Source organism: Curtobacterium pusillum (assembly GCF_007673235.1).
GTDB classification, from domain to species: domain Bacteria; phylum Actinomycetota; class Actinomycetes; order Actinomycetales; family Microbacteriaceae; genus Curtobacterium; species Curtobacterium pusillum_C.
Genome location: NZ_VDZH01000002.1, coordinates 603,828 through 661,498, shown reverse-complemented (window position 1 = coordinate 661,498; position 57,671 = coordinate 603,828). Strand labels below are relative to the sequence as shown.

Genomic DNA, 57,671 nt, shown 5'->3' with positions numbered 1-57,671 from the left:
CAAGAGGGCCGCGGCATCGGCCTCATCAACAAGCTGAAGGCCTACCGCCTGCAGGAAGACGGCCTCGACACCCTCGACGCGAACCTCGCGCTCGGCCTCCCCGCCGACTCACGCGCGTACGGCGGCGCGGCCGGCATCCTCGCCGACCTCGGCATCACGAGCGTCCGGCTGCTCTCGAACAACCCGGAGAAGCGCCGTCAGCTCGAGGAGCACGGCATCACGGTCGAGAGCCTCGTGCCGCTCGTCGTCGGCGTCTCCGCGCAGAACGCCGGGTACCTCGACACGAAGCGCGACCGGATGGGCCACCAGCTCCCCGCCCACCTGGGCTGATTCGCAGGTGCACGACATCTGTCGTAGGATGGGGGCTTCCGTCACAAGCGGTCCACCACCACAGCCGAACGCACCCGATCGGTGTCCGCGCCACCCCGCGCGAACCGACCGGTGTCCGCCGTCCGGCTGACCGCTGCGCTCCCCTCGAGCGCTCCCCCACGGAGTCCCCTCACCCCATGTCCGCCGCACCGGCACCCGCAGCCCCGAAGACCGCCGGCAATCCGCGCTCCCGCGTCGTGATCGCCAGCCTCGTCGGCACCTCCATCGAGTTCTACGACTTCTACGTCTACGCGACGGCCGCGGTCCTCGTCTTCCCGACGCTGTTCTTCCCGAACGAGGACCCGACGGCGTCGCAGCTGTCCTCGTTCGTGACCTTCGCCCTCGCGTTCTTCGCGCGTCCGGTCGGATCGGTCCTCTTCGGCCACTTCGGTGACCGTGTCGGCCGCAAGGCGACCCTCGTCGCGTCGCTGCTCGTGATGGGCACCGCCACGTTCCTGATCGGCTGCCTGCCGACGTTCGACTCGATCGGGATCTGGGCCCCCGTGCTGCTCGCCGTGATGCGCTTCGCACAGGGCGTCGGCCTCGGTGGCGAGTGGTCCGGCGCCGCCCTCCTCGCGACGGAGAACGCGCCGAAGGGCAAGCGCGGCGTCTTCGGTTCGATGCCGCAGCTCGGCGCCCCGATCGGCTTCCTGCTCGCCAACGGCCTGTTCATCGCGATCAACGCGGCGATGCCGGCCGGCGCCGACGGCACCCCGAACCCCGACTTCCAGGCCTGGGGCTGGCGTCTGCCGTTCCTGCTCTCGGCGGTCCTCGTGTTCGTCGGCCTGTACGTGCGGTTCAAGCTCGTCGAGTCCCCGGTGTTCCGAGGTGTCCAGGAGTCCGGCACGGTCGCGAAGATCCCGCTCGCCCGGGTGTTCCGCACGTCGTGGAAGCCCCTCATCGTCGGCACCTTCGGCATGGTCGCCACGTACGTGCTCTTCTACTTCATGACGACGTTCACGCTGTCGTACGGCACGACGGGCGCCGAGGCGGGGCCGCTCGTCCCGAAGATCGGTCTCGGCTACACCCGCGGCGAGTTCCTGACGCTCCTCATGATCGGCGTCGTGTTCTTCGGCATCTTCACCCCGGTCGCCGGCATGCTCGCCGACAAGTTCGGGCGTCGTCGCACCCTCATCCCGACGACCGTCGGCATCGCGCTGTTCGGTCTGACGTTCCAGTTCTGGTTCGCGGCGTCGACCGGTCCGATCACGGTCGTCACCTTCCTCATCGTCGGCCTGTCGCTGATGGGCCTGACGTTCGGCCCGATGGGTGCCCTGCTGCCGGAGCTGTTCCCCACGAACGTCCGGTACACGGGTTCGGCGATCGCGTACAACGTCGCCTCGATCCTCGGTGCCTCGCTCGCCCCGACGATCGCGCTGGCGCTGTGGAAGCCGGACGGGAACATCTTCCTGGTCGGTCTGTACCTGACGATCGCGGCCGTGGTCACCCTCGTCGCGCTCCTGTTCGTCCGCGAGACGAAGAGCGCCGGCCTCGACGAGGCGGACCGGTCCGGCACGACGGACGCGGCCCCTGCCGAGGCGCGCGCCTGACGCGACCCCTGTTCGGACTGGAGGCGCGGTGCCAGCTGGCACCGCGCCTCCAGTCCGTCTGTGGGCACGTTCCGTTCCGACCTGCCGAGCCGCAACGACGACGTCGATGTCGTACGACGTCGGACTTGTCGCTCCGAGTCCACACGTCAACCCAGGTTGACATCTGTCGGTGCGTCAATGTAGGTTGACAGGCATGGACCGACCGACCATCACGAGCCTCGCCGCGGGGGCAGCCGGGGACGACCCGTTCTCCGCCCTGGCCAGCGTGCGCGAGCTCCGCCGTGAACTCGACCGGACCGAGGAACTCGCCGCCCGCCGCGCCCGGAACGCCGGCGCCTCGTGGCAGGAGATCGCGACGCTGCTCGGCGTCAGTCGACAGGCAGTGCACAAGAAGTACGGCAGAAACTAGGAACACGATGAGCTCCCCCTTCGCGCGACCCAAGAAGACCGACGGCCCCCGCGCCAGCTTCGGCCGGCTGCTGGGCTACCTGTTCGAGAACAAGCCGGCGATGGTCGTGATCATCGTGCTGAGCATCCTCGGCGCCGGCGCGTCCCTCGCCCAGCCGCTGCTCGTGAACCAGGTGGTCACCGCGGTGCAGCACGGCAACACCCTGAGCATGCTCGTGTGGGCCCTCGTCGCCCTGGTGCTCGTGTCCGGCGTCCTGAACGGCGTCCAGCACTTCCTGCTCCAGCGCGCGGGTGAGGGCGTGGTCCTCTCCACCCGCCGGAAGCTCATCGCCCGCATCCTCAACCTGCCGATCTCGGAGTTCGACACGCGGCGCACCGGTGACCTCGTGTCCCGGGTCGGCAGCGACACCACGCTGCTCCGCGCCGTGCTCACGCAGGGGCTCATCGAGTCGATCGGCGGCGCGCTGACCTTCATCGGCGCGGTCATCGCGATGGCGATCATCGACCCGCTGCTGCTCGGCATCACGGTCGTCATCGTGCTCGTCGCCATCGTCGTCGTCGGTGGCCTGAGCCGCCGTATCCGCATCGCGTCGAAGAAGGCGCAGGAGAAGGTCGGCGACCTCACCGCCGCCGTCGAGCGCGGCATCGGCGCCGTCCGCACCATCCGCGCAGCGGGGGCGACCGAGCGCGAGGTGCAGGAGGTCGACGGTCACGCGACCGAGGCCTACAAGCGGGGCCTCGACATCGCGCGGATGTCGGCGTTCGTCGTCCCGGTCGCGAGCATCGTCATGCAGGTGGCGTTCATCGCCGTGCTCGGCGTCGGTGGCGCGCAGGTCGCCGCGGGCACGATCACGATCGCCACGCTCATCACGTTCATCCTGCTGCTGTTCATGATGATCATGCCGCTCGGGCAGGCCATGGGCGCGGTCGTCGCCGTCGCGCAGGCACTCGGTGCCCTCGGACGCATCGAGGAGATCCTGCACCTGCCGACCGAGGCCCAGGACGACGGCGCGGTGCGCGTCGCCGCCGCGGTCGAGACCGACGACGCCATCACCTTCGAGCACGTGTCGTTCCGGTACGGCGCTCCCGCCGACGGGCCTGGAGGCGCGGATCGCCTCCCCGAGACCGCCGACGACGAGCAGGCGGTGCTGCACGACGTCTCCTTCCGGGTGCCGCGCGGCTCGCGGGTCGCCCTGGTGGGGCCCTCCGGTGCGGGCAAGTCGACGACGCTGGCACTCATCGAGCGGTTCTACGACCCGACGGACGGGGTGATCCGGCTCGGCGGCGTCGACGTCCGCGGGCTGGACCGTGCCGAGCTGCGGGCCCAGATCGGCTACGTGGAGCAGGACGCCCCGGTACTTGCCGGCACCATCCGGGCGAACCTGCTGCTCGGGTCACCGAACGCGACCGAGGACGACTGCGTCCGCGTGCTCGAGGCGGTCAACCTCGGCGAGGTCCTGCACCGCGACCCGCGCGGCCTCGACGCCCAGGTGGGCGAGGACGGCGTCATGCTCTCGGGTGGTGAGCGCCAGCGCCTCGCGATCGCCCGCGCGCTGCTCGCCGCTCCCCCGATCCTGCTGCTCGACGAGTCCACCTCGTCGCTCGACGGGGTGAACGAGCAGAAGATGCGGCTCGCGATCGACGCCGTGGCCGAGGACCGGACGCTCCTCGTCATCGCGCACCGGCTCTCCACCGTGGTCGACTCGGACTTGATCGTCGTGCTCGAGCACGGTCGGGTCGTCGGGGTCGGCACGCACTCGGAGCTCGTCGAGTCCACCCCGCTGTACCGCGACCTGGCGAAGCACCAGCTGCTGGTCTGACGCCGCGCCGGCTCGGTCTGACGCCGGGCCGACTCCGGCTGCCGCTCAGGCGGCGAACGGGTCCGGGGTCAGGACGTAGACGCTCTCGAGGTACTCCTCGATCCCCTCGTGGGACCCCTCGCGGCCGAGGCCGGAGGACTTCACGCCACCGAACGGGAACGCGGCGTTCGACACGACACCGGTGTTCAGCCCGAGCATCCCCGTCTCCAGGCGCTCTGCCAGCCGTTGCCCGCGGGCGAAGTCCGACGTGTACGCGTACGCGATCAGCCCGAACTCGGTGTCGTTCGCGAGCCGGATGCCCTCTTCCTCGGTGGCGAACCGCGTGATCGACACCACGGGCCCGAAGATCTCCGTGGTGAGGATGTCCGACCCGGGCTGCACGTCGTCGAGGACCGTGGGCGCGTAGTACGTCCCCGGGCGGTCGACGCGCTGCCCGCCGGTGACGAGCCGGGCTCCGCGCGAGACGGCGTCGTCGACGAGTCGGGCGGCCTTGTCCACGGCCCGGTCGTCGATGAGCGGCCCCATCGTGGTGCCCTCCTCGCTCCCCCGGCCGATCCGGAACTCGTCGACCTTCGCGGTGAGGGCCGCGGTGAAGGCGTCGGCGATGCCCTCCTGCACGAAGAAGCGGTTCGCGGCGGTGCAGGCCTCGCCGACGTTGCGGAACTTCGCGAGCATCGCGGCCGTGACGGCGGTGTCGAGGTCGGCGTCGTCGAACACCAGCAGGGGCGCGTTGCCGCCGAGCTCCATGCTCGTCTTCAGGACGTTGTCGGCGGCCTGCTTCAGGAGCGCCGAGCCGACGGGCGTCGATCCCGTGAAGGTCAGCTTCCGGAGCCGGCGGTCGGCGATGATCGGCTCGGACAGCCCCTTCGCGTCGAGGGACGGCACCACGTTGAGGACGCCGTCCGGCAACCCGGCACGACGGAACAGCTCGACGAGGAACAGCGTCGTGAGCGGCGTGAGCTCGGCCGGCTTCACGACCACGGTGCACCCGGCTGCGAGCGCCGGGCCGATCTTCCGGGTCGCCATCGCGAGCGGGAAGTTCCACGGGGTGATCGCGTACACCGGGCCGACCGGTCGCTTCAGCACGATCGCACGGCCGGTGCCCTCCGGGTTGGTGCGGTAGTCGCCACCGATGCGGACGGCCTCCTCGGAGAACCAGCGGAGGAACTCGCCGCCGTAGGTGACCTCGCCACGGGCCTCGGCGAGGGGCTTCCCCATCTCGAGCGTCATGAGCGCTGCCAGGTCCTCGGCGTGCTCCCGCACCAGGTCGAACGCCGCCCGGAGCAGGTCGGACCGCTGCCGCGGTGGCGTGGCGGCCCAGGATTCCTGCGCGGCGACGGCGGCGTCGAGCGCGGCGATGCCGTCCTCGGGGGTGGCGTCCGCGACCTCCGCGAGCACCTCGCCCGTCGAGGGGTCGCGGACGGGGAAGGTCGCACCGCCGGAGGCCGAGCGCCACCGTCCACCGATGAACAGGCCGGTCGGGACTCCCTCGACCGAGACGTTGTCGTCGGCGACCGTCGTGGTCACCGCGGTGGTGGGGGTCGTGGTGTCCGTCATAGTACTGCTCCTCCGGGGTTCGCCAACCCCTCGTCCATGTCGCTGTGGTCGACGTGCCCGCCGGCCGTGCGGATCTCGTCGAGCGCCCGGCCACTCCGGTCCGCGTCCACACCGGCGACCAGGTCGTCGAACACGGCGACGTCGTACCCGGCCGCCAGCGCGTCGAGGGCGGTCGCGCGGACGCAGTGGTCGGTGGCGAGGCCGATGACGTCGACCGTCGTCACGTGGTGCTCGGCGAGCACTTCGGGCAGCAGGACGCCGCTCTCGGTCCGGGCCTGGAACGCCGAGTAGTCCGGGGTCCCCTGTCCCTTGAACACGTCGACGTCGACGTACTCGGTGTCGAGCTCGGAGTGGTACTCGGCCCCTGGTGTTCCCGCGACGCAGTGCACGGGCCACGTGGTCACGAAGTCCGGGCCCTCCGGACCGGCGAAGTGGCCGCCGTTGTCGTCGTCGCCGTGGTGCCAGTCGCGGGACCCCACGACGAGGTCGTACTCGTCCTCGGCGTGCCGGTGGAGGAACGCCGAGATGCGGGCGGCGAGCTCCGCACCGCCGGCGACCGCGAGCGCGCCGTCCTCGGTGAAGTCGTTCTGGACGTCGACGATGAGCAGTGCCCTGGCCATGGGGCCATCCAACACCCGCCGGCTCAGGAACCGGTGAGCCTGCTCCCGCACGAGTAGGTGGCAGCCGTGACCGCGTCGAGTGCCGGGAGCGCCGCGGCACGGGAGGACCCGATGGCGTAGAACGCGAAGGTCAGACGGGTGCCGTCGGCGGCGTCGATGTACCCACCGAGCGTGTTCGCGCTGTCGATCCAGCCGGTCTTGGCGTGCACCTTGCCGCGGGCGACGGCGTTCGCGCCGGTGAACCGGCTGGCGAGCGTGCCGGACTGTCCGGACACCGGCAGGGCGTTCGCGAGCGTGCCCAGGCCCTTCGCGCCGGCCTGCACCTGCACCATGAGGTGGGCGACGAAGTTCGGCGAGACGGCGTTCGCCGCGCTCTCGCCCGAACCGTCCTTGATGACGATGCCGGACGGGTCGACGCCGTACGACTGCAGCGCTGTCTGGTACACGGACGTCAGCGACGCCGCGGACCCGTTCGAGCCGGACTCCTTCGACGACACCCGCGCGAGCATCTCGGCGAGCGTGTTGTCCGAGTTCGGGATCATCTGCCCGATGAGCGTCGACACGGGCTGCGACGACACGGTGGCGATCGTGTCGGAGCTCGTCGTCGCCCGCTTGACGATCTGGGCGTTGGCGGCTCCGGCGACCCCGGCGTTCGCGAGGGCCGTGCGGAACAGGTCTCCGGCCCGGCCGACCGGGTCGGTCGAGCGCGGCGAGGTCGCCGCACCGGGGTTCGCGCGGTCGCCGTCGACCATGAGCGCCGTCACGTTCGGCTGGTACCCGATGGTCCGCTCGCTGACGGGCCACGTCGGGTCCCAGGCGTCGGCGTCGTTCCAGTACGTGTCGTCCGTGACGATGGTGGTCACCGGGGCACCGCCGAGCTTCGCCTTCACCTGCTGGGCGAGTTGGCCGAGCGTCGGGGCGCCCGGGTAGACGGTCGCCCCACCGGCCGAAAGGGTCGCGTCGCCGTGGCCGACGAGCGCGATCGCTCCGCCGGCCTCCTTCGTCACGGTCGTCGGGATCCGGTGGTCGCCGCCGAGCACGGCGAGCGCGGTCGCCGTCGTCAGGGTCTTCATCACGCTGCCGGTCTGCGCGGCCTTGTCCCCGTTGCGCGAGAACAGGACCTCGCCGGTCTTCGCGTTCATCACGTACCCCTCGAACGCACCGAGCCCACCGGCCGATGCCGCGCTCGAGATCGTGCACGTCCGGAGGGCGGACGGGCCGGCGGCGTTCTCCGGCACCGCGCGTCCGGCGGGCGTCGGGGTGCTCGACGGCGTCGGCGTCGTCGTCGCGGACGGGGTGGCTGTGGCCGAGGAGTCCGCCACCGCACGCTCGGACGCCCGGGGCGTCGGCATCGTCGCGGCGGCCACGGCGACCGCTCCCCCGGAACCGAGCACGAGGACGGCTGCCAGGCCGCCGGCGATCCACGGGACCGGGCGGCGGGCGGCGGAGGCGCGGACGGCGGCGACCGCGTCGCGGAGGCGATCCGGGACGGAGCGCGGTGAGGGCTGCTGGTCGGACATCGCGAACGATCCTACGGAACTGCGGGAGGAGCCTCCAGGCCTGATCCGAAGTCAGTCGCCGTCGACGGCGTACCGGACCCCGACCTGCCGGCGCGCCTCGTCCATGAGCGCCATGATCGCGATGGTCTCCTCGGGGTCCATCGGACCACCCTCGTGGATGCCGGAGGTGACCATGGTCTCGAACGCGCGGACCTCGTGCGCGTAGCCGGTGAGCTCCTCGCGACCGTCGAACTCCTCGACGACCACGCCGTCGCGGTCACGGAGCCGCCAGGTCGTGGGGGTGAACCACGTGGAGTCGAGGTCGATCCGACCGTCCTCGCCGATCACCGACGCGCTGTTCGGACTGCGGAGGTCGAGCCCGAAGTGCAGCATCGACTGCGTACCGCCCTCGTGCGTGAGCACCAGACCCATCTGTGTGTCGACGCCCTGCTCGCTCAGCGTGCCCGCAGCGGCGATGCCGGTCGGGACACCGAGCACGTCCACCGCGAACGAGATCGGGTAGATGCCGAGGTCGAGCATCGCGCCGCCACCGAGGGCGGGGTCGTTCAGCCGGTGCGCGGGGTCGCTCGGCAGCGCCTGGTGGTGCGTCGCCTCGACCAGCCGGACACGACCGATGCGTCCTTCGCTGACGAGCTCGCGGATCATCGACATCTGCGGGAGGAAGCGCGTCCACATCGCCTCCATCACGGCGACGTCCGCACGGCGGGCGGCGTCGACGACGCGCCGGGCCTCGTCCGCCGTGATGGTGAACGCCTTCTCGACGAGGACGTGCTTGCCGGCCTTGATCGCGAGCAGGGCGTCCTCGGCGTGCCGGGAGTGCGGGGTCGCGACGTACACGGCGTCGACCCCGTCGTCGGCGACGAGGTCCTCGTAGGAACCGTGCGCGCGCGGGATGCCGAACTCCGAGGCGAACGACTCGGCACCCGCCTGCGTCCGGCTGCCGACCGCGACGAACTCGATGCCCGCGGCGGTGCAGTCGCCCACGAAGGAGCGTGCGATGCCGCCCGTGCCGATGACTCCCCAGCGAACCGTCATGCGTCCTGTCTACCAGCGCGGTCCCACACCACGCCGCTGTCCGCCTGCAGCACTTTGGTATGGACTCCACGGGTGACTGCCAGCTAGCGTGCTGCCACGCCCCTCGAACGGGGGCGTCCCCTCCCCGAGAAGGTCTTCATGCGCCGATCCGTCCTGTCCGTCGTCGCCACCAGCGCGGCGATCGTCCTCACCTCCACCCTCGTCGGCGTCACGCCGGCGAACGCGCACGGATGGGGGTCGCCAGGACACTCGCCCGGCCACTCGACCGACGCCGGTCTGACACCACGGACGCACTTCACGATGGCCGCCGACGCGTCCTCCGGAGCAACCCAGGGCGGCGAGGGCATCCCGAACATCGACTCCGTCAAGAAGACCATCGCCACGTACTACGGCGACCCCGGCACTGGCCTCGCGAACCGCACCGACTCCCCGTACATCCGCGAGATGCGGTCCATCGTCGCGCAGCAGAGCGCCGGACTGCAGCGCATCCACGACGCCGCCGTGCGCCACGGCGAGAAGCCGGCGATCGTGCTCGACGCCGACGACACCACCCTGTGGACGTACGACATGGAGGTCGCGGACATGCACTTCGTGTTCGACCCCGCACGGCAGGACGAATGGGTGCAGGACGAGCGCTTCGCCGCCACCCCGTCGATGGTCGGGTTCGTCAACCGCGCCTCGGCCATGGGCTTCACCGTCTTCGGGCTGACCGGGCGGAACGACGACCAGAAGGCCGCCACCGTCCAGAACCTGTCCAAGGTCGGGTACACCGCCTTCACGCAGGACCGCTTCTTCACGAAGTGGACCGGCAAGGGCACCTCGCAGCAGCCCTCGTACATCACCTGCGCGGCCGCGAGCTGCACCACCGTCGAGTACAAGGCCCTCACACGCAAGCACATCGAGCAGGACCTCGGCTACGACATCGCCCTCAACATCGGCGACCAGTGGAGCGACCTGCAGGGCGGGTACGCCGACCGCTCGGTGAAGCTGCCGAACCCCACGTACTACCTGCCCTCCGCGAACCTGCCCGGCGTGTCCGAGCCACGGCTGGCGCCCCGCACGCAGTTCACCATGGCGGCGGACGGGTCCTCGGGTGCGACGCAGAGCGGTGAGGGCATCCCGAACATCGACTCCGTCAAGAAGACGATCGCCACGTACTACGGCGACCCCGGTACGGGCCTCGCGAACCGCACCGACTCGCCCTACATCCGTGAGATGCGCACCATCGTCGCCCGCCAGGCCCCCGTCGTCGCCGCCCAGTGCGCCGTCGGCCGGAAGCTGCACCGGAACCCCGCGATCGTGCTCGACGCCGACGACACCACCCTGTGGACGTACGACATGGAGGTCGCGGACATGCACTTCGTCTTCGACCCCGCCCGCCAGGACGAATGGGTGCAGGACGAACGCTTCCCCGCCACTCCGTCGATGACGTCGCTCGTGTCGATCGCCCAGCGCTCGGGCTGCACGATCATCGGACTCACCGGCCGGAACGACGACCAGAAGACGGCGACGATCGAGAACCTGCAGAAGGTCGGCTACGCGCAGTTCGCCGCCACCCAGCGCGATGTGCAGACCTACTACACGAAGTGGACCGGCGTCGGTGCCTCGCAGCAGCCGTCGTACATCAGCTGCGCCACGGCGAAGTGCACGACGGTCGAGTACAAGTCGCAGACGCGGGCGCACATCGAGTCCCGCGCGGGCGGACGGTTCGACGTCGTCGCCAACTTCGGGGACCAGTACAGCGACCTGCTCGGCGGGTCGGCGGACCGCAGTGTGAAGCTGCCGAACCCGACGTACTACCTGCCCTGAGCGGCGGCCCCGCGGGTACGCCCGCGGGGCGCGCCCGGGTACGGGAAAAGCCCCGGTCAGTTCCCTGCGAAAGGGAGTCTGACCGGGGCTTTTCGTGGAGCCGCCTGTCGGAATCGAACCGACGACCTATTCATTACGAGTGAATCGCTCTGCCGACTGAGCTAAGGCGGCGGACGCTCCGTTGCCGGAGCGGCACGGGTCACAACTATACAGGTTCAGACGAGCGAACGCGAAACCAGCGCGTCGAGGTCGGCGAACGACCGCTCGAGCTCGTCCACGAGGTGCGTGTCGGAACCGGCGTCGGACCACTCCCACCACGCGTGCCGCAACGCGGCGAGGGCGACGAGCGATGCCAGGCGCGCCCGGCGACGCAGCGCGACGGGCTCCGTGGTGGCACCGGCACCCTCGAGCCGTGCGACCACGGCACGCTCGATCTCGGCCTGGAACTCCTTCATCGACTCCATGCGGCGGCTGAACAGCTCGGGCGCGGCGCGGAGCACCTGCTGCCGTTCCTCGATGAGGCCCCGCTCCTCGATGAGCTCACGGGTCGAGTGCACGAGCAGCGCCCCGAGGTCCGCCAGCAGGTCACCCTTCGGCCCGCCGGCGACGAACTCCGCGAGCACGGTGTCGTCCGGCAGCGTCGGGTCGTCGCCCAGGAGCGCGCCCTCCTTGTTCGGGAAGTAGTTGAAGAACGTCCGCGGCGACACGTCGGCACGGCGGGAGATCTCGTCGACCGTCACCGCCGCGAGGCCGTCCTCGATCGCGATGCGGAGCGCGGCCTGCTGGATCGCGAGTCGGGTGGCGCGGCGTTTCCGCTCGCGCAGGCCGGGTTCTGCGTCGGACATGCGGTGATTGTCCCACGCGCGGCCGTGGGTCGGGGCGGGCTGCGTCACGGGGCGAGACCGGCCTGGAGGCACGGTGCGGGTCCGCCTCGCGTCTCCCGTTCGCGGGATGGTCGCGCCAGTGGGCGGAGGGTGCGAGGTTCCGCGCAGTGTGCGAGGCGTTCTGGCTCGCACACTCGCCCGGACCTCGCACACTGCGGAGTACACGCTGCGAGCTGCGAGCTGCGGTCAGCGGCTCGCGCGGGAGATGGTCACGAGGAGCGCCTCGAGCGCGAGGAGCGCCGCGACGTTCGCCGCGATGCGCTGGCGCGCGAGCGCGATGGCGTCGAGGACCTCGAGCGCAGCGGCCGGCGGCACCGACGGCAGCGCGCGGTCGAGGTGCTCGCGCATCGCGAGGTTCACCGGCTCGGCAGGTGCACCGAGTCCGAGCAGCAGCAGGTCGCGGTACAGCGAGGAGACGTCCACCAGGATGCGGTCCAGACCGTCCCGGAGGCTCCGGGTCGCCCGGCGCTTCTGGTCCTCCTCGAGCCCACGCAGTTGCGACCGGAGGGCCGGCGGGATCGTACCGCCCGGCTCGATGCCGAGGGAGCGGAGGGCGGCGTCGCGTTCCTCGGAGTCGCGCTGCTGCGTGATCGCCTTCGCGTCCTCGTCGGCGACGGCGAGCAGGTCGGCGGCGGCCATCACGGCATCGCCGACCGTCCGGACGCCGAGCACCGTCGTGAGGGTCCGTCGGCGGCGGGCGCGTGCGTCCTCACTCGTGGCGAGGCGCTGCGCCATCCCGATGTGGCTCTGGGCCTGGCGCGCGGCGTCCATCGCGAGGGCGCGGTCGACACCGGTGCGCGCGACGAGGAGGTCGGCGACCGACTCGATGCCCGGGACGCGGAGGCGCACCGAGCGGACCCGCGAACGGATCGTCGGCAGGAGGTCGGCCTCGCTCGGGGCGCACAGGATCCACACCGTGCGCTCGGGTGGCTCCTCGAGCGCCTTGAGCAGCAGGTTCGAGGTGCGTTCCGTCATGCGGTCCGCGTCCTCGATGATGACCACTCGGTACCGGCCGACGGACGGCGAGTAGTGCGAGGACGTGACGAGCTGCCGGATCTCGTCGATGGTGATGATGACGCGCTGTGTGGTGAGCACCGAGACGTCGGGGTGCGTCTTCGCGGTGATCTGCTGCAGGGTGCGGTCGTCGTCGGGACCGTTGCCGACGAGCGCCGCGGCGAAGGCCGAGGCGACGTTCGACCGTCCGGACCCGGGCGGGCCGGTGATCAACCACGAGTGGGTCATGCCGCCGGTGCCGTCGGGCGACTCCGCCGCGTTGCGCAGCGAGGCGACCGCCTCTTCCTGGCCGGTCAGGCCGTCCCACACGCTCACGGGGCCATCCTGCCAGTCGCCACCGTCATCCCTCGACGATCCCCACCAGCGGGGCGACCGCCGCGCGGATCGTGCGCTGGACCTCTGCTGCGGGCGCTGCCGCGTCGACGACGAGGAAGCGTTCGGGCTCCACCGCCGCCATGTCGAGGAACGCCCGACGGACCGTCTCGTGGAACGCCTCGGCCTCCGACTCGAGCCGGTCGAAGGTGTCCCCGCGCGCCGCGGCGACCCGGGCGCGACCGACGGTCACGTCCAGGTCGAGCAGGATGGTGAGGTCCGGGGTGAGTCCGTCCGACGCCCAGTCCGACACCGAGCGGATGTGCTCGGCGCCGAGGCCACGGGCGACGCCCTGGTACGCCACGGAGGAGTCGATGTACCGGTCCTGCAGGACGACGTCCCCGCGTGCGATCGCCGGGCGCACGAGCGTCTCGACGTGGTGCGCGCGGTCGGCGGCGTAGAGCAGGGCTTCGGCTCGGGGTGCGACGTGGCCGCGTTCGTGCAGCACGATCTCGCGGATGCGCACCCCGAGGTCCGTGCCGCCGGGTTCGCGCGTCCGGACCACGGTGCTGCCGTGCCCCTCGAGCCACGCCGTCAGGAGTTCCGCCTGCGTGGTCTTCCCCGCACCGTCGCCACCCTCGAGCGTGATGAACCGGCCGGTCACTTCTTCTTGGCCGCCGGCTTCCGAGCCGGGGCCTTCTTCTTCACCGGACCCTTGGCACGCTTGTCCGCGATGAGCTGCACGGCACGGGCGTGGTCGACTGCTTCGACGTCCTCGCCGCGCGGGATCGTCGCGTTCGTCTCGCCGTCGGTGACGTAGGGGCCGAACCGGCCGTCCTTCATCTTGATCGGCTTGCCGGACACCGGATCGGCGTCGAACTCCTTGAGCGCGGCGCTCGCGGCACGGCGGCCGCCGTACTTCGGCTGCGCGAAGAGCTCGAGGGCGCCGGGCAGGTCGACGTCGAAGATCGCGTCCTCGCTCGGCAGGGTCCGGGTGTCGGTGCCCTTCTTGAGGTAGGGACCGTAGCGCCCGTTCTGCGCCGTGATGTCGTCGCCGGACTCGGGGTCCTTGCCGACCGTGCGGGGCAGGTCGAGCAGCTTGAGTGCCGTCTCGAGGTCGACCGTCTGCGGGTCCATCGACTTGAAGAGCGACGCGGTGCGCTCCTTCGGCGCGGCGGCCTTCTTCGTGGTCTTCTTCGCCGGAGCCTTCTTGGCGGCCGTCTTCGTGCCGGCGGTCTTCGCCGTGGTCGTCTCGGCCTCGGCCGCTGCGGGGGCTGCGGCGACCTCGATCACCTCACCCGTGGTCGGGTCCACGGCGGGCTCCGGTTCCGGGGTGCGCTCGGTGACGTACGGACCGAACCGGCCGTCCTTCGCGAGGACCTCCTTGCCGGACTCCGGGTTGATGCCGACGACACGGTCGCCGAGCACCGGCGCGTCCACGAGTTCGCGCGCCTTCTCCGCGGTGAGCTCGTCGGGTGCGAGGTCCTCCGGCACGTTGATGCGACGGGGCTTCTCGGGGTCGTCGCTCGGGACCTCGATGTACGGGCCGTACCGACCGATGCGGAGCGTCAGCCCCGGGGCGAGCTCGACGGAGTTGATCTCCCGCGCGTCGATCTCACCGAGGTTGTCGATGACCGTGCGGAGACCCCGCTGGTCGCCGCCCCCGAAGTAGAACTCCTTGAGCCAGTCCACCCGGTCGGCGTCGCCGTTCGCGATCTTGTCGAGGTCGGCTTCCATGTCGGCCGTGAACTGGTACTGCACGAGGTCACCGAAGTAGTCCTCGAGCAGCCGGACCACGCTGAACGCGATCCAGTTCGGCACGAGCTGGGTGCCGCGCAGCGAGACGTAGCCGCGGTCGATGATCGTCGGGCTGATCGTGGGGAACGTGGACGGACGCCCGATGTCGAGGTCCTCCAGCGTCTTGATCAGGCTCGCCTCGGTGTAGCGCGGCGGCGGCGTGGTGTCGTGCCCCTTGGCGACGACGTCGTCGACACCGAGGTGCTCGCCCTCCTTGACGTCCGGCAGCGCGACGTCGTTGCCCGAGCGGTCCGAGGACTCGTGGCGGTCCTCGTCCTTGCCCTCTTCGTAGGCGTTGAGGAACCCGCGGAACGTGATCACGGTGCCCGAGGCGGTGAACTCGGCGTCGGTGCCCTTCGCGGTCGACGCGATGCCCTCGACCGACTCGTCCGACGTGATGCCGAGCACGATCGACGCCGTCGATCCCTTGGCGTCGGCCATCTGGGAGGCGATCGTGCGCTTCCAGATGAGGTCGTAGAGCCGCCACTCGACACCGGTGAGGGTGCCCTCGAGCTGCGACGGGGTCCGGAAGGTGTCGCCCGCGGGACGGATCGCCTCGTGCGCTTCCTGGGCGTTCTTGCTCTTGCTCGCGTAGACGCGCGGCTTGTCCGGCACGGTCGCGGCGCCGTAGAGGTCGGCGGCCTGCTTCCGGGCGGCGTCGAGCGCCTGCTTCGAGAGGTTGACCGAGTCGGTACGGATGTAGGTGATGTACCCGTTCTCGTACAGCGTCTGCGCGGCACGGGCCGTCTGCCGCGGTGAGAGGCGGAGCTTGCGGGCGGCCTCCTGCTGCATGGTCGACGTCGTGAACGGCGCGGCCGGGCGCCGGGTGTACGGCTTCGACTCGACACTGCGGACGGTGGCGTCGCCGGCGCGCTCGAGCACCGTGGTCAACGCGGCAGCGGCGGCCTCGTCGAGCCGGACGGCGTCGCCCTTCATCGCACCGCGGTCGTCGAAGTCACGACCGGAGGCGACACGCGTGCCCTGCACGCGGGCGAGCCGGGCGGTGAAGGCGGCGTCGCCCTCCTTCTCGAACCGGGCGCTGAGGTCCCAGTAGTTGGCGGACACGAACGCCAGGCGCTCGCGCTCCCGCTCGACCACGAGGCGGGTCGCGGCGGACTGCACCCGGCCGGCGGAGAGGCCCGGGCCGATCTTGCGCCAGAGCACCGGGGAGACCTCGTACCCGTAGAGACGGTCGAGGATGCGGCGGGTCTCCTGCGCGTCGACGAGGGCGGTGTCGAGCTCGCGGGTGGCTTCCTGCGCGCGCTGGATCGCCTCCTTCGTGATCTCGTGGAAGACCATGCGCTTGACGGGCACCTTCGGCTTGAGGACCTGGAGCAGGTGCCACGCGATGGCCTCGCCCTCGCGGTCCTCATCAGTCGCGAGGTAGAGCTCGTCGGCGTCCTTCAGTGCCCGCTTGAGCTCGGCGACCGTCTTCTTCTTGGCGTCGGACACGACGTAGTAGGGCTCGAAGCCGTTGTCGACGTCCACCGAGAACTTGCCGAGGGAGCCCTTCTTGAGCTCGGCGGGCAGGTTCTTGGGCTCGACGAGGTCCCGGATGTGTCCGACGGACGCCTGGACCTCGTATCCGTCACCGAGGTATTGCGCGATCGTCTTGGCCTTCGCGGGGCTCTCGACGATGACGAGCTTCTTCGTGCCTGGCACGTGTCTCCTTGATCGATGGTGCGCGTCGGCCCTGGACGACGAGCGCGTCCGGGTCGACCGGGGCACCGGTGACCGGGGGCCGACAGCCACACCATACACATAGTGTTCTGGCTGGTCGTCCGCCGGACCGGCGACCGCGACTGCGCCGACGGCGAACGGTCCGCGGCGGATCGCGACCCCTACCCGTGCCGTGGCCGCCGCGGTCCGGCAGGTGTCGACGACGGCACCGTGCGCCGTCACGACGCGAGCGGCGACGGCGCAGGGCTCGCCCGGCACGAGGCCCACGACCGCGGCGGCCGCGGCGAGGGCGGCCGCGTCGGCCGCCGTCTGTGCGCGGACCGTCGCGACCCGGAGTCCGGCTGCGGCGAGCGCCGCTGAGGCGGTGAGGAACGCCACCGCGACGAGCGCCGTCACCAGGACGGTCGCCGACCCCCGATCGGCAGGGCCTGCCGCCGTCACCGTCCACCGTCCGCTGCACAGCCCTCGGCCCGGAGCGACACCCCGGCGAACGGCCCGACCCCGCCGCGGGCCGCCGCGACGCAGACGACGTCCCCGGTTCGTCGGACGGTCACCGCGGCTCCGGGTGCGATCCGGTCGAGGGCGTCGCGGCCGGCGGCCTCGTCGCCTCGCCCGACGGCCCGGGCAGCGGTCGCCGCGGCGAGCTGCAACCGGCCGAGTCCGTCGACGACGAGCACGGCGGCGGCGAGCGAGGTCAGCACGAGGGCGACGACGGGGAGCACGACCGCGAACTCGACGCTCACGGATCCGCGCTCCCCGACCGACGGCGCGTCCGTGCGGCGGTCAGAGGGACAGGGCACCGCGGACGAGTTCCGTCAGGATGCCCTGGACCTCGCCGGAGCGCATCACGGCGACGAGGACACCGGCGAAGGCGACCGCGGCGAGGATGACGACGGCGTACTCCGCCGTGGCCGACCCGCGGTCGTCCTGCAGCCGGTGCCGCAGCCGCGGGCCCAGCCCCGGTCGGTGGGTGGTGGATGTGTCGGTCATGTGTTCCGTCCTTCCTGGTGCAAGGGGTCCAGCTTCGTGTCGGGCGGGTCCCCGTCGTGGCCGGCGGACCGGATCTGTGGACGGTCACCCGGTGCCGACGACGGTGGAGGAGAGGACCCCGACGACGACCGGCACGACCCCGACGAGCACGAACGCCGGCAGCACGCAAACGCCGAGCGGCAGGACGAGTCGGACCGCCAGGTGCTCGGCCGCTTCGAGCCCTGCGGCTGCCGCGTCGTCACGGACGTCCTCGGCGGCGGCACGGAGCAGGGCCGCCGCGGGGACGCCGGCACGCTGGGCCAGCCCGAGGACCTCGCGGAGACGCTCCTCTTCTGCTCGTCGTGACTCCGGTGGGACGGTCGGGGACGACGAGCCGAACGCCGAGTGGACGGCCCGTCCGCCGGCAGCCCACGACCCGCCGCCGGACACCGCGACCGCCCAGGCGTCGAGCAGGATGCCGGGGACGTGTCCGTCCGGGGTCGCCCGCCGGACGAGCCGCGCCGTCCAGGTCCGTGCGAGCAGCACGAGTCCTGCGGCGACCACGCAACAGGTCCAGCCGATCGGTGTGCCGACGAGGACCTGCACCGCTCCGGCACCCCACGTCGACCCGAGTGCCAGTCCGAACACGGGCAGTGCCAGCACGACCCGGGCACTCGCCCGTGGTCCGGCGAGCGCGACGCGGACGGCGCGGTCCGACCCGGCCGAGCGGCGCAGCGCACGGGCGAGTGCCCGGAGCGTGGTGGCCACCGGCGCGCCTGTGTGCTCGGCGACGCGCAGCACCGTCCGGACGTCGTCCCAGGCGGGCGCACCGCTCCGCGGGAGGCCGCCGACGAGTTCCCAGGCCCTCGGCGGAGGCACGCCCGCCGCGACGAGGGTCGCGACGCGGTCCAACGTTCGGGCGTCGTCCGCGGCGTCGCGCGGCGGTGGACCCGGACGCCCGGTCACCGCAGCCGGTCCACCGGACGCACGTCGAGCCTCCCGTCCGCACCGACGCGGAGCGAGCCGACGGCACCGAGCCGGCGGCCCCCGCCCCGACGCTCGACGTGCAGCACCAGGTCGAACGCGCTCACCGCCTGTCGCGCGAGCGCCTCGGGTCCGAGCCCGGCGAGGGCGCCGAGCGCCTCCAGCCGGGCGACGACGTCGCCGAGTCCGTTCGCGTGCACGGTGCCCGCGCCGCCGTCGTGCCCGGTGTTGAGCGCTGACAGGAGTTCCCGGACCTCGGCACCACGGCACTCCCCCACCACGATCCGGTCCGGACGCATGCGCAGGGCCTCCCGCACGAGACGGTCGAGGCCGAGCGCGCCGGCGCCCTCGGCGTTGGCCTGCCGTGCCTCGAGCCGGACGACGTGCGGGTGCTCGATGCGGAGTTCGGCGACGTCCTCGACCGTCACGATGCGCTCGTCGTGCGGCACGGCACCGAGCATCGCCGCGAGCATCGTGGTCTTGCCGCTGCCGGTCGCTCCCGTGACGAGCACGTTGCGGCGCCGCTCGACGGCGCGTTCGACGACCGACCGCGGGACGCGCGCGAAGGTGCCGGAGCGTTCGAGGGACGACAGGGTGGGCGGCGCCGGGCGGGGCAGCCGGATGGACACGGCGGTGCCGCCGACCGACACCGGTGCGAGCACGACGTGGACGCGGATGCCGTCACCGTGGCGGACGTCGACGCACGGAGTGGTCTCGTCGACGTGCCGACCACCGCGTGCGACGAGCTCCGTCGCGAGCTCCCGGACGCGGGATTCGGGGAGCTCGGGTCCAGCCCGCTCGAGACCGCTCCCCCGGTCCACCCACGTGCCCGTCCCGCCGACCACGAGCACGTCGGTGACGGCCGCGTCGCCGACCAGTGCGGCGAGTTCCTCGAAGTCGGCGGCGGACACGTCGCGGCGTCGCGCCGGCGACGCGGTGCCGGGCAGGAACGGAGTGTGGGCCCGGTGTCGGTGCATGGGAGGAGACAGTAGGGACCGCCGCCGCAACGCGCCGGATGCGACCGCGAGCGGTGGAGAAGGTCCGCGAGCGCACAGCAGCGGACCGTTTTGTACCCCGAAGCACAAACCCGTACCCCGCTCGGTGTCTGACCGTCCACGTGCGCCGAAGCGGGGAACGACGGGGGTCGGCACAGTTGGCGAACGCAACAAAGCGGGACCGCGACACCGGACAGATGCATGCAAGAGCATGGACAGGTCTGTCCACCGTTCGGCGTACCCGTGCGGATCGAGGCCGGATGATGCGGTGCAGAACGACCGGCGACACGACGACCGGGTCCGGAAAACAGAAGAGGCGGCACCGGTTGGGGGGAACAGGTGCCGCCTTGACATCGGTGGATTGGGGGGAATCCGAACCGTTGCCGCCGGAAACGAGTCCAGCGGGATCTACTGTACCCCACGATCACCCCTGCTCGGCAACCCCCGACACGACTTCCGGGCGTGCCGCTCGTCTCCGAAGCGGGCGACACGCGACCGCACCGGCCCCGACCCGAGGGGTATTCTCCGACTGCACCCCTGCCGCAACGACGCGAAAGGACATCGATGTCCGCTCCGACCCAGACCGACCCCCGCCACGACGGAGGCAGCGAGGACCCCGCGACCTTCCCGCCGTCGCCCGAGTTCGTGGCCGACGCGGTGGCCGGCGAGGACCTCCACGAGGCGGCGGCGTCCGACCGGGAGGTGTTCTGGGCCGAGCAGTCCCGCACCCTGCTCGACTGGCGCACGCCGTTCACGCAGACCCTCGACTGGTCCGACGCCCCGTTCGCGAAGTGGTTCGCGGACGGCACGCTCAACGTCGCGGAGAACTGCCTCGACCGCCACGTCCGGGCCGGCAACGGCGACCGGGTCGCGATCCACTTCGAAGGCGCGCCCGGCGACACCCGCCGGATCACCTACGCCGAGCTCACCGCCGAGGTCCAGCGCGCCGCGAACATGCTCACCGACCTCGGCGTCGGGCACGGCGACCGGGTCGTCGTCTACCTGCCGCTCATCCCCGAGGCCGTCGTGACGATGCTCGCCGTCGCCCGGATCGGCGCCGTGCACTCCGTCGTGTTCGGCGGGTTCAGCGCCGAGAGCCTCCGCGCCCGCATCGAGGACGCCGGCGCGAAGCTCGTGGTCACGGCCGACGGCGGCTGGCGCCGAGGCGCGGTTTCGGCACTCAAGCCCGCGGTCGACGAGGCGCTCGAGGGCGGTGGAACCGAGAGCGTCGAGCACGTGCTCGTCGTCAAACGCGGCGGCAACGAGATCGCGTGGAACGACCGCGACCTCTGGTGGCACGACGAACTGGCGAAGGCGGACGCCACCCACGAGGCGCAGGCGTTCCCGGCCGAGAACCCCCTCTTCATCCTGTACACCTCGGGCACGACGGGAAAGCCGAAGGGCATCGTGCACACCTCCGGCGGGTACCTGACGCAGGCGGCGTACACGCACAAGAACGTGTTCGACATGCACCCGGAGAAGGACGTCTACTGGTGCACCGCCGACATCGGCTGGATCACCGGGCACTCGTACGTCGTTTACGGCCCCCTGGCCAACGGCGTGACGCAGGTGCTCTACGAAGGCACACCCGACGAGCCGAAGCCCGGTCGCTGGTGGGACATCGTCGACTCCTACGGCGTCACCGTCCTGTACACCGCGCCGACGGCGGTCCGCGCAGCGATGAAGGCCGGCCGCGAGATCCCGGAGGCCCGCAGCCTCGAGACCCTCCGTCTGCTCGGCAGCGTCGGCGAGCCGATCAACCCCGAGGCCTGGAACTGGTACCGCCAGGTCATCGGCCACGACCGCACGCCCATCGTCGACACGTGGTGGCAGACCGAGACGGGCGCGATCATGATCTCCGCGCTGCCCGGCGTCACGAAGCTCAAGCCGGGCGCAGCCCAGACGCCGCTGCCCGGCATCGTCGCCGAGATCGTCGACGACGACGGCAACCGCGCCGATCCCGGCGAGAGCGGCTACCTCACCATCACCGAGCCGTGGCCGTCGATGGCACGCGGCATCTGGGGCGACCCGGACCGCTTCGTCGAGACGTACTGGTCACGCTTCCCCGGACGGTACTTCGCCGGCGACGGCGCGCGGCTCGACGGACAGGGCGACATCTGGATCCAGGGCCGCGTCGACGACGTCATGAACGTGTCGGGACACCGCCTGTCGACGGCGGAGATCGAGTCGGCACTCGTCGGCCACGAGGGCGTCGCCGAAGCCGCCGTCGTCGGCGCGGCGGACGAGACCACCGGCCAGGCCGTCGTCGCCTACGTCATCCTGACCGCCGAGGCGGCGGCCGACGTCGACCGCGAGTCGGCGTCGACGGAACTCCGCAACTGGGTGGGCAAGCGGATCGGTGCGATCGCGAAGCCTCGCCAGGTCGTGATCGTCCCGGAACTGCCCAAGACGCGCTCCGGCAAGATCATGCGGCGGCTGCTCCGGGACGCGGCCGAGGGCCGCCGCATCGGCGACACGACGACGCTGGCCGACCCGACGATCATGGCGACCATCGCGGAACTCATGTAGCGGGAACGACGCGAGCCGCGCCTCCAGTCCGGACTGACTGGAGGCGCGGCTCACGTGACGTGCGCTGCTGACGGTCCGTCAGTCGGCGAGTTCCACCACCAGCTCGACCTCGACCGGCGCGTCCAGCGGGAGCACCGCGACGCCCACCGCGCTCCGCGCGTGGATGCCGGCGTCACCGAAGACCTCGCCGACCAGGGTGGACGCGCCGTTGGCGACGCCCGGCTGACCGGTGAACGTCGGGTCGCTCGCGACGAAGACCGTCACCTTGACGACCCGCGCGACGCGGTCGAGCGAACCGGCCACGGACTGCACGGCCGCGAGGGCGTTCAGTGCCGCGGTCCGGGCCTCGGCCGTCGCGGTCTCGGCGTCGACGGTCGCGCCGACCTTGCCCGTCACGGGCAGTGCGCCGTCCACGAACGGCAGCTGGCCGGCCGTGTAGACGTACTTCCCGGTGACCACGGCCGGCACGTACGCCGCGACCGGTGCGGCGACCGCCGGGATCGTCAGGCCGAGCTCGGCGAGCCGCTCTGCGATACTCACGCGTCGGCCTTCGGGCGCTTCAGGTAGGCCACCAGGCCACCCTCGGGGCCGGTGACGACCTGGACGAGTTCCCAGCCCTCGTCCCCGAAGTTGTTGAGGATGGCGGTGGTGTTGTGGATGATCAACGGGGTCGTGAGGTATTCCCAGCGAGTCATGGAGATCCTTGCCAGCCTTTCAGTCGGCGGTGTCGTTTAGGCTGCATCCTATGTCTGCCCAGAAGACGTCTGCCTCGCGGACCAAGCCCGTCTCTGCAGTCGGCGCCTTCGTCGGTTTCGTCGGTTTCAGTGTGCTCGCCGGTCTGCTCGTCACGATCGGCGTCACCCCCGCGATCGCGGTGGCCGGTGTCACGACGACGTCCACGATCGGCGTGTTCGAGTCCCTGCCGGAGTACATCGAGATCGGTGACCTCCCGCAGCGCAACGAGCTGTACGCGTACCAGGGCGGCAAGAGCGTGCACTTCGCGACGGTCTACGACCAGAACCGCCAGGAGCTCAAGTTCGACCAGATCAGCGACCAGCTGAAGAACGCGGCGATCGACGGCGAGGACAAGCGCTTCTACGACCACGGCGGCGTCGACATGACCTCGCTCGTCCGCGCAGGCGTGGGGTCGCTCGCCGGTGGGCTCGGTGAGTCCGGTGGTGGCTCGACGCTGACGATGCAGCTCGTCCGCAACATCAAGATGAACCAGGCGCTCGAGCTCCCCACGCAGGAAGAGCGCCTCAAGGCCTACAACGACGCGGTCGAGCAGACCATCCCCCGCAAGCTCGAGGAGATGAAGCTCGCGATCGGCCTCGCGAAGAAGTACACCCACAAGGAGATCCTCACCGGGTACCTCAACATCGCGTACTTCGGTGACCAGACCTACGGCGTGCAGGCCGCCGCGCAGCACTACTACAACAAGAGCGCGACCGACCTCACCCCGGCCGAGGCCGCCTCGATCCTCGCGATCGTGCAGTCGCCGAACACGCGCAACCTGTCGAACCCGAAGTACTACGACGCCAACGTCGCTCGCCGGAACGTCATCCTCAAGTCGATGTACGCGCAGAAGCACCTGACGAAGGCCGAGTACGACCAGGCGGTCGCCTCGAACCCGAAGGACTACGTCCACCTGACCGAGCCGTCGCAGGGCTGCAAGGCCTCCGTCGGTGACGGCTCGCAGTTCTTCTGCGACTACGCGGTGCAGGTCGTCAAGGAGATGTCCCAGCTCGGCGCCACGGCGAAGGAACGCAACACCGCCTGGCGCAACGGCGGCTACAAGATCCAGACCACGCTCGACATCGACGCGAACGCCCAGCAGAAGCAGGTGCTCAACACCTACGACAACAAGGCGGAGACCGCCTTCAAGCTCGGTGCGGCGCTCGACTCGGTCGAGGTCGGCTCCGGCCGCATCCTGACGATGGCGCAGAACAAGGACTACGACCAGTCCCTGAAGTCCCCGCCGACGTCCACGTCCATCAACTACAGCGTCGACAAGAAGTACGGCGGCGGCATCGGCTTCCAGGTCGGCTCGACGTACAAGGTCTTCACGCTGCTCGACTGGCTCAAGGCCGGGCACGGTCTGAACGAGGTCGTCAACGGCACGCCGCACAACACCCCCGTGTGGCAGCACTGCGGCGAGCCGACGTACACGAACTGGGCGCCGAAGAACGACTCCGCTGGCGAGAAGGGCAACTTCACCGTCATCGCCGCCACGGCCGCCTCGGTGAACGCCGCGTTCGCCTCCATGGGCGCGAAGCTCGACCTCTGCGACATCAAGCAGACCGCCGAGGACTTCGGCGTGCACTCGGGTGACGACAAGACCGAGCTGAACTCGTACCCGTCCTCCATCCTCGGCACGAACAACATCGCGCCGCTGACGATGGCCGCCGCGTACGCCGGCATCGCGAACAACGGCACGTACTGCGCCCCGATCGCGATCGACAACGTGACCAACGCCGAGGGCAAGAGCCTGGGCGGCCAGCCGAAGAGCTGCAAGCAGGTCGTCGACCCGTCCGTGGCGCAGTCGGCCGTCTACGCCATGAAGCGCACCATCTCGGGCGGTACGGCGGTCGGCGCCCAGACGCCCGACGGCACGCAGCTGTTCGGCAAGACCGGCACCACCGACGACGCCGACCAGATCTGGCTCGTCGGCGGCAGCTCGCGTGTCGCGACCGCGTACTGGCAGGGCAACACCGACGGCGGTAAGACCAACCTCCGCCACTACAGCAACGGCGTGAGCGGCACGTACGCGGCATACCGTGCCTACGCATGGCAGAAGGCGCAGGCCCCGCTGAACGCCCTGTACCCGGCCGGCCCGTTCACGGACCCGTCGCCGTCAGCACTCCGTGGCAACAGCAAGGCCGTCCCGGACGTCACGGGCAAGAGCGCCGCCGACGCCAAGGCCGCCCTCGCCGCTGCCGGCTTCACCTACGTCGACGGTGGCGCACAGCCCGGTGCACAGGCCGCCGGCACGGTCACCTCGACCTCGCCGTCCGCGGACTCGCTGCTGTCGAGCGGTTCGAGCGTCACGGTGTACACCTCGGACGGCTCGCAGCTGCAGGTCCCCGAGGTGACGAACAAGACGTTGGCCGACGCCCGCGCACAGCTGTCGCAGGTGGGCTTCGCGAACGTCGCCATCGGTGAGAACTACGTCAAGGGCGGCGGTGATCGCGAGTGCGTCGTCGCGTCGGTCGACCCCGGAATCCACACGAACGCCGGCAAGGACACGACGATCACGCTGACGCTGTACGGCGACAAGAACGGCAAGGCGCCCAAGGACTGCAAGTGACCCGCGGTCGCGCCGCGCTCGGGGTCCTCGCAGCGGGCGCGGCCGTCGGTGCCGCCACGGCGGCGTGGGGGTCGCTCGTCGAGCGGCGCCGGTTCGGCATCCGCTGGGAGACCGTCCCGGTGCTGCCGCCGGGGTCGCGTGACGTCGTCGTCCTGCACCTGTCGGACATCCACATGGCACCGTGGCAGGCCGACAAGCAGCAGTGGCTGCGCGACCTCAGCCTGGTCGAACCGGACTTCATCGTGAACACCGGCGACAACCTCGGGCACCCCACCGCGAACGCCGCGGTCGAGTACGCACTGGAACCGTTCCGCGGTGTGCCCGGTGCGTTCGCCCACGGGTCGAACGACTTCTACGGTCCGTCGCCGCGCAACCCGTTCAAGTACTTCTCCGGCCCGAGCAAGATGCACTCCGAGCGCCGACCGGTCGAGCTCGACATCGACCGGCAGACGGCGTTCTTCGAGTCGCTCGGGTGGCTCGACCTCAACGACCAGGCGCACGCGATCGAACTCAAGGGCTCCCGCTTCGAGCTCTTCGGCACGTCCGACGCCCACCGCGGCTGGGACCGCCTCGACCTCCTGCCGACGAACGTCGACGAGATGCGCGGCGAAGTGCCGTGGTCGGAGGACGAGGACGGCCCCTCCCCCGTCGCCATCGGCGTCGCCCACGCGCCGTACCGCCGTGTGCTCGACGCCTTCGTGACCCAGGGTGCCGACATCGTCTTCGCCGGGCACACCCACGGCGGCCAGGTCCAGGTGCCGGGCGTCGGGGCGCTCGTGACGAACAGCGACCTGCCGCGCCGCTACGTCAGTGGTCTCCACAAGTGGCAGCACCGTGGGCACTGGTCGTGGCTCGAGGTCTCGGCGGGCATCGGCACGTCGATCTACGCGCCGGTGCGGTTCTCGTGCCGTCCCGAAGCGGTCGTCGTCACGCTGACCGCCCGCACCGACTGACCCCACGGGGCGACGCGCCCGGGAGTTCGCTCGATGGTCACCAGCACACCTGATCATCGGATAGACTTCTGGGGTTGCTCCGGCCACGGAGCGATCACACCGCGGGGTGTGGCGCAGCTTGGTAGCGCGCCTCGTTCGGGACGAGGAGGTCGCAGGTTCAAATCCTGTCACCCCGACACTGTGTTGAGACAGTACAGAAGAAGGCCCTGGTTCTCCGGAACCGGGGCCTTCTGCTTTACCGTCGCGGCGCATGTGTCCGCAGGCCCATCCAGCGTCGCCACCCGATGGCACCTGCGGCGATCGGGATACGCTCGGTCCGCCATGGACATCCCCGCACCGCTCGCCTCCGTCCTCGCGCAGATCGGTGCGCGCTTCCCCGAACTCGCCGACGACCCCGTGATGGCCCAGAGCCTGCTCGAGAACGTCACGTCGATGGTCGCCGAGGCCCACGAGCGCTACGCCGCCGGCGCCGAGTCGAGTGTCGTGAGCGACTCGTACCTCGACCCCGCGCACCTCGCGACCGGAGCACTGCACGCCGAGCACGCCCAGCACCCGGCCGGCGCGATGCTCGCGGCAGAGGTCCTCTTCGACGCCTACCTGCCGGTGTTCGTCGACCAGGTCGGAGCGTTGAGCACGACCGACGTCCTCCGTGCCACCAGAGCGCTCCACGCGGGCATCTGGAGCCGCTTCCCCGCCGGGGCCATCGCCTACACGGAAGCGCTCCGGCAGCGCGTCACCACAGCGCACATGGACTCCCGCACGCAGATCGCCCGTGACCTGCACGACCGCGTCGCGCACGGCATCCTCGCGGGGCTCCAGCGGGTCGACCTCACCCTGCTCACCGATCCCCCGGCGCCCGAACGGACGGCGCAGCTCGAGGACGCCGCACGGCTGCTGCGGGGCGCTCTCGGCGAGGTCCAGGACCTCGCGGTCGCCCTGCACGCCCGAGTCGGCGACGACTTGCTCGACGCAGCACTGGGTCGGCACGCCAAGGACCTCTTCCCGGCCGAGCGCACCGTCGAGATCACCTCCTCCGGCGCGCCGGTGCGGCTGCCGAACTGGAAGGCAGAAGAGGCCCTCACGATCCTGCTCGAAGCACTCACGAACTGGCGGAAGCACGCGTCCGGGTCGACGGCGACGGTGCGGTTCGACTGGGTCGGCAGCACGGTCACCGTGACCGTCTCGGACGACGGTCCCGGCTTCGACACCACCGCAGCGGCCGACGGCAGACTCGGGCAGCTGACGATGCGCGAGCGAGCCGGCCTCATCGGGGCGGTGCTCGCCGTCGAGAGCGCCCCGGGGCACGGCACCACCGTCCGGCTCACCATCCCGATCGGAGCACTGTGACCGGCATCACGCACGTCGCGATCGTCGACGACCACCGGCTCTTCCGCGAGGGCCTCGCCACGATCCTGTCGTCGGTGCCGACCATCCGCGTCGTGGCCCACGGTGAGCGGCCCGCCGACGTACTCGGCTCCCCCGAGGCCCCGGCCATCGACGTCCTGCTGCTCGACGTGGAGCTCGACGGTCCCCCGGCGCGGACGACCATCGCCACGGTGCGTCGGAACCACCCGGGCATCGCCGTCGTCGTGCTGACCATGCACCGCGACGCCGTGCTGCGCCGGGCGCTCCTCGACGCCGGCGCCGTGGACTTCGTCACGAAGGACACCCCGAGCCGGGAGCTCGTCGACCGGATCGTCCGGGCGACGAGCACCGATGCGGCACCGGTCACGTTCCCGATCGACCTCGTCACCGAGGCCCGCGCGGGCTCACCCCTCAGCGACCGCGAACTCGAGGTCCTGCGGCTCATCGCGTCCGCTCGGTCCAACGCCGAGATCGCCGCGGACCTGGGGCTCGCCGTGGGCACGGTGAAGCGGCACGTCTACAACGTCTTCCGGAAGCTCGACGTGGGGTCCCGCGTGGCCGCGATCGCCACCGCGACGCGGCTCGGCCTCCTCGCCTAGGTCGGGACGCCGGCCCGCACTGGCGTCGAGGGAGCAGAAATCGTCGAGTACCGTGCGGCGACCCGACGATTCCTGCTCACTCGAAGGACGACGACGGGACAAGACGACGACGCGACGGGCCGACGACGCGACAGCACGACGCGTCAGACCGACGCGCCCGCCCCGGCACGCACGAGGCGCCCTTCGGCGTGCAGGCCCGCCACGACGTCCAGCGCCTGGTGCCGGTACCGCGCCTGCGCCGCCCCCGGCGCGACGATCACGCCGTCCGCGCCGGTCGATTCGACCAGGGCGTTGATCTTCGTCGCGACCTGCTCGGCGTTCCCGTAGGCCTGCCGCTCCGTGCGCGCCGCGATGAAGCGGCGCTCGAGGTCGCTGAACTCGTACGCCCGTGCTTCCTCCATCGACACCGGCTCGGGCTTCGCACCCTGCCGCATGCGGATGAAGGAGATCATGCCGGGAGCGCTCTGCTCGTCGACGACGGCCGGGTCCTCGTCGGTGACGACCTGCACGCCGATCAGGGCGTTCGGCGTCTGCCGGAAGCGCGACGGCCGGAACGAGTCGCGGTACAGCGCGAGCGCCGCCTCGGTGTTGTCCGACGCGAAGTGGTGCGCGAAGGCGAACGAGACACCGAGTGCTCCGGCGACCTGCGCGCTGTACCCGGAGGACCCGAGCAGCCAGAACTCCGGCACGTCCCCGTACCCGGGCACCGCACGGATCCGTGCGAGCGGGTTCGACTCGTCCATCCCGGTGAAGAACCCGATGAGGTCGGCGAGCCGGTCCGGGAAGTCATCGACGTCGAGACGGTCGGTCCGGCGCAGCGCCATCGCGGTCGCCCCGTCGGTCCCCGGCGCACGCCCGAGTCCGAGGTCGACCCGGTCGCCGTACAGCGCGCGCAGGGTGCCGAACTGCTCCGCGACGACGAGCGGAGCGTGGTTCGGCAGCATCACGCCGCCGGAGCCGATGCGGATCGTGGACGTCGCGGCCCCCACGGCGCTCAGGAGCACCGCCGGCGCGGACGAGGTGATGCCCGGCATGCCGTGGTGCTCGGCGACCCAGAAGCGCTCGTAGCCGAGCTTCTCGGCGTGCACCGCCATGTCGATGGAGCCCTGCAGGGCTTCGGTGTTGGACTGGCCGTACTCGCGTGTGGCCAGATCGAGGACGGACAGGTGCACGGAAGCGTCGCTCATGTGGTCACCAACGCCACCCGACGCACGTGCATTCCGCACCACCCACCGGCCTGGAGGCGCGGGGCGGGCCGGCACCGTGCCTCCAGGCCGTCAGACGGTCGCGTCTGCACGACGCGGGCCGGCGGACCCGTCAGTCGCCGTCGAGGCGCCCGCCGGACTCCGTCAGGTAGCAGTTGGCGCAGAGCGACTCGTAGGTGACGTCGACGCCGTCGATCGCCACCTGCGAACCGTCGAAGACGAACCGGCCGTCGACCTTGCGCGCGTTGAAGACCGCCTTGCGGCCGCAGCGGCAGATGGTCTTGAGCTCCTCGAGCGAGTGCGCGACCTCGAGCAGGCGGGCGCTGCCGGGGAACGCCTCGGTGCGGAAGTCGGTACGGATGCCGTACGCGATCACCGGGACCTCGTCGAGGACGGCGATCCGGAGCAGGTCGTCGACCTGTCGCGGCGTGAGGAACTGCGCCTCGTCCACCAGCACGCAGCTGACGGGCCGGACCATGCCGTCGAGCCGGCCGGACTCCGGGTCGACGGCACCCGCCGCGGTGACGGCGGACCGGACGTCGGCACCGGGCGTGAACACGATGTCGACGGCGCGTGTGACACCCAGCCGGGAGACGATCTCACGGTCGCCCTTGGTGTCCACCGACGGCTTCGCGAGCAGGACCCGGTGACCGCGCTCCTCGTAGTTGTAGGCCGCCTGCAGCAGCCCGGTGCTCTTGCCGCTGTTCATCGCGCCGTAGCGGAAGTAGAGCTTCGCCACTACGCGAGGAACCCGTCCTCGGCCGCACGACGGATCAGGTCGGACTTCTTCGACGCCGGACGACCGACCTTGCTGTACTTCTCACGGACGCGCCGGAGGTAGGTCTTCGCGGTCTCGTACTGCACGTTCATCTGCGCGGCGACCTCGTTCGTCGAGTACCCCGACACGTACAGGCGCAGCGCCTCTTCCTCGCCGTGGCTGAGCTTCGGCCGCTGGTGCGCGTTCGCCCCCGTCGGCAGCGGACGCCAGTCGCGCTGCGGCGGGGTGTCCCGGGCGACGCCCATGATCTCGCGCGCGACGTCCATGACCTCGCGCATCGGCAGCGACTTCGACAGGAAGGCAGCGGCGCCGGCGGCCAGGGCGCGGTCGCGGGACTCCCGGCTGTCGACGCTCGACAACACGATGACCTTCGCTCCGGCCGCGCGGCAGGTGCGCACCCGGGCCTCGATCGAGACGGGTTCCTTGAGCTGGAAGTCCAGGAACACCAGGTCGGTCGGGAAGTTCTCGCTGTGCACCATCTCGAGCCACGTGTGGGCCGTCAGCGCCAGGTCGAAGTCGAAGGCGTTCACCGCGATCCAGCTCGACAGGCTGTCCAACAGCACCTCGTGGTCGTCGAGGATCGCCAGCCGCACGCGTCGTGTCCCCGGGTTCGGGATGGCGGGCATGCCATCCGTGATCCGGCTCGGGTCAGTGCTGGTCATAGGAGAACCTTAGTGCGAGGGCGGAGGGTCGGACCGCGACGTCCAGGTCGGGGAACGTCACGCGGAGGACCGCGAAGTACGGGTCGAAGGTGCGGTGGATGCCGACGTCGGAGTCGGCGACGGCGAGGTCGATCGAGACGGCCACCCGGTCGGTCGTGTCCGGGGCACGACCGATCGTCGCGCGGAAGCCGGCGGGGTCGACGGTGGTCGCACGGAGTGCTGCACGCAGGAACGTCCGGACGACGGTGCGCTGGTCGGCGTCGAGCGTCGCGATGAGGCCGTCCGGGTCGTCCACGACGGCTGCTCCCCCGCCGTCCGCGGTCACCGCGTGCTCGAACCAGGTCCGGTCGGCGTCGGCGACCATCGAGCGGCGGATGCCGTCCGCGATCTCCCGTGCCCGGGCACGATCGGCGTCGGTGATGACCTCGCGCGTCCGGAGCTCGGCGAGGAACGGCGCGACGTCCCGCGCCAGGATCGTCGAACGGTCCTGCTGCACGCTCTCGGCGATGCCGTCCCGCTCCGCACGCTCGACCGAGTACGACCCGGCGCGGATCTGCACCCGCTCGGCGAGCCCCGCGAACGTCCAGGCGAACACCGCGGACGCCGCCGTGAGCACGAGCGTCGGTGCCGCCGCCAGGAACCCGGCGACGCCGATCGGGACGTGGTGCGGGAACGCGGCGGCGCCGATGCCCCACGACGCTCCGGCGACGACGGCCAGGACGATGCCGCCCACCGTCAGGTCCGTCCACGGCCGGTACGGGGCGGTCATCACGATGCCGGTCGCCGTCAGCAGGGACATGAAGTCGTTCAGGGCGCTGCGGTCGGGTCCCCACTGCGCCGCGACACTCGTGACGGTGGCCGTGGCGAGGAGCGCCACGTGCAGGACGAACGCCCACCGCGGGAACGGAGCACGGAACGGACTCGACGCGACGAAGACGACCGTGCCCGAGGCCGCGACGAGCAGCACGGTGAGCGCGCTCAACGTCGGGCTGCCGGCGACGTCACGGCCGAAGACGGACACGAGCAGCGCCCAGAGGACACCACACGCGCCGAGCACGATCGCGAGCGGGCGCGATCCCATCGCTCCGAGCGGGTCGTACTGCTGCGCCGTGCGCGGCCCCTCCGTGCGGTCCCTCACCGGTGCACCCCCGATCCGTCCGGGGCCACGGTGGGGATCGTCCCCGTCACCGTGCCGTACGGCACCGTCATCATCACGCTCGTGCCGGACCCCGGTGACGACCAGACCTGCACGTCACCGCCGACACGACCGATGCGCTCCCGGACGGACCCGCGCAGGCCCATCCGGTCCGGACTCGTCGCCGACTCGTCGAACCCGCGTCCGTCGTCGACGACCATGACCGTGCAGGCGGCGCCGTCGTCGAACACGCTGACCTCGGCGGCATCGGTGTCCGCGTGCTTCCGGACGTTCGCCAGGCACTGCCCGACGGCCCGGAGGACCGCCGTCATCGCCGCCTGGTCGAGTCGACTCAGCGCCGCGGGGTCGCCCGTGACCGTCACGTCGAGCCCGTGGTCGCGGTGGTCGTCGACCATGTGCTCGAACGCCCGGACCGCAGCTCCCGACTCCGGACCGGACTGCCGACCGGCAGGCGCGAGCCACTCCTTGCCGGTGAGCATCGCGACGTCGGCCTCGACCGTCCGGGCCAGCTGCGTGTCCATCGGGCCGTCCGGCGCCAGTGCGATCGCGCCGAGGTGGTTCAGGACGGTGTCGTGCAGGATCGCAGCCGCCTCGGCCTCGACACCGGCGCGGTAGGCGGAGACGTGCTCCTCACGCGCCGAACGCAGCAGCTCGGGCTGGACCCGCTCGGACCGCGCGGTGTTGCGGCTCGTGAACAGGACGAGGGCGATGACGAACGCCAACGTCACCCACGCGAGCACGAGCGGGTGTGCCGACCCGCCGGCCTGCAGGATGGCGATCGACGTCGCGACACGGCCGACCAGGAAGCCCGCGATCGACCACATCGCGACCCGTCCCGCGACGGCACCCGCACCACCGACGAGCACCAAGGGGATGACGGACAGGGACAGCAGGTAGGACACGACCCAGCCGGCCGGGACCTCACGCTGCACCACGACGGCGAACCACCACGCGCAGACGCCACCGACGACGAGGAACGCGACGGCCGAACGCCACGTGCCGAACTGTACGTGCACCGCGATCATGCCGAGCATCGGGACCAGCGCCAGGACGGCACCGACCACGCGGACGTCGGGGTCGGCCAGTCGGAAGAGGAGCAGGGCGACGGCGGCGGCCGCGAGCGACCCGATGGCTGCCGCGTGGAAGGCCCGCACGGTCGACCACGCGTTGACTCGCGGAGCGAGGTGCGTGGGGATGCCGAGCACGGGTGTGGGGTCCTTCCGGACGAGCGGGTACGACGCCCACGATCCAACCACCGTCAGCGTGATCGTGTACCCCGTTCGACGGGGCGTTCGGCGACCCGCTCGATGTTACCGGCACTTCTGCGTTCCGTGGTGTCCCCCGAACGCGGACCGACGGGTACTCAGGGACCGCACCGAGCCGAGGCATCTCAGAACAGCGTCGGCACGGCGTCCTCGGGTCGGCGCGGGGTGAGTCGACGGTCGTACCCCGGATCGGCGCGCTTCAGCGGCGAGGTCGCGGGAGTCGACTGCTCCGTGCCGTCGTCCAGCCGCACGGCCGTGGGTCGGTCCCCCGTGCGGTTCGAGAAGCCCATCGACCCCGTCGCCGGGTCGACACGGCCGAGTCCGAGCCCGTGGGCCCGGAGGATCGGCCGCACCCGTTCGGCCAGCCACCGCCGGTAGTCCTTCGGGGCGTAGGTGTTGTCGAGGTACATCGAGCGGTACCGCTGCACCAGGTCCGGTCGGGTGCGCCCGAGCCACTCGAACCACCACGGCTTCACCCCGGGCCGCAGGTGCAGCGCGGAGTACATGACGCTCGTCGCCCCGGCCGCGGCGGCCCGTCCGATCGCGTCGTCGAGGTGCGCCCGGGTGTCCGTGATGTACGGGAGCACCGGCATCAGGAACACCGAGCAGTCGAGGCCGGCGTCCCGGATGGCCCGCACCGTCGCCAGCCGCGCAGCCGTCGTCGGGGTGCCCGGCTCGACCTGCTGCTGCAGTTCGTCGTCGTACACAGCGATCGACATCGCCAGGTCGACCGGCACGGACCGCGCTGCCTCGACCAGCAGCGGGATGTCCCGGCGGAGCAGCGTGCCCTTCGTCAGGATGCTGAACGGGGTGCCGGAGTCGGCCAGCGCGCGGAGGACGCCCGGCATCAGCCGGTACTTGCCCTCGGCGCGCTGGTACGGGTCGGTGTTCGTGCCGAGCGCCACCGGGTGGCGATCCCAGGTCGGCTTCGTGAGCTCCCGGTGGAGCACGTCGGCCACGTTCGTCTTCACGACGATCTGCTGGTCGAAGTCCGCCCCGCCGTCGAACTCCAGGTAGGTGTGCGTCGGCCGAGCGAAGCAGTACACGCACGCGTGGCTGCACCCGCGGTACGGGTTGATCGTCCACCCGTACGTGCCGCTGCCGTCCGCCGCCGGGACTCGGTTCAGCGCACTCTTCGCCAGGACCTCGTGGAAGGTCACACCGGCGAACTCCGGGGTCGTCACACTGCGGACGAACCCGCTGTTCGACTCGAGCCCGGGGAGCGCATCGCTCCGCGAGGCGTCGAGCGCCTGCCCACTCCATCGCATGCAGTCATTCGAACACATGTTCGAACGACCTGCAAGCGGGGGTGGGTCAGTGGTGCAGTCCGAGGACCTTCGCGGTGCGCTCCAGGGTCTGGTCGGCGAGTTCCGCGTCGTTCCCCAGGTCCTGCCCGTAGGTCGGCACCATCACGCGGACGGCTTCCTCCCAGCGGTCCCAGCGGTCGGGGAAGCACTTCCGCAGCAGGCCGAACATGATCGGGACGGCAGTGGACGCGCCCGGGCTGGCGCCGAGGAGCCCCGCCACGGAACCGTCCGCCGCGGTGATGACCTCGGTCCCGAACTGCAGGACGCCGCCCTTTTCCTTGTCCGGCTTGATGACCTGGACACGCTGCCCGGCCGTGATGCGGTGCCAGTTCTCCGGCTCCGCGCTCGGCATGAAGTCGCGCAGCGCGTCGAACTTCGTCTGCTTCGACGCGAGCAGCTGGCCGATGAGGTAGCGGACGAGGTCGATGTTCGAGAACGCGACGCTCAGCATCGGGCGGAGGTTGTGCGGCCGGATCGACTTGAACAGGTCGAGCAGCGAACCCTGCTTCAGGAACTTCGGGCTGAACCCGGCGTACGGGCCGAACATCAGCGAGGCGTTGCCGTCGACAATGCGGGTGTCGAGGTGTGGCACCGACATCGGCGGCGCACCGACACTGGCCTTGCCGTAGACCTTCGCCGAGTGCTTCTGCACGACCTCGGGGTCGTCGGTGCGGAGGAACTCCCCCGACACCGGGAACCCGCCGTAACCGCGGATCTCGGGGATCCCGGACTTCTGCAGCAGGTGCAGGGCACCGCCACCGGCACCGACGAAGACGAACTTCGCGGCGATCCGCTGCGTAGAACGGCCCACGTCGTTGCGGACGTCGAGGACCCAGCCGTCGCTGACCTTCGACCGGGTCAGGTTCGTGACCTGGTGCGACGGTTCGAACTCGACACCGTCGATCTCGAGCTGGTCGAACAGCTGCCGGGTCAGCGAACCGAAGTCGACGTCGGAGCCCGCCGCCGAGTACGTCGCCGCGATCGGCTGGTCCTTCTTGCGACCCGGGATGAGCGCCGGCGCCCACTTCCGGATCTGTGCGGGGTCGTCGGAGAACTCGAGGCCGGCGAACAGCGGGTGGTCCTTCATCGCCTCGTACCGCTTGCGCATGTACTCGACGTTGTCGGCACCCCACACGAACGAGATGTGCGGGGTCGGGTTGATGAAGTTCGAGGGCTCGGGCAGCGCACCCGTCTCGACGAGGAACGACCAGAACTGTCGGGACACCTGGAACTGCTCGTTGACCGTCACGGCCTTCGCGATGTCGACGCGGCCGTCGGGGAGCTCGGGCGTGTAGTTCAGCTCGCAGAGTGCGGAGTGCCCGGTCCCGGCGTTGTTCCACGGGTTCGAGCTCTCCTGCGCGACGGTGCCCAGACGCTCGTAGACGCGGATCCGCCAGGAGGGCTCCAGCCGGTGGATGATCGCGCCGAGCGTGGCGCTCATGATCCCTCCCCCGACCAGGACGACGTCGATGGGGTCCACCTGCTTCACTGCCACCCGTCGATCCTAGCGGCGCATGGCCGTGCACCGGCCCAACAACGGACTGGAGGCACGGCCCACCTCCTCCACGCAGGCCGCGGTCCGCAGCGTGCGAGCTTCCGCACACCGTGGGAGCCGTGCAGGCTCGCACCCTGTCCGGAACGTCGCACCATGCGTGGCGCACGCCCCGGCCGGGCCGCGCACGGCGGAGGCCCGCCCCGCTGACGCGGGACGGGCCTCCTGGCAGTACTGGCCGCTATGCGGCGACCGTGCGGCGCGCGACGATCGTCTCAGCGATCTGCACCGCGTTGAGCGCGGCACCCTTGCGCAGGTTGTCGTTGCTGACGAACAGCGCCAGACCGTGCCCCTCGGGCGCGGACTGGTCGGCGCGGATGCGGCCGACGAAGGTCGGGTCCTGACCGGCTGCCTGCAGCGGGGTGGGCACGTCGGCCAGCTCGACGCCCGGGGCGTCGGCCAGGATCTCCGTAGCACGCTCGGCGGAGAGCGGACGGGCGAACTCGGCGTTCACCGAGATCGAGTGCCCGGTGAACACCGGGACCCGCACGCAGGTGCCGGCGACCAGGAGGTCCGGGAGCTCGAGGATCTTGCGGCTCTCGTTGCGGAGCTTCTTCTCCTCGTCGGTCTCGCCGAGGCCGTCGTCGACGATGCTGCCCGCGAGCGGGACGACGTCGAACGCGATCGGCCGGACGTACTTGACCGGCTCCGGGAAGGTGACGGCCGAACCGTCGTGGGTGAGGGCGGCGGTGTCCTGCTCGAGCGCCGCCTTCGCCTGGCCGAGCAGTTCCTCGACCCCGGCGAGCCCGGAGCCCGAGACGGCCTGGTACGTGGTGGCGACGAGACGACGGAGCCCGGCCTCGGTGTCGAGGACCTTCAGCACCGGCATGATCGCCATCGTCGTGCAGTTCGGGTTCGCGATGATGCCCTTCGGCGCCTGGTCGATGGCGTGCGGGTTCACCTCGCTCACGACGAGCGGGACGTCCGGGTCCATGCGCCAGGCGCTGGAGTTGTCCACGACGAGGGCGCCGGCGGCCGCGAACTTCGGCGCGAGGGCACGCGACGCGGTGGCGCCGGCCGAGAACAGCGCGATGTCGATGCCGGACGGGTCGGCGAGCTCGGAGTCCTCGACGACGATCTCCTCGCCGCGGAACGGCAGGGTCGTGCCGGCGGACCGGGCGCTCGCGAAGAACCGGACGCGGTCCGCCGGGAACGCGCGCTCCTCGAGGAGACGGCGCATCACGGCGCCGACCTGGCCGGTGGCGCCGACGACGGCGACGGTGAGGGTGCTCATGCAGTGCTCCTGACGGGTCAGCGGCCGGTGCCGGCGTAGACGACGGCCTCGGAGTCGGCGTCGAGACCGAACGCGTTGTGCACCACGCGCATCGCCTCGTTGAGGGTGTCGGCACGGGTGACGACCGAGATGCGGATCTCCGACGTGGAGATCATCTCGATGTTGATGGACGCCTCGTGCAGGGCGCGGAAGAGCGCCGCCGAGACCCCGGCGTTCGTGCGCATGCCGGCACCGACCAGGGCGAGCTTGCCGATCTGGTCGTCGTACTGGATGCCCTCGAAGCCGATGTCCGACTGCGAGACGCCCAGCGCGGTCAGGACGCTCTGCCCCTGGTCCTTCGGCAGCGTGAAGGAGATGTCGGTGCGGCCGTTCGACGCCGACACGTTCTGCACGATCATGTCGATGTTCGCGCCGGCCCGGGCGACGATCGTGAAGATCTCCGCCGCCTTGCCCGGGGTGTCGGGCACGCCGACGACGGTGATCTTGCCCTCGGAGAGGTCTCCGGCGATGCCGGTGATGATCGGTTCTTCCACGGTTTCCCCCTCTGCAGGGTTGTAGACGATGGTTCCCTCGGCGTTGCTGAAGGAGGAGCGGACGTGCAGGGTGACCCCGTGCCGGCGGGCGTACTCGACGGCACGGATGTAGAGGACCTTCGCACCCGAAGCTGCGAGCTCGAGCATCTCCTCGCTCGTGATGCGGTCGACCTTCTTGGCCTTCGGTACCACGCGCGGGTCGGCGGTGAAGATGCCGTCGACGTCGGTGTAGATCTCGCAGACGTCGGCGTCGAGCGCCGCGGCGAGGGCGACGGCCGTCGTGTCGGAGCCACCGCGGCCGAGCGTGGTGATCTCGCCCGTCGTGCGGTTGAAGCCCTGGAAGCCGGCGACGATCGCGACGTGCCCGGCGTCGAGCGCCTCACGCACGCGCTTCGGGGTGACGTCGACGATGCGGGCCTTGCCGTGCTGGGCGTCGGTGAGCATGCCGGCCTGGCTGCCCGTGTACGAGGACGCTTCGACCCCGAGGCTCTTGATCGCCATCGCGAGCAGCGCCATCGAGATGCGCTCCCCCGCGGTCAGCAGCATGTCGAGTTCACGACCCGCGGGGATGGGGGTCACGGAGTGCGCGAGGTCGACGAGTTCGTCGGTGGTGTCGCCCATCGCCGAGACGGCCACGACGACGTCGTTGCCGGCCTTCTTCGTCTGGACGATCCGCTTCGCCACGCGCTTGATGCTCTCGGCGTCCGCGACGGACGATCCACCGAACTTCTGCACGATCAAGGCCACTGGCTGGTACTCCCGGAGACGACGGATCCGCGAGGTGACGCGGTCTGACAATGGTAGTCGGTGTTTCGCGGATGTTGCGTCTGAGCGGGCGCGGACGCAACGATCCTGCGTGGGGTGTGGAGGCGGGTTGGCCTGACCGGGTCAGCCGCCGACGACGCGGCGACCCTCGAAGGCACGCCCGAGCGTGACCTCGTCGGCGTACTCGAGGTCACCGCCGACGGGCAGCCCGGAGGCCAGGCGTGTCGTCCGGATCCCCATCGGGACGAGCAGACGGCTGAGGTACGTCGCGGTGGCCTCGCCCTCGAGGTTCGGGTCGGTCGCGATGATGACCTCGTCCACCGTGCCGTCCGCCAGCCGCGTCATGAGCTGTTGGATGCGGAGGTCGTCCGGGCCGATGCCGTCGATCGGACTGATCGCGCCACCGAGCACGTGGTACAGCCCGCGGAACTCCCGGGTGCGTTCGATCGCGGCGACGTCCTTCGCCTCTTCCACGACGCAGATCACCGCTGGCGAGCGGCGTGGGTCGCGGCAGATGCTGCACTGCACGTTCTCGGTGACGTTGCCGCAGATCTCGCAGAAGCGGACCTTCTCCTTGACGTCCGCCAGCAGCTCGGCCAACCGCGACGGGTCGAACGACTCGGTCTGGAGGATGTGGAACGCGATGCGCTGCGCCGACTTCGGTCCGATGCCGGGGAGGCGACCGAACTCGTCGATGAGGTCCTGCACGATGCCGTCGTACATCAGGCGCCTTCCTCGTGGAGCGAGGTCTCCTCGATGAACTGGGCGTTCAGGATCTCACGGACCACGGCCTCGCCGTAGCGACCGGCCACCGGGGTCCGGCGGACCTGGGGGGCGGGCTGTTGCCGCGGCGCGGTCTGCTGCTGCGGTGTTTGCTGTTGCGGTGCCTGTTGCGGTGTCTGTTGCGGTGTCTGTTGCGCGGGCGCGGCTGCCGGCGACGGCGCCGCCGGACCGGCGGGTGCGTCCGCGTAGGGCTCGCCGTCACCGTAGGGGTCGTCGTCGAGCGGGTAGTCGTCGACGGGCACGTCCGGCGCATCGGGAGCGACCGCAGGTGCGACCTCCGGCGTCGATGCCGCCTGCGGGGCACCGGCGGACAGCGACGACGCGGGGCGCAGCTGGGCCGCGAGGGCCGCGTCGACCGCCGGGTTCGAGACGGTCGGCGTGGGCGCGACCGGTTCGCCGGTGTCCGTGGTGCCGAACGGGGCGGACCAGGACGGCTCACCGCGGTCGGGTGCGGCTGCGCCCGAGGGGTCGTTCGCCGGGATCGACGCGACTGCCCACTCGGTCACCGGGGCGCCGGTGGGCTCGGACGCTGCCGCTGCGGGGGCGGCCGCGGGCGTCGGTGTCGCAGCCGCCGTGGGCTCGGGGGCGGCCGTGCGCCCGAGACCGGGCGCGCGCTCGGTCTCGGGCGCGCGCTCGGGAGACCGCTCCGGTGCCGGGGCGGATGTCTGCGCCGGGGTGGGTGCCTGCGCCGGGGTGGGTGCCTGCGCCGGGGCGGCCGGGCGCTGCGGTGCGGCCGACTGCTGCGGAGCCCGGTCCTGCGGCGGCGCCGTCGGCTGCTGCGGCTGGGCGGGACGCTGCTGACCGGGGCCGCCGGGGCCACGAGCGACGAACTTCACCCGGAGCCCGAGCACGTCGACGATCGCCTGCCGCAGGAGCTCGCTGACGCTGTTCGACGGGTCGGACATCTCCTTGAAGGAGGCCACGTCCTGCTGGCTCGGGAACGTCAGGGTGAGGACGTCCTCACGGAGGGCAGTGACCTGCGCGGTGACGACCACGGACCACGCCGAGCGCTTCGCCCGCTGCACGTGCTCCACGATCTGGGGCCAGGAGTCCCGGAGCTGCTGGAACCCGACGGCCGCGATCGGACGGACCGCGGGCTCGTCGCCGGCGGCGGCTCCCTGTCCGGTCGACGAGGCGTTCGCGCTCCCGGCCACGGGGCTCGGTGCGGAGGCCGGTGCCGCGGACGTCGGAGCGTTGGACGTCGGCGCTGCGGCGGCCGGTCGTTCGGACGGGGCCTCGGGTGCGCTCGGCACAGCAGCGGCCCACGACGCAGCGGCATCCCGTGCGGCCGTGCCCGGGTCGACCGGCTGCTGCGCGGACTCGGCCACCGGCGCGGCGGGCTCGGCAGGCGGTGTCGGCGCGGGTGCCGGTGCCGGTGTCGGCGCAGGTGCCGGTGCGGATCCGGCGACCGGAACGGAACGCGACGGCGTCTGCGGTGCAGCGGGGCTGGGCGCGCTCGTCTGCGCCGCGGGGGGCAGGGTCTCCGGACCGGCCTGGTGCCCACCGGCGTCCCCGACGCCCACGCGGCGCTCGAGCCGCTCGACCCGCGCGAGCGCACCACGCTGGGTGTCGTCTGCCTCGGGCACGAGCATCCGCGCCGTCATGAGTTCGAGGTGGAGCCGCGGCGAGGTCGCGCCGGTCATCTCCGTCAGTGCACGGTTCGCGATGTCCGCGGCGCGCGACAGTCCGTTCGCGCCGAACACACCCGCCTGACGACTCATCGTGTCGAGTTCTTCGGGCGAGACGCCCCGCAGGACCGCGGCCGCGCTCTCGTTCGTCGCCGCGACGACGATGAGGTCGCGGAGGCGCTCGAGCAGGTCCTCGACGAAACGACGCGGGTCCTGCCCGGTCTGCACCACGCGGTCGATCGCGGCGAAGGCCGAGGCCGGGTCGGCCACCGCGAGCGCGTCCACGACGTCGTCGAGCAGCGCGGCGTCGGTGTAGCCGAGGAGCGCGACGGCACGCTCGTACGCGATGGCCCCGTCCTCGCTGCCCGCCATCAGCTGGTCGAGCAGGGACAGGGTGTCGCGCACGGAGCCGCCGCCGGCACGGACCACGAGCGGCAGCACGCCCGGCGCGACCGACACCGACTCCTGCGTGCAGAGCTGCTCGACGTACTCGAGCATCGCGGCAGGCGGGACCAGGCGGAACGGGTAGTGGTGGGTGCGCGACCGGATCGTGCCGATGACCTTCTCGGGCTCGGTCGTCGCGAAGATGAACTTGACGTGCTCCGGCGGTTCCTCGACCAGCTTGAGGAGCGCGTTGAAGCCCTGCGGCGTCACCATGTGGGCTTCGTCGAGGATGAAGATCTTGTAGCGGTCGCGGGCCGGGGCGAACACGGCGCGGTCGCGGAGGTCACGGGCGTCGTCGACACCGTTGTGGCTGGCGGCGTCGATCTCGATGACGTCGAGCGATCCGCCGCCCCCGCGGGCCAGCTCGACGCAGCTCGGGCAGACGCCGCACGGGGTGTCGGTTGGCCCCTCGGCGCAGTTGAGGCAGCGCGCGAGGATGCGGGCGGAGGTCGTCTTGCCGCAGCCGCGCGGACCGCTGAACAGGTACGCGTGGTTCACCCGGTTCGTGCGCAGGGCCGTCCGGAGCGGATCGGTGACCTGCGACTGTCCGATCAGCTCGGCGAAGTTCTCGGGCCGGTAACGGCGATACAGGGCGGTGACCACGCCCCAAGGGTAGCCGGGACGACCGACACCCCGTGGCCTGGACGGACCATCTGTGGGAAGTGGGGCGCAGGCACGACGCACACCGCGCCTCCCGTCAGTGCAGACGACGGACGAGAGGCGCGGTGTGGGTCGTGCCGTGGGGTCAGGCGCGGCCCCGGCGGCGGATGCCGCGGGCGAGTCGGGACAGGCCCAGCAGGAGGAACCCGAGGACCACCAGCCCACCGGCCGCACCCGCGAGCGGCGCGACGTCGGCACCCGTGAAGGCGAGTCCACCGGAACCGGGGCCGTAGCCGGCACCGGACCCGTCCGCGCCGGAACCGTCCGCGCCGGAACCGGGCAGGCCGGGGGTCCCGGGCGTGCCGGGCGTGCCCGGCCCACCCGGCGTCCCCTGGTCGGCTGCGTCGACCACCACGGCGATCGACTGCGCGGCCGACGTGGCGCCCGCCACGGTCTGCGTCACCCGGATGGTGTGCTGCCCCACCGCGAGACGGAGCACCACGGACCAGGCCCCGGTGTCGTCCGCGGTCGTGGTGACCGGCGTCCCGTCGTCGGCGACGACCGTGACGGTCGCACCCGGCTCGGCTGTCCCGGCGACGCGCCAGTCGACGGTCCCGGCGGCCGAGGCCGTCTGGTGCGCACCCGGCGTGGGCGAGGTGACCGCGAGCGGCTGCACCGCGTCCACCACGATCGGCACCGGCTGCGCGGCCGTCGTCGTGCCGTTCACCGACTGCGACGCCGTGATCGTCCACTGGCCCTCCGGCACGCGGTCGAAGGTGACGCTCCAGTCCCCGTTCGCGTCGGCCCTCGCCGTCCGGACCTGACCGTTGGACAGGCGCACCGTCACCAGGGCGCCCGGTGTGGCGTGCCCGGTCACCGTGAAGGACCCGGTGTCACCGGTCCCCGTGGCGGGGATGAGCTGGCCCGGTGCCGGACTGGTGATGGTGACGTCGGTCGGCTGGGCGGCGGCGACCGTCACCCTGCTCGTGACCGGAGTGGATGTGACACCGCCCACGGTCTGGGTGACCGACACCGTGTGCGGTCCGACGGGCACGGCACCGACGGTGACCGTCCACGAGCCGTCCCCGCCCGCGGTGGTCGTCGCGGTCCGGCCGTCCACGTCGACCCGGATCGTGGCGTTCGGCTCGGCCGTGCCGCTCACCGGGACGGAGGCCGTCGGCCCCGTGGTCGGGATGACCTGACCGTCGGTCGGGGTCGTGACGCGGACCGGTGCGACGGCGCTGACGGAGAACCCGACCCCGGGTGCGTCCGTCGTGGTCCCGCCCACGGTCTGCGAGGCCGCGATGGTGTGCTGCCCCGTGCCGACGTCCGGCACGGTCACGGTCCAGTCGCCGTCACCGTTCGCGGTGGTGGTGACCGGTGTGCCGCCGTCGATGCGGACCGAGATCGCGGCGTTCGGTGCCGAGACACCGGAGACCTCGACGTCGGTCGTGCCGTCGACCACCCGGTACGTGGTGCCGGCGACCGGCGACGTGACGACGATCGCGTCCGCCGCGGCCACCTCGACCGTGACGTCGCGCACGATCGGCGACGACGTGGTGCCGTTCACCTCCTGCGTGACCGTGACGGTGTGGTCGCCCTCGTCGAGCCCGGTGACGTCCGTCGTCCAGCTGCCGTCGGGTCCGACCGGGACCACGATCGGGTCCTCGTCGTCGACGACGACCCGGACGGTCCCGCCGGCCTGCCCGGTGCCGCTGACCGGCACGGTGGCGGTGGTCGTGCCGGCGGGGACGGTGACGGTCGCGCCGTCGGCCGGGGTCGTCACCGCGAGCGCGGTGCCCGGGGCGACGGTGAAGGTGCTGGCGACCGGCGCCGAGGTCGAGCCGTCGACCGTCTGGGTGGCACGGATGGAGTGCTCCCCGACGCCGACGTCCTCGAGGTCGACCGTCCAGGTCCCGGCGTCCGTCGCGGTCACGGTGACCGGGTCTCCCCCGTCGATCGTGACCCGGACCTCGGCCCCGGACTGCGCTGCGCCACCGGCGGTGATCGTCGCGATGGAGTCCTGCTGCGCGACGCGCACGGTCGACCCGTCCGCCGGGGTGGCGATCGTGATCGGGTCCGCCACGAGCACCCGGATGCCCACCGTGGCCGGGGCGGAGACGGTGTCCCCGATCCGCTGGGTCACGCTGACCGTCGGGGTCCCGGCCGGCACGTCGGGCACCGAGACGCTCCACGCGCCGTCGCCGTCCGCCGTGGTGGACTCGCTGCGTCCGCCGCCGAGGTCGACCACGACGGTCGCCCCGGGCTCGGCCGTGCCGCTGACGTCGACCGTGGTGGTCGCGCCCTCACCGGCGACCAGGTACTGCTGACCCGCCGTCGGCTCGTCGATCAGGACGGGGTCGCCCGCCTCGATCTCGAACGACGTCTCGACCGGGGTGCTCGAGGTGGAGCCGCCGACGGTCTGCGTGACGCTGACGTCGTGCGTCCCGACCCCGAGGTCCGGCACGTCGACGCTCCAGCTGCCGTCGTCCCCGGCGGTGACCTCGACCGGGTCGCGGTCGTCGACCGTGACGGTCACGGTGGCGCCGGACTCGGCGTCACCCGCGACGGTCACGGTGGTCGTGGCGGTGCCGTCCGCGACCGTGATCGGGTCGTCACCGGGCTCGCGGATCGTCAGGTCGGCCGCCGCGACGACGGACACCGGACGCTCGACCGCGGCACTCGTGGTGCCGTTGATCGCCTGGGTGACCGCTGCCGTCCACGACCCGACCGGGACGTCCTGCACCGTGGTGGACCAGCGGCCGTCGTCACCGACGGGTGCCGTGGCCGTGCCGCCCGCGCCGAGGTCGACCCGGACGGTCGCTCCCGGCTGGCCGGTCCCGGCGAACGCGACGTCGGTGGTGGCGTCGTCGTCCGCGACGGTCACCGAGGTGGCCCCGGCCGGCGTGGTGACCGCGAGCGGCGCACCGGCCCGGACGGAGACCCCGGCGCTCACCGGCGCCGAGGTCTGTCCCTCGACACGCTGCGTCGCGCGGACCGTGTAGTCACCGACCGGGACGTCCTCGAACGTCGCCTCCCAGGTGCCGTCGGTCTCGGCGGTCACCTGCTCGGAGTCGCCGTTCGACAGCGTGACGGTGACGGCGGCGCCGCCTTGCGCCCGTCCGGCTGCGCGGACGTCGGCCGTGCCGGCCGCGTCGGCGACCGTCAGGACGTCGCCGTCCTCGGGGGTCGTCAGGGTGAGCGCGGTGGCGGCCCGCACCGTGACGGTCTGCTCCGGAGTGGAGGCAGTGGTCCCGTCCACGGTCTGGGTCGCGGTGAGCGTCGGGGCACCGACACCGACACCGTCGAACGTCACCGTCCAGTCGCCGTCACCGTTCGCGGTCGTCGTGCGCTCGTCGTCGCCGAGCCGCACCGTCACCGGTGCGTTCGGCTCGGCCGTGCCGGAGACCGTCACCTCACGCGTGGCGTCCGCGTCGGGGACCAGGAGGACCGCGTCGGCGTCCGGGGCGGTGATGGTCACCGCGTCGGCCGCCTCGATCGTGACCGTCCGGGTCACCGGGTCGGACGTCGCCGGGGACGAGACCGTGCCGGGCAGGGTCTGCGTGACGGACACCGGGTGGGTGCCGACGCCGAGGTCCGGGAACGTCACCGACCAGGTGCCGTCCGCCCCGACCGTGGCCTGCTGCTCGTCCTCGCCGGCGGTGCTGGCGCTCACGGACGCACCGGGCTGGCCGGTGCCGGTGACCGTCACGTCGCGCTGCACGTCGTCACCCGCGACGGTGATCGGGGCGGTGCTCGGTGCCGTGATCGCGAGGGGGTTCGCGGTGACGACCTGGAACGTGGTCGGGATGGCGCTCGTCACGACGTCCGCGACGCTCTGGCTCGCGTTCACCGTGTAGGTGCCCGTGGGAGCGAGACCCGTGGCGTCGACCGTCCACGCTCCGGTGGGGCTCGCCGTGGTGGTGAACTGCGTGTCCGGCCCGAGGGACACCGTGACGTCGGCGTTCGGTTCGGAGCTGCCGGAGATCGGCACGGTCGCGGTGGCGTCCCCGTCGACCACCACGAAGCGCGACCCCACGGCCGGCGACTCGATGGTGATCGCGGTGCCGGGCACGACCGTGAAGTCCGCCGTGACCGTCGGTCCGGTGGTGCCGTTCACGGTCTGGACGGCCGCGACGGTGTGGTCGCCGATGCCGAGCTGGACCGGGTCGGTGGTCCAGTTGCCCGAGGCGTCCGCGACGACCACGACGGGGTCGCCGTCGTCGACCGTGACGGCGACCGAGGCTCCGGCCTCGGCGGTGCCTCGCACCACGACGGCCGCCTGGCCGCCGGCGCCGGCCGGGACCTGCTGCGCGTCCGTCGGCGACGCGATCACGAGGTCGTCGCCGACCGCGACGGTGAAGTCGCGGTCGACCGGCGCCGAGGTCTGCCCGCCGACCGTCTGCGTGACGCTCGCGGTGTGGTCGCCCGTGCCGACCGCGGGCAGGGTCACGGTCCACGTGCCGTCGTCACCGGCGGTCGTCGACACCGGGTCGTCCGCGCCGTCGAGGACGACGTCGACGGTCGCACCCGGCTGGGCGGTGCCCGTGACGGTGACGTCGATCGTCGCGTCGTCCGTGGCGACCGCCGTCGTGCTCCCCTGCGTCGGCGTCGAGACCGCGAGGCCCGCACCGGCTGCGACGGTGACGACCTGGCGCACGGCCGGTGAGGTCGTGCCGTTCACGGTCTGGTTCGCCGCGATCGTGTACCGGCCGACCGGGACGTCCTGGACCGTCGCGGTCCAGTCGCCGTCCCCGTTCGCCGTCGCCGTGGCGGTCAGACCGCCGCCGAGGGAGACCGCGACGTCCGCTCCGGGCTCGGCGGTGCCGACCAGGTCGAGGTCCGTGGTGGTGTCGGCGTCGAGGACGGTCACCGTCGCGCCGGGGGCCGGCGTGGTGATCGCGATCGGCGCACCCGCGCGGACCGTGAAGGCCGATGTCACCGGACCGGACGTCGTCCCGTCGACCGTCTGCCGTGCGGTCACCGTGCGGTCGCCGACCGGGACGCCCTGGAACGTGGTCTCCCAGGCCCCGTCGCCGTCCGCGGGGACCGTGGCGGTGAAGGAACCACCGATGCCCACGACCACCTGCGCGTTCGGCGCCGCGGTGCCGGACACCGTGACGGGGGTCGTCGAGGTCGTGCCGGCGACGGTGATCGTGCTGCCGTCCTCCGGTGCGTCGATCGTCAGCGCGGGGGCCGCCGTCACGGTGAAGTCACGCGTGACCGGCGTGCTCGTCGAGGAGCCGACGGTCTGCGTGACACTCGCCGAGTAGCCCCCAGCGGGGACGGCCGTGATCGTCGTCGACCAGGCGCCCCCGGCGTTCGCCGTGGTGGTCGCCGTCCGGTCGCCGCCGTTCACCGAGACGTCCACGCGGGCCCCGGGCTGCGCGGTCCCGGAGATCGGGACGTCACGGGTGTCCCCGACGAGCGGGAAGTCCTGGCCCGCCGTCGGCGAGGCGATCGTCAGGCCCGCCGCGGCCACGACCCGGAACGCGCGGGTGACCGGCGCCGAGGTGCTGTCGCCCACGGTCTGCGTGACGCTGGCGGTCTGGTCGCCCGTCGGGACGTTCGGCACCGAGATGCTCCACGCGCCGCTCCCGTTCGCCGTGCCGGTCGCCGTCAGGCCACCGCCGAGGTCGATGTCGATGCGGGCGTTCGCGGTCGCGGTGCCCGTCAGGGTCACGGGCGCCGTGGTGCCGGTGGTGGTGAAGGTCTGCCCGGCGGTCGGGGTCGTGATCGTCAGCGCCTGCTGCGCGACGACCGAGAACGGCTGCGTGACGGTGCCCGCCGCGGTGCCGCCGACGGTCTGCGTCGCGGTGGCCGTGTAGTCGCCGGTCGGGACGCTCGCGATGGTCGTCGTCCAGGTGCCGTTCGCGGCGACCGTGGCGGTGCCGGTGCGTCCGCCACCGAGGCTGACCGCGATCGTCGCCCCTGGCTCCCCCGCGCCGCTCACCGCGACGGTGCGGGTCGAGGAAGCGGTGGGCACGCTGAACACCTGGTTCGCCGTCGGTGCCGTGATCGTCGGTGCGACGAACGCGCTGGCGCGGACGGTCGAGGTCGCGAGGTCGACCGTGGCGACGTTCGCGCCCGGCAGGATCGACAGGCGCAGCGCGTGCACGCTCCGCGAGCCGAGGTCGTACCCGCGGGCGTCGCGGAACCCGGTCGTCGTGTCCTGCGCGTTCACGGTGAGGTCGATCACCTGACGGAGGAGCAGCACGACGGGCGAGAGCAGCGTCGCCACCGCACGGGTGGTGTTCGTCAGCGTCGCGCCGAGCTGGGTGAGTGCGGTACCGCCGATGATCGGCCGGAGCGCCGTCTGCAGGGCCGGCACGACGATCCCGGTCACGACCGGGGCGAGCACCGTCCCGAGGGGCAGCGGGAGTCCGGCGAGGCTGCCGGACGCCGTGATCGTCGGGTTCGCGGTGGCCGTACCGGCGAGCGCACCGAGCGTCGTGTCGACCTGCAGGCCGATCGCCGCGGCGGGCTGCCCGAGGACGGTGGCGTTCGTCGCGATGTCCACGCGGACCGCGGTCGAGTTGATCGTGTTCACGACGGCGGTCTGCAGTGCCGTCGGCAGCTGCGTCCCGAGGATCGTGGTGATGCTCTGGTTGATCGAGTTCACGGCCGCGGTCGTCAGCACCGGGGTGTTCGCGGGCTGCCCGTTGAGCGCCGTGAGCTTGTCGAGGTCGACCGTGATCGTCCCGGTCGACGGGGTGATCGTCACGGCGCCGTCGGTCAGGGGCTGGCGAAGGACCTGGGTCAGCGTGTCGTCGAGGTTGAGGTTCACGTTCGCGGTGATGTTCGTGCCGCTCACGTTCACCGTCCCGAGCAGCGCCTGACGCAGCAGCGTCTGGATCTGCGCGGTCACGGCCGAGGTGGTCCCCTGCAGGGCGCCACCGGTGCCGAAGACACCGTTGACGGAACTCGACACCGTCCGGAGCTCGTCCCGGAGCGAGGTGGTCAGGCCCTGGACCGCCGGGCTGGTCAGGGCGAGGTTCGCGCTCGCGATCCGGTAGTCGCTCGACGTGCTCACCGTCGCCCCGCGCGTCGCGGAGAGCGTCGACGCGAGGGCACCGACCTGCAGCCGGGCGTTCGACAGCACCGTCGTGTCGGCGCCGACGCGCGAGAACAGCGGATTGAGGTCCAGCGTCGCCGCACCCGTGCCCGAGCCGTTGCCGACACCGATGCCGCCGTCGTTCGTGAGGAGGCCGGAGGACGCGGTCGCGCCGTTCGCCGAGGTCGTCGCGTACTGGCCGTCGACCCCGAGGGTGAGGATGCCGTTCGCCCCGATCAGGTCGATGTCGTTCCCGAGGTCCACCCCGACCGCGTTCAGCGCGGTGAGGTTGAGCGGCTGGTTCGTGGTGCCGCCACCGGTGGTCGCTCCGCGGGCGGAGTAGGCACCGCCGAGCTGCGCGATCGTGTCGACGTCGACGATGCCCGACCCGCTGAGCAGTACGCCCTCGGCCTCGGAGACGTCGGTCTGGGCGGCCGCCGCCGGTTGGAACGCCACGGTGGCGGCGATGAGCGCCGTCACCGTGGCGATGACGCCGCCACGCAGGAGGAGACGCCGATCGTCCGATGCTCGTCGTCGAGCTCGGTCGCCAGCACCGATGATCCGTCGTGTCCAGTCGCCCGCTGTCGTGGGTACGCGGGTACCCCGAAGCGACACGTGCCTGCGCATGCGTGTCTCTTTTCCTGGCAGGACGCGCCTGCCACCTGATCCGGAAACTCCCCCGCTGGTGAGGCGGTGGAGGGTTCAGGAATCCTGGTTGGGGATTCCTGAGGCCGATCTTTGCACACGATCAGGTTGCTGTCCGCAACCCGTTACGAAACGGACACCAGACGACGAAAAGACTCCCCACGCACCCGCACGGGAGCATGGGCACAGCCCCGGTTACCCCGCACGAAAAGACTCCCCACGCACCCGCCAGAGCCCGGTTACCCTTGCTGCGTTTCCGCCCTGGGGGAGTTGGCCTGGATGGCGTCACGTGAGGAGCCTCCGGAAGTCTACCGGACGGAACGGGCAGACTCGGACACATGAAGATCGCCATCGCCGGAGGACACGGCCAGATCGCCCTGCTCCTCGCCCGCCTCGTCACCGACGCCGGCCACGACGCCGTCGCCATCGTCCGCAACCCCGCACACGTCACCGACGTCGAGCAACAGGGCGCCACAGCGATCGTCGCGGACCTCGAGCAGCTGGACGACGACGAGCTCGCGCTCCGCCTACGCGGTGTCGATGCCGTGGTGTTCGCGGCCGGCGCCGGCCCGAACAGCGGCGCGGAGCGGAAGCTCACCGTCGACCGGGACGGCGCGATCCTGCTCGCCGACGCCGCCGAACGGGCCGGGATCCGTCGGTACGTGATGGTCTCGGCGATGGCGGCGGACTCGTACGACCCGGAGCGTGCGGTCGTGCCCGCCCGTGCCGAGGCCGACGTGTTCCAGGTCTACCTGCGTGCGAAGGCCGAGGCGGACGCGAACCTCCGGGCGCGCAGCCTGCGGTGGACGATCGTGCGACCCGGCGGCCTGGTCGACACCGTCCCGCAGGGCACCGTCGACGTCGGCCGGACGCTCCCGCGCGGCACGATCCCCCGCGCGGACGTCGCCGCGGTGGTGCTGCACGCGATCCTCGACGACACCGCGGTGGGCGTCCAGTTCGAGGTCACGAGCGGCGACACCCCGATCCCGGCGGCCCTGTCGGCGCTCAGCTGAGCGCGACCGCGGCCGACTGGCGGGCGATCTCGAGTTCCTCGTTCGTCGGGATGACGAGCACCGCGACGCGCGATGCATCCGTCGAGATGAGACGGGCTTCGCGCGATGCGAGCTCGTTCCGGTCCGGGTCGATCTCGATGCCGAGGTGCTCCAGGCCCGCGAGCACGCGACGACGGAGCAGCGCGTTGTTCTCGCCGACACCGGCGGTGAACACGACGGCGTCGAGGCCGCCGAGCTGCGCCGTGTACGCACCGACGTAGCGACGGATGCGGTGGCGGTAGACGGCGAGCGCCGCCTCGGCCACGTCGTCGCCGTTGAGCGCGGCGTCCTGCACGTCGCGCATGTCGCCGTTGCCGGTGAGCCCGAGGAGCCCGGACTCCTTGTTGAGCATCGTGTCGAGCTCGTCGAACGACAGCCCGGCCTCGCGGTGCAGGTGGATCAGGACCGCCGGGTCGAGGTCACCGGAGCGGGTGCCCATCACGAGGCCCTCGAGCGGGGTGAGGCCCATCGAGGTCTCGATGGACTTCCCGCCGTCGATCGCCGCGGCCGAGGCCCCGTTGCCGAGGTGCAGCACGATCGTCTTCAGCTCGGCGAGCGGTCGGCCGAGGAACTCTGCGGCCTGCTCGGACACGTACTTGTGGCTCGTGCCGTGCATGCCGTACCGGCGGATCGAGTACTTCGCGGCGAGGTCGGCCGGGATCGCGTAGGTGTACGCGTGCGGCGGCATCGTCTGGTGGAACGCGGTGTCGAACACGGCGACCTGCGGCACGTCGGAGAACACCTGCTTCGCGGCGCGGATCCCCTCGAGGTTCGCCGGGTTGTGCAGCGGCGCGAGGCTGTTCAGGTCCTCGATCTGCTGCTCGACCTCGTCGGTCACGACGGTGGCCCGGTCGAAGGTGGTCCCGCCGTGCACGACGCGGTGCCCGACGACCGCGGGCGGGTACTCGTCGAAGGACGGCCCGACCTTGGCGAACGCGTCGATCATCGCCTGGAACCCGGCCGCGTGGTCCGGTACGGCGCTGGCGTCGTTCGACGAGGACTCCCCCGTCAGCGCGTTGGTGTGCTTCCACGCGCCGGTCGACTCGCCGATGCGCTCGACGAGTCCGGAGGCGAGCGTGCGCTCCCCCTCGAGTTCGATGAGCTGGTACTTGAACGAACTCGATCCGGAGTTGACGACGAGGGCTGCGGTCACGGGACGGTCGCTTTCTGTTGGGGCCTGGAGGCGCGGTGCGGGTCGGTCGGTCAGGCCGCGTCGGACGCGGTGCCGGCCTGGATCGCGGTGATCGCGACGGTGTTGACGATGTCGCCGACGAGCGCGCCGCGGGACAGGTCGTTGATCGGCTTGCGCAGACCCTGCAGCACCGGACCGATCGCGACGGCACCGGCGGAGCGCTGCACGGCCTTGTACGTGTTGTTGCCCGTGTTGAGGTCGGGGAAGATGAAGACCGTCGCCTTCCCGGCGACCGGCGAGTCCGGCATCTTGGTGCTGGCGACCGTCGGATCGGCCGCGGCGTCGTACTGGATCGGGCCCTCGACGAGCAGGTCGGGGCGGCGCTCGCGGACGAACGCGGTGCCCGCCCGGACCTTGTCGACGTCGGCACCGGAGCCGCTGTCGCCGGTGGAGTAGCTGAGCATCGCGACGCGGGGATCGATGCCGAACTGCGTCGCCGTCTCGGCCGACGAGATCGCGATGTCGGCGAGCTGCTCGCTCGTCGGGTCCGGGATGACCGCGCAGTCGCCGTAGACGAGCACCCGGTCGGCGAGCGCCATCAGGAACACGCTCGACACGATCGACGTGTCCGGGCGGGTCTTGATGATCTCGAAGGAGGGCCGGATGGTGTGCGCCGTGGTGTGCTTCGCGCCGGACACCATGCCGTCGGCGAGTCCGAGCTGCACCATCATCGTGCCGAAGTACGAGACGTCGGTCACGGTGTCGCGGGCGAGTTCGATCGACATGCCCTTGTGCGCACGCAGCCGGGTGTACTCCTCGGCGAAGCGCTCCCGCAGCTCGGGGTCGAACGGCGACACGAGCTGGGCGGCGTCGAGGTCGAGGCCGAGCTCGGTCGCGCGGGTGCGGATGGCGGCGGGGTCACCGAGGATCGTCAGCTCGCACACCTGGCGGGCGAGCAGGGTCGACGCTGCGCGGAGGATCCGGTCGTCCTCGCCTTCGGGCAGGACGATGCGCTTGCCGTACCCGCGGGCGCGGTCGAGCAGTCCGTGCTCGAACATCAGCGGCGTGACCACACCGGACGGGGTGAGCTGCAACCGGTCGCGCAGGGCGTCGGCGTCGACGTGCTGCTCGAACAGGGCCAGGGCCAGGTCGGCCTTCCGCGGGGAGTCCGCCGCGAGCCGGCCGCGGGTCTGGGTGATGCGGAGGGCGGTGTCGTACGTGCCGAGGTCGTTCTGCGCGATGGGCAGTGAGCTCGACAGCCCCTCGAGCAGCCGGGAGATCTGCGGTGCCGTCTCGAACCCGCCGTTGAGGATGACGCCGGCGAGGCTCGGGAAGGTCTCCGACTGGTTGGCCAGGAGCGTCGCGATGAGGACGTCGCTGCGGTCCCCCGGGACGACCACGATGCCGCCCTCGATCAGGCGGGGCAGCACGTTCTCCATGCTCATGCCCGCGACGACGGTGCCCAGTGCCTCGCGGTCGAGCAGGGCGTCGTCACCACGGACGAGCGTGGCGTCGGTCGCGGCGAGCAGGGCACGCACGGTGGGGGCGACGAGGACGCTGTCCTCGGGGATCGCCCACACGGGGAGGTCGGGGTGGTCGTCGTGGACCGCGCGCTCGACGCTCGACACGATCGTGCCGAGGGCGTCGGGGTCGGCACGGTTCACGATCACGCCGAACACCTGCGCGTGTGCCGCGCGCAGCTCGCTCGTCGTGACGTCGGCGACCTGCGCCATGTCCTCCGGCGTGCGGGCACCGCGTTCGGCAGCGTCGCGTCCGCCGAGCACGAGGAGCACGGGCGCACCGAGGTTCGCCGCGACCTTGGCGTTGAACGACAGCTCGGTGGGGCTGCCGACGTCGGTGTAGTCCGACCCGAGCACCACCACGGCGTCGCACTGCCGCTCGACCTGGGCGAAGCGGGTGACGATCGTCGCGAGGGCGGCGTCCGGGTCCGCGTGCACGTCGTCGTAGGTCACACCGACCGCGTCGTCGTACGAGATGCCGACCGCGGTGTGCTGCAGCAACAGCTCGAGCACGTAGTCGGGTTCGTCCACCGACCGGGCGACCGGTCGGAACACGCCGACCCGTCCGACCGAGCGCGCGAGGGTCTCGAGGACACCGAGGGCGACGGTGCTCTTGCCCGTGTGTCCTTCTGCTGACGTGATGTAGATGCGGGTCGACACGGGACCAGGCTAGCCGCGTCCTTGTCGTGACAACTGGGAGCGGCAGGAGCTTTGGACGGACGTGGTCATCCACACCCCCGAAGACCTGTACCATGGGGTGTCGTCATCGCGAGATGGCGCCAGGAGAATTCGCCTAGTGGCCTATGGCGCACGCTTGGAAAGCGTGTTGGGTGCAAGCCCTCGGGGGTTCGAATCCCCCATTCTCCGCCAGTTCCACCCGAAGGACCCGAGCCCCGCGGCTCGGGTCCTTCGTCGTTCGAGGACCGGCCGGAGCCAGGCGGTCCCCCACCCGGCGGACCGCGCTGCACCCCGTTCCCCATGGACTGGCCGCGAAACGAGGCTCAGGGGTGGAACGGGCTGTCCCCGATACCCGTCGGTCGCCTAGACTCACCGGACGGACGACCCCGGGACGGGTCGGACACGGTGCACGGAGCGGCAGGGGCGTCGCTCCCCGGGCGGACGATCAGTGCTGCCCGGGCACCCGAGGGACGAGGAGTCCACGTGGGGGACCTGACGGCACCGGTGGCGGCGCACATGCGCGCGACGGCGTACGACCTGGTGCTCCGGCCACGGCGTTCCCTCGTGCGTTCGACGATCCTCAGCGTCGTGTTCTCCGCCGTGCCCCTCGCGGTCGCCCTGGTGTGGGTGTCGCTCCCCTTCCGTCTCTGGACGTTCGTCGCGACCGTGGTCATCGCCCTCGCGGTCGTCGTCGGGATCGTCTTCACCCGACTCACCACCGCCTTCATCGGCATCGACCCCGTCGGCGTCACGGTGCGCGGCGTCGTCACCCCGAACCGCCGGGTCCCCCGCGAACGCGTGCACAGCCTGGTCCTCGCGACGACGCACGGCAGCTCGGTGGAACGGACCTCGCGCGAGCTCGTCGCGTTCGACGCGGACGGCGGACACCTGTTCCGACTGCGCTCCGACGTCTGGGGAGACGCCGGGATCGACCGGGTCGTCGAGTCGCTCGGCGTGCAGGTGACCGAGGACCCGCGCCCGATGCCCGCGCGCGAGTTCGCCCGCCGCTACCCGACGAGCCGCAGCTGGTACGAGCAGCGCGGCACCTACGTCGTCGTCGGGGTGCTCGCGGTCCTGGTGGTCAGCGGCCTGCTCGCGATCGAGACCGTCACGCTGTTCGGCGCCTGACGCACGAGCGACTCCCCGCCGACTCCTCAGCGCCGACGCCGCAGGGTCGAGAAGATCCCCTGCACGACCTCCTTGGCGATCGTGCCGCCCAGCCCCGACCCGAGCAGGTCCGAAAGCGGATCGTTCGCCTTGCGGGACGTCGTCGTCCGCGTCGAGGTCCGACCCGACCGTCGGGCAGCGGCCGCCCGCTCGGCCTTCTCGAACTCCCGCTGCGTCCGCTCGTACTCCTTCTGCGCCGCGGCTCGCTCACGTGCTTCCTGCTTCTCCTGCGCGGCGGCCTCCTTCGCCGCCGCTGCAGCGGCACGGGCGGCCTCCTTCTCGGCCTCGGCGGCAGCGGCAGCCGCCTCCTTCTGCGCGTCCGCGGCGGCGACCTGCGCGGCGGCGGCCTCCATCCGGCGTGCGAGCATCTCGTACGCCGAGTCGGGGTCGAGCCGGGTGCCGTAGGTCGCCAGGAGCGGCGAGGCCTGCACCCGCGCCTGCATCTCGGGCGCGGGCATCGGGTCCATCGACCCCTCGGGGGCACGGAGCCGGGTCCAGGCCACGGGCGTCGGTGCACCCTTCTCGTTCATCACGGTGACGATCGCCTCACCGGTGGCGAGGGACGTGAGCACCTCACCGAGGTCGTAGCCGCTCGTCGGGTACGTCGAGACCGTCGCCCGCAGTGCCTTCGCGTCGTCGGGGGTGTGCGCACGGAGCTGGTGCTGCACCCGGGACCCGAGCTGCGCGAGCACGTCGTTCGGCACGTCCTTCGGGGTCTGCGTGACGAAGAAGATCCCGACGCCCTTCGACCGGATGAGCCGGACGGTGCGGACGATCTGGTCGAGGAAGTCCTTCGACGCCCCGTTGAACAGCAGGTGCGCCTCGTCGAAGAAGAACACGAGCTTCGGCTTGTCCTGGTCGCCGACCTCGGGCAGCTCGTTGAAGAGGTCCGCGAGAAGCCACATCAGGAACGTCGAGAACACCTCGGGCTGGTCCTGCACGCCCGGCACCTCGAGCAGGCTCACGATGCCGCGGCCGTCGGCGGCGTTCCGCAGGAACACCTGCGTGTCGATCTCGGGCTCGCCGAAGAACTGGTCGGCGCCCTTGTCGGCGAACGTGATGAGCTCGCGGAGGATCACGCCGGCGGTCTGCTTCGACAGGCCGCCGAGCTCGGCGAGCTCACCCTTGCCCTCGTCGCTCACCAGGTACGTCAGCACGCTCCGGAGGTCGGACAGGTCGACGAGGGGCAGGCCGGCCCGCTCGGCGTAGTGGAAGACCAGCCCGAGGGAGGACTCCTGCGTGTCGTTCAGCCCGAGGACCTTCGACAGCAGCAGCGGTCCGAACCCGGACACGGTCGCCCGGATCGGCACACCGGTCCCCTGCCCGCCGAGCGAGTAGAACTCGGCCTGGCTGGCGACGCCCTGCCACTCCTGGCCGATGCCGGCCGTCCGCGCGAGGAGCTTGTCGTTCGCCTGCCCGGCGACGGCGAGCCCCGAGAGGTCGCCCTTGATGTCGGCTGCGAACACCGGCACGCCGTTCGCGGCGATCTGCTCCGCCAGGACCTGCAGCGTTCGCGTCTTGCCGGTGCCGGTCGCGCCGGCGACGAGTCCGTGCCGGTTGAGCATGCCGAGCGGGATCCGGACCTGGACGTCGGGCTGCGCCTCGCCGTTGACGAGGGCGCCCAGCTGGAGCGCGCTGCCGTCGACCTGGTACCCGTCCCGGATCGCGCCCACCGCCGCCGCGTCCAGCGGGCTGTCTGGGCCCACGCCGCCGGCACCGGTGCGACGCGCCAGCGGCGTGCCGGCCGTGCCGGTGGGGAGAGGCACGGTGCCGGTCACCGGGGTCGCCCCCGGCGCCGACGTGGTGGCGTCCAGGGCCGGCTCCGCGTCGGGCGCGAGTGGTGCCTCCAGGCCGGTGGGTGCCGGGGACCCGGCGACCGTCGGTTCCGCGTCGGGGGCGAGCACCGGCTCGTCCGCGGCTGCCTGCAGCGCGGCGGCGAGTTCCTCGGCGCGTGCGGCGGCCTCGTCGGCCAGGCGTCTCGCCTCGTCCGCCGCGGCCCTCGCCGCTGCTGCCGCTGCCTGGGCCTGCTCCACCGCGTCGCTCATGACCACAGCATATGGACGGGCCCGTCCGCGCGACCGGATCGGTGCCGGACCGACGTCAGTGCGTGAGCGCGGGGACCGTCCGCGGCCGCACGACCGCCCAGAGCAGGACGATGGCCGTGACGGAGGTGCACGCCATCACTGCTCCCATCGGTGTCGCGGTCGTGATGCCGATCCAGCCGACGACCGGGGAGATGATCCCGGCGACGCCGAAGTTCAGGGCACCGAGCAGGGAGGCTGCCGTGCCCGCCTCCTTGCCGTGCGCCGCGAGGCCGATCACCTGGACGAGCGGGAACGAGAACCCGCACGCTGCGATGAAGAACCACAGCGGGACCAGGACGCCGACGAGCCCGGCACCGAGCTGGTCGAGGACCATGATCGCGACCGCCGCCA

Annotated in this window: 41 protein-coding genes, 3 tRNA genes, 1 other RNA gene and 1 pseudogene (2 of these 46 cut by a window edge); 14 read left to right on the top strand and 32 right to left on the bottom strand. The window is 71.6% G+C overall.

What is annotated here, in order from left to right; translation table 11 throughout:
• From ribA to FS532_RS07855, 4 genes and pseudogenes are all read left to right on the top strand, one after another.
• Positions 1-330 (top strand): annotated as a pseudogene (gene ribA / locus FS532_RS07870) (GTP cyclohydrolase II); its annotated part reaches 279 nt to the left of the window's first position; the annotation flags it as partial.
• Between the two features lie 176 nt (positions 331-506).
• Complete coding sequence (locus tag FS532_RS07865) at positions 507-1,919, top strand: MFS transporter (protein ID WP_144752235.1); 1,413 nt, start codon at positions 507-509, stop codon at positions 1,917-1,919.
• Between the two features lie 193 nt (positions 1,920-2,112).
• Positions 2,113-2,328: a hypothetical protein gene (locus tag FS532_RS07860; protein WP_022907338.1), complete on the top strand. Its 216-nt coding sequence runs from the start codon at positions 2,113-2,115 to the stop codon at positions 2,326-2,328.
• A gap of 7 nt (positions 2,329-2,335) precedes the next feature.
• The gene (locus FS532_RS07855) at positions 2,336-4,147 is read left to right on the top strand and encodes an ABC transporter ATP-binding protein (protein WP_144752232.1); all 1,812 of its coding nucleotides are present in this window, start codon (positions 2,336-2,338) and stop codon (positions 4,145-4,147) included.
• A 45-nt stretch (positions 4,148-4,192) separates the two neighbouring features.
• On the opposite strand, the gene FS532_RS07850 is transcribed toward FS532_RS07855, so the two are convergent.
• Genes FS532_RS07850 through FS532_RS07835 form a run of 4 tightly spaced genes read right to left on the bottom strand, consistent with a single transcriptional unit; the run spans position 4,193 to position 8,879 of the window.
• Complete coding sequence (locus FS532_RS07850; protein ID WP_144752229.1) at positions 4,193-5,704, bottom strand: NAD-dependent succinate-semialdehyde dehydrogenase; 1,512 nt, start codon at positions 5,702-5,704, stop codon at positions 4,193-4,195.
• Positions 5,701-6,324 (bottom strand): isochorismatase family protein, encoded by a 624-nt coding sequence (locus FS532_RS07845; protein ID WP_144752226.1) that lies wholly within the window; start codon positions 6,322-6,324, stop codon positions 5,701-5,703. Before FS532_RS07845 ends, FS532_RS07850 begins: the two co-directional genes overlap by 4 nt.
• Positions 6,325-6,347: 23 nt before the next feature.
• The gene (gene dacB, locus FS532_RS07840; protein ID WP_260852609.1) at positions 6,348-7,844 is read right to left on the bottom strand and encodes a D-alanyl-D-alanine carboxypeptidase/D-alanyl-D-alanine endopeptidase; all 1,497 of its coding nucleotides are present in this window, start codon (positions 7,842-7,844) and stop codon (positions 6,348-6,350) included.
• Positions 7,845-7,895: 51 nt separating this feature from the next.
• Positions 7,896-8,879, bottom strand: coding sequence for a Gfo/Idh/MocA family protein (locus FS532_RS07835; protein WP_144752223.1), 984 nt, complete (start codon positions 8,877-8,879; stop codon positions 7,896-7,898).
• 138 nt (positions 8,880-9,017) lie between these two features.
• Here FS532_RS07835 and FS532_RS07830 point away from each other — a divergent pair, with 138 nt between their 5' ends.
• On the top strand, positions 9,018-10,688 hold the full coding sequence (locus FS532_RS07830; RefSeq protein WP_144752220.1) for an HAD family acid phosphatase: 1,671 nt from the start codon (positions 9,018-9,020) through the stop codon (positions 10,686-10,688).
• A 95-nt stretch (positions 10,689-10,783) separates the two neighbouring features.
• Here FS532_RS07830 and FS532_RS07825 read toward each other — a convergent pair.
• From FS532_RS07825 to FS532_RS07785, 9 genes are all read right to left on the bottom strand, one after another.
• Positions 10,784-10,859, bottom strand: a tRNA-Thr gene (locus tag FS532_RS07825).
• Between the two features lie 44 nt (positions 10,860-10,903).
• The gene (locus FS532_RS07820) at positions 10,904-11,533 is read right to left on the bottom strand and encodes a TetR/AcrR family transcriptional regulator (protein ID WP_144752217.1); all 630 of its coding nucleotides are present in this window, start codon (positions 11,531-11,533) and stop codon (positions 10,904-10,906) included.
• 225 nt (positions 11,534-11,758) lie between these two features.
• Positions 11,759-12,901 carry a DNA polymerase III subunit delta' gene (locus tag FS532_RS07815; RefSeq protein ID WP_144752214.1) on the bottom strand — a complete coding sequence of 381 codons (1,143 nt, stop codon included), beginning with the start codon at positions 12,899-12,901 and terminating at the stop codon, positions 11,759-11,761.
• A 25-nt stretch (positions 12,902-12,926) separates the two neighbouring features.
• The gene (tmk, locus tag FS532_RS07810) at positions 12,927-13,562 is read right to left on the bottom strand and encodes a dTMP kinase (protein ID WP_144752211.1); all 636 of its coding nucleotides are present in this window, start codon (positions 13,560-13,562) and stop codon (positions 12,927-12,929) included.
• Entirely contained in the window at positions 13,559-16,357 is a 2,799-nt protein-coding gene (gene topA, locus FS532_RS07805) for a type I DNA topoisomerase (protein ID WP_144752691.1), read from the bottom strand. The genes tmk and topA overlap by 4 nt, the downstream gene beginning before the upstream one ends.
• A gap of 455 nt (positions 16,358-16,812) precedes the next feature.
• On the bottom strand, positions 16,813-17,118 hold the full coding sequence (locus FS532_RS07800) for a hypothetical protein (protein ID WP_144752208.1): 306 nt from the start codon (positions 17,116-17,118) through the stop codon (positions 16,813-16,815).
• Between the two features lie 40 nt (positions 17,119-17,158).
• The gene (locus FS532_RS07795) at positions 17,159-17,365 is read right to left on the bottom strand and encodes a DUF4244 domain-containing protein (protein WP_260852608.1); all 207 of its coding nucleotides are present in this window, start codon (positions 17,363-17,365) and stop codon (positions 17,159-17,161) included.
• 84 nt (positions 17,366-17,449) lie between these two features.
• Positions 17,450-18,310, bottom strand: coding sequence for a type II secretion system F family protein (locus tag FS532_RS07790; protein WP_260852607.1), 861 nt, complete (start codon positions 18,308-18,310; stop codon positions 17,450-17,452).
• Positions 18,307-19,305: a TadA family conjugal transfer-associated ATPase gene (locus FS532_RS07785; RefSeq protein WP_144752202.1), complete on the bottom strand. Its 999-nt coding sequence runs from the start codon at positions 19,303-19,305 to the stop codon at positions 18,307-18,309. Before FS532_RS07785 ends, FS532_RS07790 begins: the two co-directional genes overlap by 4 nt.
• A gap of 582 nt (positions 19,306-19,887) precedes the next feature.
• Here FS532_RS07785 and acs point away from each other — a divergent pair.
• Complete coding sequence (gene acs / locus FS532_RS07780; RefSeq protein WP_144752199.1) at positions 19,888-21,852, top strand: acetate--CoA ligase; 1,965 nt, start codon at positions 19,888-19,890, stop codon at positions 21,850-21,852.
• A gap of 78 nt (positions 21,853-21,930) precedes the next feature.
• Here the strand turns inward: acs and FS532_RS07775 are convergent, their stop codons facing one another.
• The gene (locus tag FS532_RS07775) at positions 21,931-22,392 is read right to left on the bottom strand and encodes a RidA family protein (protein ID WP_144752196.1); all 462 of its coding nucleotides are present in this window, start codon (positions 22,390-22,392) and stop codon (positions 21,931-21,933) included.
• Positions 22,389-22,547, bottom strand: coding sequence for a hypothetical protein (locus FS532_RS18660; protein ID WP_022907077.1), 159 nt, complete (start codon positions 22,545-22,547; stop codon positions 22,389-22,391). Before FS532_RS18660 ends, FS532_RS07775 begins: the two co-directional genes overlap by 4 nt.
• Before the next feature lie 50 nt (positions 22,548-22,597).
• Between FS532_RS18660 and FS532_RS07770 the strand changes: the two genes are divergently transcribed.
• The 5 genes from FS532_RS07770 (at position 22,598) to FS532_RS07750 (ending at position 28,076) form a co-directional block, all read left to right on the top strand.
• The gene (locus FS532_RS07770; RefSeq protein WP_144752193.1) at positions 22,598-25,159 is read left to right on the top strand and encodes a transglycosylase domain-containing protein; all 2,562 of its coding nucleotides are present in this window, start codon (positions 22,598-22,600) and stop codon (positions 25,157-25,159) included.
• Complete coding sequence (locus FS532_RS07765) at positions 25,156-26,112, top strand: metallophosphoesterase (protein WP_144752190.1); 957 nt, start codon at positions 25,156-25,158, stop codon at positions 26,110-26,112. Before FS532_RS07770 ends, FS532_RS07765 begins: the two co-directional genes overlap by 4 nt.
• A 102-nt stretch (positions 26,113-26,214) precedes the next feature.
• A tRNA-Pro gene (locus FS532_RS07760) sits at positions 26,215-26,288 on the top strand.
• A gap of 145 nt (positions 26,289-26,433) precedes the next feature.
• A complete protein-coding gene (locus FS532_RS07755) occupies positions 26,434-27,459 on the top strand; it encodes a sensor histidine kinase (protein WP_144752187.1) in 1,026 nt (341 codons plus the stop codon).
• Positions 27,456-28,076 (top strand): response regulator transcription factor, encoded by a 621-nt coding sequence (locus tag FS532_RS07750; RefSeq protein WP_144752185.1) that lies wholly within the window; start codon positions 27,456-27,458, stop codon positions 28,074-28,076. Before FS532_RS07755 ends, FS532_RS07750 begins: the two co-directional genes overlap by 4 nt.
• A gap of 143 nt (positions 28,077-28,219) precedes the next feature.
• Here the strand turns inward: FS532_RS07750 and FS532_RS07745 are convergent, their stop codons facing one another.
• From FS532_RS07745 to ffs, 13 genes are all read right to left on the bottom strand, one after another.
• A complete protein-coding gene (locus FS532_RS07745) occupies positions 28,220-29,263 on the bottom strand; it encodes an LLM class flavin-dependent oxidoreductase (RefSeq protein ID WP_144752182.1) in 1,044 nt (347 codons plus the stop codon).
• A 130-nt stretch (positions 29,264-29,393) separates the two neighbouring features.
• Positions 29,394-30,020, bottom strand: coding sequence for a thymidine kinase (locus FS532_RS07740; protein ID WP_144752179.1), 627 nt, complete (start codon positions 30,018-30,020; stop codon positions 29,394-29,396).
• Positions 30,020-30,721 carry a response regulator transcription factor gene (locus tag FS532_RS07735; RefSeq protein ID WP_260852606.1) on the bottom strand — a complete coding sequence of 234 codons (702 nt, stop codon included), beginning with the start codon at positions 30,719-30,721 and terminating at the stop codon, positions 30,020-30,022. Before FS532_RS07735 ends, FS532_RS07740 begins: the two co-directional genes overlap by 1 nt.
• The gene (locus FS532_RS07730; RefSeq protein WP_144752176.1) at positions 30,708-31,859 is read right to left on the bottom strand and encodes a hypothetical protein; all 1,152 of its coding nucleotides are present in this window, start codon (positions 31,857-31,859) and stop codon (positions 30,708-30,710) included. Before FS532_RS07730 ends, FS532_RS07735 begins: the two co-directional genes overlap by 14 nt.
• Positions 31,856-33,133 carry a sensor histidine kinase gene (locus FS532_RS07725; protein WP_144752173.1) on the bottom strand — a complete coding sequence of 426 codons (1,278 nt, stop codon included), beginning with the start codon at positions 33,131-33,133 and terminating at the stop codon, positions 31,856-31,858. Before FS532_RS07725 ends, FS532_RS07730 begins: the two co-directional genes overlap by 4 nt.
• Before the next feature lie 134 nt (positions 33,134-33,267).
• Positions 33,268-34,410: an Rv2578c family radical SAM protein gene (locus FS532_RS07720; RefSeq protein WP_144752170.1), complete on the bottom strand. Its 1,143-nt coding sequence runs from the start codon at positions 34,408-34,410 to the stop codon at positions 33,268-33,270.
• Positions 34,411-34,456: 46 nt separating this feature from the next.
• The gene (locus FS532_RS07715; protein ID WP_186321954.1) at positions 34,457-35,944 is read right to left on the bottom strand and encodes a malate:quinone oxidoreductase; all 1,488 of its coding nucleotides are present in this window, start codon (positions 35,942-35,944) and stop codon (positions 34,457-34,459) included.
• A gap of 238 nt (positions 35,945-36,182) precedes the next feature.
• Positions 36,183-37,235 carry an aspartate-semialdehyde dehydrogenase gene (locus FS532_RS07710; protein WP_144752167.1) on the bottom strand — a complete coding sequence of 351 codons (1,053 nt, stop codon included), beginning with the start codon at positions 37,233-37,235 and terminating at the stop codon, positions 36,183-36,185.
• Between the two features lie 17 nt (positions 37,236-37,252).
• Entirely contained in the window at positions 37,253-38,515 is a 1,263-nt protein-coding gene (locus FS532_RS07705) for an aspartate kinase (RefSeq protein ID WP_144752679.1), read from the bottom strand.
• Between the two features lie 141 nt (positions 38,516-38,656).
• Entirely contained in the window at positions 38,657-39,256 is a 600-nt protein-coding gene (gene recR, locus FS532_RS07700; RefSeq protein ID WP_079236554.1) for a recombination mediator RecR, read from the bottom strand.
• On the bottom strand, positions 39,256-41,991 hold the full coding sequence (locus tag FS532_RS07695) for a DNA polymerase III subunit gamma and tau (protein ID WP_144752164.1): 2,736 nt from the start codon (positions 41,989-41,991) through the stop codon (positions 39,256-39,258). Before FS532_RS07695 ends, recR begins: the two co-directional genes overlap by 1 nt.
• Before the next feature lie 142 nt (positions 41,992-42,133).
• Positions 42,134-49,522 carry a choice-of-anchor G family protein gene (locus FS532_RS07690; protein ID WP_186321953.1) on the bottom strand — a complete coding sequence of 2,463 codons (7,389 nt, stop codon included), beginning with the start codon at positions 49,520-49,522 and terminating at the stop codon, positions 42,134-42,136.
• Between the two features lie 370 nt (positions 49,523-49,892).
• Positions 49,893-49,989: signal recognition particle sRNA small type (gene ffs, locus FS532_RS07685), an RNA gene on the bottom strand.
• Positions 49,990-50,025: 36 nt separating this feature from the next.
• On the opposite strand from ffs, the gene FS532_RS07680 reads away from it, so the two are divergent.
• Positions 50,026-50,700 carry an SDR family oxidoreductase gene (locus tag FS532_RS07680; RefSeq protein WP_144752159.1) on the top strand — a complete coding sequence of 225 codons (675 nt, stop codon included), beginning with the start codon at positions 50,026-50,028 and terminating at the stop codon, positions 50,698-50,700.
• Here FS532_RS07680 and FS532_RS07675 read toward each other — a convergent pair.
• Both FS532_RS07675 and pta read right to left on the bottom strand, forming a co-directional pair.
• Positions 50,693-51,892 carry an acetate/propionate family kinase gene (locus FS532_RS07675; RefSeq protein ID WP_144752156.1) on the bottom strand — a complete coding sequence of 400 codons (1,200 nt, stop codon included), beginning with the start codon at positions 51,890-51,892 and terminating at the stop codon, positions 50,693-50,695. The two genes, FS532_RS07680 and FS532_RS07675, sit on opposite strands and share 8 nt — an antisense overlap.
• A gap of 50 nt (positions 51,893-51,942) precedes the next feature.
• Entirely contained in the window at positions 51,943-54,051 is a 2,109-nt protein-coding gene (gene pta / locus FS532_RS07670; RefSeq protein WP_144752153.1) for a phosphate acetyltransferase, read from the bottom strand.
• Positions 54,052-54,173: 122 nt separating this feature from the next.
• Here pta and FS532_RS07665 point away from each other — a divergent pair.
• Together FS532_RS07665 and FS532_RS07660 are read left to right on the top strand one after the other, a co-directional pair.
• Positions 54,174-54,261: transfer RNA gene (locus FS532_RS07665), tRNA-Ser, on the top strand.
• A gap of 291 nt (positions 54,262-54,552) precedes the next feature.
• Positions 54,553-55,197: a hypothetical protein gene (locus FS532_RS07660; RefSeq protein ID WP_144752150.1), complete on the top strand. Its 645-nt coding sequence runs from the start codon at positions 54,553-54,555 to the stop codon at positions 55,195-55,197.
• Positions 55,198-55,223: 26 nt separating this feature from the next.
• Here the strand turns inward: FS532_RS07660 and FS532_RS07655 are convergent, their stop codons facing one another.
• Positions 55,224-57,281: a helicase HerA-like domain-containing protein gene (locus FS532_RS07655; RefSeq protein ID WP_144752147.1), complete on the bottom strand. Its 2,058-nt coding sequence runs from the start codon at positions 57,279-57,281 to the stop codon at positions 55,224-55,226.
• A 55-nt stretch (positions 57,282-57,336) separates the two neighbouring features.
• A protein-coding gene (locus FS532_RS07650; protein WP_144752142.1) for a multidrug effflux MFS transporter crosses the window boundary here: on the bottom strand, positions 57,337-57,671 show its 3' portion. The gene runs 922 nt beyond the window's last position; 335 of the gene's 1,257 nt are visible here — the last part of the coding sequence; the start codon falls outside the window, past its right edge; the stop codon is at positions 57,337-57,339.

What these genes read in the sequence shown, in the direction of transcription:
- FS532_RS07855 (WP_144752232.1), top strand. Translation starts at nt 2,336, where the DNA reads ATGAGCTCCCCCTTCGCGCGACCCAAGAAGACCGACGGCCCCCGCGCC.
- recR (WP_079236554.1), bottom strand. Translation starts at nt 39,256, where the DNA reads ATGTACGACGGCATCGTGCAGGACCTCATCGACGAGTTCGGTCGCCTC.
- FS532_RS07655 (WP_144752147.1), bottom strand. Translation starts at nt 57,281, where the DNA reads ATGAGCGACGCGGTGGAGCAGGCCCAGGCAGCGGCAGCAGCGGCGAGG.
- FS532_RS07710 (WP_144752167.1), bottom strand. Translation starts at nt 37,235, where the DNA reads ATGAGCACCCTCACCGTCGCCGTCGTCGGCGCCACCGGCCAGGTCGGC.
- FS532_RS07835 (WP_144752223.1), bottom strand. Translation starts at nt 8,879, where the DNA reads ATGACGGTTCGCTGGGGAGTCATCGGCACGGGCGGCATCGCACGCTCC.
- dacB (WP_260852609.1), bottom strand. Translation starts at nt 7,844, where the DNA reads ATGTCCGACCAGCAGCCCTCACCGCGCTCCGTCCCGGATCGCCTCCGC.
- FS532_RS07720 (WP_144752170.1), bottom strand. Translation starts at nt 34,410, where the DNA reads ATGCGATGGAGTGGGCAGGCGCTCGACGCCTCGCGGAGCGATGCGCTC.
- acs (WP_144752199.1), top strand. Translation starts at nt 19,888, where the DNA reads ATGTCCGCTCCGACCCAGACCGACCCCCGCCACGACGGAGGCAGCGAG.
- FS532_RS07830 (WP_144752220.1), top strand. Translation starts at nt 9,018, where the DNA reads ATGCGCCGATCCGTCCTGTCCGTCGTCGCCACCAGCGCGGCGATCGTC.
- FS532_RS07770 (WP_144752193.1), top strand. Translation starts at nt 22,598, where the DNA reads ATGTCTGCCCAGAAGACGTCTGCCTCGCGGACCAAGCCCGTCTCTGCA.
- FS532_RS07865 (WP_144752235.1), top strand. Translation starts at nt 507, where the DNA reads ATGTCCGCCGCACCGGCACCCGCAGCCCCGAAGACCGCCGGCAATCCG.
- FS532_RS07845 (WP_144752226.1), bottom strand. Translation starts at nt 6,324, where the DNA reads ATGGCCAGGGCACTGCTCATCGTCGACGTCCAGAACGACTTCACCGAG.
- FS532_RS07820 (WP_144752217.1), bottom strand. Translation starts at nt 11,533, where the DNA reads ATGTCCGACGCAGAACCCGGCCTGCGCGAGCGGAAACGCCGCGCCACC.
- FS532_RS07785 (WP_144752202.1), bottom strand. Translation starts at nt 19,305, where the DNA reads ATGCACCGACACCGGGCCCACACTCCGTTCCTGCCCGGCACCGCGTCG.
- FS532_RS07735 (WP_260852606.1), bottom strand. Translation starts at nt 30,721, where the DNA reads ATGACCAGCACTGACCCGAGCCGGATCACGGATGGCATGCCCGCCATC.
- FS532_RS18660 (WP_022907077.1), bottom strand. Translation starts at nt 22,547, where the DNA reads ATGACTCGCTGGGAATACCTCACGACCCCGTTGATCATCCACAACACC.
- FS532_RS07860 (WP_022907338.1), top strand. Translation starts at nt 2,113, where the DNA reads ATGGACCGACCGACCATCACGAGCCTCGCCGCGGGGGCAGCCGGGGAC.
- FS532_RS07795 (WP_260852608.1), bottom strand. Translation starts at nt 17,365, where the DNA reads ATGACCGACACATCCACCACCCACCGACCGGGGCTGGGCCCGCGGCTG.
- FS532_RS07755 (WP_144752187.1), top strand. Translation starts at nt 26,434, where the DNA reads ATGGACATCCCCGCACCGCTCGCCTCCGTCCTCGCGCAGATCGGTGCG.
- FS532_RS07680 (WP_144752159.1), top strand. Translation starts at nt 50,026, where the DNA reads ATGAAGATCGCCATCGCCGGAGGACACGGCCAGATCGCCCTGCTCCTC.
- FS532_RS07850 (WP_144752229.1), bottom strand. Translation starts at nt 5,704, where the DNA reads ATGACGGACACCACGACCCCCACCACCGCGGTGACCACGACGGTCGCC.
- FS532_RS07745 (WP_144752182.1), bottom strand. Translation starts at nt 29,263, where the DNA reads ATGAGCGACGCTTCCGTGCACCTGTCCGTCCTCGATCTGGCCACACGC.